50 protein-coding genes and 1 pseudogene are annotated in these 57,671 nt (G+C 63.3%); 19 read left to right on the top strand and 32 right to left on the bottom strand.

Annotated elements, in window-relative coordinates; genetic code table 11:
• The first annotated feature begins 5 nt into the window (after positions 1 to 5).
• Both xseA and QQM37_RS06775 read left to right on the top strand, forming a co-directional pair.
• The gene (gene xseA / locus QQM37_RS06780; protein ID WP_420030133.1) at positions 6 to 1,310 is read left to right on the top strand and encodes an exodeoxyribonuclease VII large subunit; all 1,305 of its coding nucleotides are present in this window, start codon (positions 6 to 8) and stop codon (positions 1,308 to 1,310) included.
• A gap of 60 nt (positions 1,311 to 1,370) precedes the next feature.
• On the top strand, positions 1,371 to 1,583 hold the full coding sequence (locus tag QQM37_RS06775; protein ID WP_285725855.1) for an exodeoxyribonuclease VII small subunit: 213 nt from the start codon (positions 1,371 to 1,373) through the stop codon (positions 1,581 to 1,583).
• Between the two features lie 14 nt (positions 1,584 to 1,597).
• Here the strand turns inward: QQM37_RS06775 and QQM37_RS06770 are convergent, their stop codons facing one another.
• The 6 genes from QQM37_RS06770 to QQM37_RS06745 form a co-directional block, all read right to left on the bottom strand.
• Complete coding sequence (locus QQM37_RS06770; RefSeq protein WP_285725853.1) at positions 1,598 to 2,452, bottom strand: polyphosphate kinase 2 family protein; 855 nt, start codon at positions 2,450 to 2,452, stop codon at positions 1,598 to 1,600.
• Positions 2,453 to 2,583: 131 nt separating this feature from the next.
• A complete protein-coding gene (locus QQM37_RS06765; RefSeq protein ID WP_285725851.1) occupies positions 2,584 to 3,801 on the bottom strand; it encodes a pyridoxal phosphate-dependent aminotransferase in 1,218 nt (405 codons plus the stop codon).
• A gap of 134 nt (positions 3,802 to 3,935) precedes the next feature.
• Entirely contained in the window at positions 3,936 to 4,889 is a 954-nt protein-coding gene (locus QQM37_RS06760) for an ABC transporter substrate-binding protein (RefSeq protein WP_285725850.1), read from the bottom strand.
• Positions 4,890 to 4,955: 66 nt separating this feature from the next.
• Positions 4,956 to 5,735: an ABC transporter permease gene (locus QQM37_RS06755; RefSeq protein ID WP_285725849.1), complete on the bottom strand. Its 780-nt coding sequence runs from the start codon at positions 5,733 to 5,735 to the stop codon at positions 4,956 to 4,958.
• Positions 5,732 to 6,448: an ABC transporter permease gene (locus QQM37_RS06750; RefSeq protein ID WP_285725848.1), complete on the bottom strand. Its 717-nt coding sequence runs from the start codon at positions 6,446 to 6,448 to the stop codon at positions 5,732 to 5,734. Before QQM37_RS06750 ends, QQM37_RS06755 begins: the two co-directional genes overlap by 4 nt.
• Positions 6,448 to 7,587 carry an ABC transporter ATP-binding protein gene (locus tag QQM37_RS06745; RefSeq protein WP_285725847.1) on the bottom strand — a complete coding sequence of 380 codons (1,140 nt, stop codon included), beginning with the start codon at positions 7,585 to 7,587 and terminating at the stop codon, positions 6,448 to 6,450. Before QQM37_RS06745 ends, QQM37_RS06750 begins: the two co-directional genes overlap by 1 nt.
• Before the next feature lie 195 nt (positions 7,588 to 7,782).
• On the opposite strand from QQM37_RS06745, the gene QQM37_RS06740 reads away from it, so the two are divergent.
• The gene (locus tag QQM37_RS06740; RefSeq protein ID WP_285725846.1) at positions 7,783 to 8,880 is read left to right on the top strand and encodes a pirin family protein; all 1,098 of its coding nucleotides are present in this window, start codon (positions 7,783 to 7,785) and stop codon (positions 8,878 to 8,880) included.
• Between the two features lie 18 nt (positions 8,881 to 8,898).
• On the opposite strand, the gene QQM37_RS06735 is transcribed toward QQM37_RS06740, so the two are convergent.
• The gene (locus tag QQM37_RS06735) at positions 8,899 to 9,840 is read right to left on the bottom strand and encodes an N-acetylglucosamine kinase (protein WP_285725845.1); all 942 of its coding nucleotides are present in this window, start codon (positions 9,838 to 9,840) and stop codon (positions 8,899 to 8,901) included.
• Between the two features lie 36 nt (positions 9,841 to 9,876).
• On the opposite strand from QQM37_RS06735, the gene QQM37_RS06730 reads away from it, so the two are divergent.
• The 4 genes from QQM37_RS06730 to QQM37_RS06715 all read left to right on the top strand — a co-directional run bounded on the left by QQM37_RS06730 (position 9,877) and on the right by QQM37_RS06715 (position 12,980).
• The gene (locus QQM37_RS06730; protein WP_285725844.1) at positions 9,877 to 10,908 is read left to right on the top strand and encodes an NAD(P)H-dependent flavin oxidoreductase; all 1,032 of its coding nucleotides are present in this window, start codon (positions 9,877 to 9,879) and stop codon (positions 10,906 to 10,908) included.
• Between the two features lie 96 nt (positions 10,909 to 11,004).
• Complete coding sequence (locus QQM37_RS06725) at positions 11,005 to 11,523, top strand: Lrp/AsnC family transcriptional regulator (RefSeq protein WP_285725843.1); 519 nt, start codon at positions 11,005 to 11,007, stop codon at positions 11,521 to 11,523.
• 93 nt (positions 11,524 to 11,616) lie between these two features.
• Entirely contained in the window at positions 11,617 to 12,612 is a 996-nt protein-coding gene (gene corA, locus QQM37_RS06720) for a magnesium/cobalt transporter CorA (RefSeq protein ID WP_285725841.1), read from the top strand.
• A gap of 110 nt (positions 12,613 to 12,722) precedes the next feature.
• On the top strand, positions 12,723 to 12,980 hold the full coding sequence (locus QQM37_RS06715; protein ID WP_285725839.1) for a hypothetical protein: 258 nt from the start codon (positions 12,723 to 12,725) through the stop codon (positions 12,978 to 12,980).
• A gap of 96 nt (positions 12,981 to 13,076) precedes the next feature.
• On the opposite strand, the gene rpsQ is transcribed toward QQM37_RS06715, so the two are convergent.
• The 17 genes from rpsQ to QQM37_RS06630 all read right to left on the bottom strand — a co-directional run bounded on the left by rpsQ (position 13,077) and on the right by QQM37_RS06630 (position 25,140).
• On the bottom strand, positions 13,077 to 13,391 hold the full coding sequence (gene rpsQ / locus QQM37_RS06710; protein ID WP_285725838.1) for a 30S ribosomal protein S17: 315 nt from the start codon (positions 13,389 to 13,391) through the stop codon (positions 13,077 to 13,079).
• Positions 13,388 to 13,723 (bottom strand): 50S ribosomal protein L29, encoded by a 336-nt coding sequence (gene rpmC / locus QQM37_RS06705; RefSeq protein WP_285725837.1) that lies wholly within the window; start codon positions 13,721 to 13,723, stop codon positions 13,388 to 13,390. The genes rpsQ and rpmC overlap by 4 nt, the downstream gene beginning before the upstream one ends.
• 2 nt (positions 13,724 to 13,725) lie before the next feature.
• On the bottom strand, positions 13,726 to 14,142 hold the full coding sequence (rplP, locus tag QQM37_RS06700) for a 50S ribosomal protein L16 (protein ID WP_285725836.1): 417 nt from the start codon (positions 14,140 to 14,142) through the stop codon (positions 13,726 to 13,728).
• Entirely contained in the window at positions 14,143 to 14,961 is an 819-nt protein-coding gene (rpsC, locus tag QQM37_RS06695; protein WP_285725835.1) for a 30S ribosomal protein S3, read from the bottom strand.
• Entirely contained in the window at positions 14,962 to 15,324 is a 363-nt protein-coding gene (gene rplV, locus QQM37_RS06690; RefSeq protein ID WP_285725834.1) for a 50S ribosomal protein L22, read from the bottom strand. It lies immediately after the preceding gene.
• Positions 15,325 to 15,374: 50 nt separating this feature from the next.
• On the bottom strand, positions 15,375 to 15,656 hold the full coding sequence (gene rpsS / locus QQM37_RS06685) for a 30S ribosomal protein S19 (RefSeq protein WP_285725833.1): 282 nt from the start codon (positions 15,654 to 15,656) through the stop codon (positions 15,375 to 15,377).
• 12 nt (positions 15,657 to 15,668) lie between these two features.
• Complete coding sequence (gene rplB, locus QQM37_RS06680) at positions 15,669 to 16,508, bottom strand: 50S ribosomal protein L2 (protein ID WP_285725832.1); 840 nt, start codon at positions 16,506 to 16,508, stop codon at positions 15,669 to 15,671.
• A gap of 28 nt (positions 16,509 to 16,536) precedes the next feature.
• Positions 16,537 to 16,851, bottom strand: coding sequence for a 50S ribosomal protein L23 (gene rplW / locus QQM37_RS06675; RefSeq protein WP_285725831.1), 315 nt, complete (start codon positions 16,849 to 16,851; stop codon positions 16,537 to 16,539).
• On the bottom strand, positions 16,848 to 17,543 hold the full coding sequence (gene rplD / locus QQM37_RS06670) for a 50S ribosomal protein L4 (protein ID WP_285725830.1): 696 nt from the start codon (positions 17,541 to 17,543) through the stop codon (positions 16,848 to 16,850). The genes rplW and rplD overlap by 4 nt, the downstream gene beginning before the upstream one ends.
• A gap of 4 nt (positions 17,544 to 17,547) precedes the next feature.
• Entirely contained in the window at positions 17,548 to 18,216 is a 669-nt protein-coding gene (gene rplC, locus QQM37_RS06665; RefSeq protein ID WP_285725829.1) for a 50S ribosomal protein L3, read from the bottom strand.
• Between the two features lie 18 nt (positions 18,217 to 18,234).
• The gene (gene rpsJ, locus QQM37_RS06660) at positions 18,235 to 18,543 is read right to left on the bottom strand and encodes a 30S ribosomal protein S10 (RefSeq protein ID WP_003803825.1); all 309 of its coding nucleotides are present in this window, start codon (positions 18,541 to 18,543) and stop codon (positions 18,235 to 18,237) included.
• A gap of 414 nt (positions 18,544 to 18,957) precedes the next feature.
• Complete coding sequence (locus QQM37_RS06655) at positions 18,958 to 19,083, bottom strand: hypothetical protein (RefSeq protein WP_285725828.1); 126 nt, start codon at positions 19,081 to 19,083, stop codon at positions 18,958 to 18,960.
• 117 nt (positions 19,084 to 19,200) lie between these two features.
• Positions 19,201 to 20,391 carry an elongation factor Tu gene (gene tuf, locus QQM37_RS06650; RefSeq protein ID WP_285725827.1) on the bottom strand — a complete coding sequence of 397 codons (1,191 nt, stop codon included), beginning with the start codon at positions 20,389 to 20,391 and terminating at the stop codon, positions 19,201 to 19,203.
• Positions 20,392 to 20,524: 133 nt separating this feature from the next.
• Positions 20,525 to 22,639, bottom strand: a complete 2,115-nt coding sequence (fusA, locus tag QQM37_RS06645; protein ID WP_285725826.1) for an elongation factor G — start codon at positions 22,637 to 22,639, stop codon at positions 20,525 to 20,527.
• 122 nt (positions 22,640 to 22,761) lie between these two features.
• Positions 22,762 to 23,232 (bottom strand): 30S ribosomal protein S7, encoded by a 471-nt coding sequence (gene rpsG, locus QQM37_RS06640; protein WP_285725825.1) that lies wholly within the window; start codon positions 23,230 to 23,232, stop codon positions 22,762 to 22,764.
• 1 nt (position 23,233) lies between these two features.
• Complete coding sequence (rpsL, locus tag QQM37_RS06635) at positions 23,234 to 23,608, bottom strand: 30S ribosomal protein S12 (RefSeq protein WP_285725824.1); 375 nt, start codon at positions 23,606 to 23,608, stop codon at positions 23,234 to 23,236.
• A 344-nt stretch (positions 23,609 to 23,952) separates the two neighbouring features.
• A complete protein-coding gene (locus QQM37_RS06630; RefSeq protein ID WP_285725822.1) occupies positions 23,953 to 25,140 on the bottom strand; it encodes a TIGR03364 family FAD-dependent oxidoreductase in 1,188 nt (395 codons plus the stop codon).
• A 100-nt stretch (positions 25,141 to 25,240) separates the two neighbouring features.
• Here QQM37_RS06630 and QQM37_RS06625 point away from each other — a divergent pair.
• The 3 genes and pseudogenes from QQM37_RS06625 to QQM37_RS06615 all read left to right on the top strand — a co-directional run.
• Positions 25,241 to 25,423 (top strand): annotated as a pseudogene (locus QQM37_RS06625) (GntR family transcriptional regulator); the annotation flags it as partial.
• 57 nt (positions 25,424 to 25,480) lie between these two features.
• A complete protein-coding gene (locus QQM37_RS06620) occupies positions 25,481 to 25,999 on the top strand; it encodes a GntR family transcriptional regulator (RefSeq protein WP_285725976.1) in 519 nt (172 codons plus the stop codon).
• A complete protein-coding gene (locus tag QQM37_RS06615) occupies positions 25,996 to 26,667 on the top strand; it encodes a phosphonatase-like hydrolase (RefSeq protein ID WP_285725821.1) in 672 nt (223 codons plus the stop codon). Before QQM37_RS06620 ends, QQM37_RS06615 begins: the two co-directional genes overlap by 4 nt.
• 10 nt (positions 26,668 to 26,677) lie before the next feature.
• Here QQM37_RS06615 and QQM37_RS06610 read toward each other — a convergent pair whose 3' ends face one another.
• The 3 genes from QQM37_RS06610 to rpoB all read right to left on the bottom strand — a co-directional run bounded on the left by QQM37_RS06610 (position 26,678) and on the right by rpoB (position 35,849).
• Entirely contained in the window at positions 26,678 to 27,943 is a 1,266-nt protein-coding gene (locus tag QQM37_RS06610) for a hypothetical protein (protein ID WP_285725820.1), read from the bottom strand.
• 213 nt (positions 27,944 to 28,156) lie between these two features.
• On the bottom strand, positions 28,157 to 32,056 hold the full coding sequence (locus QQM37_RS06605) for a DNA-directed RNA polymerase subunit beta' (protein ID WP_285725819.1): 3,900 nt from the start codon (positions 32,054 to 32,056) through the stop codon (positions 28,157 to 28,159).
• A gap of 277 nt (positions 32,057 to 32,333) precedes the next feature.
• The gene (rpoB, locus tag QQM37_RS06600; RefSeq protein WP_285725818.1) at positions 32,334 to 35,849 is read right to left on the bottom strand and encodes a DNA-directed RNA polymerase subunit beta; all 3,516 of its coding nucleotides are present in this window, start codon (positions 35,847 to 35,849) and stop codon (positions 32,334 to 32,336) included.
• A gap of 287 nt (positions 35,850 to 36,136) precedes the next feature.
• Here rpoB and QQM37_RS06595 point away from each other — a divergent pair, with 287 nt between their 5' ends.
• Together QQM37_RS06595 and QQM37_RS06590 are read left to right on the top strand one after the other, a co-directional pair.
• On the top strand, positions 36,137 to 36,727 hold the full coding sequence (locus QQM37_RS06595; protein WP_285725817.1) for a hypothetical protein: 591 nt from the start codon (positions 36,137 to 36,139) through the stop codon (positions 36,725 to 36,727).
• Positions 36,619 to 37,338: an integrase catalytic domain-containing protein gene (locus QQM37_RS06590; RefSeq protein WP_285725816.1), complete on the top strand. Its 720-nt coding sequence runs from the start codon at positions 36,619 to 36,621 to the stop codon at positions 37,336 to 37,338. The genes QQM37_RS06595 and QQM37_RS06590 overlap by 109 nt, the downstream gene beginning before the upstream one ends.
• Before the next feature lie 698 nt (positions 37,339 to 38,036).
• Here QQM37_RS06590 and QQM37_RS06585 read toward each other — a convergent pair.
• Positions 38,037 to 41,531 (bottom strand): isopeptide-forming domain-containing fimbrial protein, encoded by a 3,495-nt coding sequence (locus QQM37_RS06585; RefSeq protein ID WP_285725815.1) that lies wholly within the window; start codon positions 41,529 to 41,531, stop codon positions 38,037 to 38,039.
• A gap of 370 nt (positions 41,532 to 41,901) precedes the next feature.
• Between QQM37_RS06585 and QQM37_RS06580 the strand changes: the two genes are divergently transcribed.
• Entirely contained in the window at positions 41,902 to 42,465 is a 564-nt protein-coding gene (locus tag QQM37_RS06580) for a TetR/AcrR family transcriptional regulator (protein ID WP_285725814.1), read from the top strand.
• Positions 42,466 to 42,737: 272 nt separating this feature from the next.
• Here the strand turns inward: QQM37_RS06580 and QQM37_RS06575 are convergent, their stop codons facing one another.
• Positions 42,738 to 45,626, bottom strand: a complete 2,889-nt coding sequence (locus QQM37_RS06575; protein WP_285725812.1) for a hypothetical protein — start codon at positions 45,624 to 45,626, stop codon at positions 42,738 to 42,740.
• Positions 45,627 to 45,637: 11 nt separating this feature from the next.
• Positions 45,638 to 47,521 carry an HSP90 family protein gene (locus QQM37_RS06570; protein WP_285725811.1) on the bottom strand — a complete coding sequence of 628 codons (1,884 nt, stop codon included), beginning with the start codon at positions 47,519 to 47,521 and terminating at the stop codon, positions 45,638 to 45,640.
• Positions 47,522 to 47,750: 229 nt separating this feature from the next.
• On the opposite strand from QQM37_RS06570, the gene QQM37_RS06565 reads away from it, so the two are divergent.
• Both QQM37_RS06565 and QQM37_RS06560 read left to right on the top strand, forming a co-directional pair.
• Positions 47,751 to 48,941 carry an acetyl-CoA C-acetyltransferase gene (locus QQM37_RS06565; protein WP_285725810.1) on the top strand — a complete coding sequence of 397 codons (1,191 nt, stop codon included), beginning with the start codon at positions 47,751 to 47,753 and terminating at the stop codon, positions 48,939 to 48,941.
• A gap of 57 nt (positions 48,942 to 48,998) precedes the next feature.
• Positions 48,999 to 49,463, top strand: coding sequence for an aminoacyl-tRNA deacylase (locus tag QQM37_RS06560; protein WP_285725809.1), 465 nt, complete (start codon positions 48,999 to 49,001; stop codon positions 49,461 to 49,463).
• Here the strand turns inward: QQM37_RS06560 and QQM37_RS06555 are convergent.
• Positions 49,447 to 50,706 (bottom strand): glycoside hydrolase 5 family protein, encoded by a 1,260-nt coding sequence (locus tag QQM37_RS06555; protein ID WP_285725808.1) that lies wholly within the window; start codon positions 50,704 to 50,706, stop codon positions 49,447 to 49,449. The two genes, QQM37_RS06560 and QQM37_RS06555, sit on opposite strands and share 17 nt — an antisense overlap.
• A gap of 188 nt (positions 50,707 to 50,894) precedes the next feature.
• Positions 50,895 to 51,983 carry a LacI family DNA-binding transcriptional regulator gene (locus QQM37_RS06550; protein WP_285725807.1) on the bottom strand — a complete coding sequence of 363 codons (1,089 nt, stop codon included), beginning with the start codon at positions 51,981 to 51,983 and terminating at the stop codon, positions 50,895 to 50,897.
• Positions 51,984 to 52,217: 234 nt separating this feature from the next.
• Between QQM37_RS06550 and QQM37_RS06545 the strand changes: the two genes are divergently transcribed.
• The 4 genes from QQM37_RS06545 to QQM37_RS06530 all read left to right on the top strand — a co-directional run bounded on the left by QQM37_RS06545 (position 52,218) and on the right by QQM37_RS06530 (position 57,603).
• A complete protein-coding gene (locus QQM37_RS06545) occupies positions 52,218 to 53,492 on the top strand; it encodes an ABC transporter substrate-binding protein (RefSeq protein ID WP_285725806.1) in 1,275 nt (424 codons plus the stop codon).
• Between the two features lie 86 nt (positions 53,493 to 53,578).
• Complete coding sequence (locus tag QQM37_RS06540) at positions 53,579 to 54,457, top strand: carbohydrate ABC transporter permease (RefSeq protein WP_285725805.1); 879 nt, start codon at positions 53,579 to 53,581, stop codon at positions 54,455 to 54,457.
• 1 nt (position 54,458) lies between these two features.
• Positions 54,459 to 55,331 carry a carbohydrate ABC transporter permease gene (locus QQM37_RS06535; protein ID WP_285725804.1) on the top strand — a complete coding sequence of 291 codons (873 nt, stop codon included), beginning with the start codon at positions 54,459 to 54,461 and terminating at the stop codon, positions 55,329 to 55,331.
• A gap of 55 nt (positions 55,332 to 55,386) precedes the next feature.
• Complete coding sequence (locus QQM37_RS06530; RefSeq protein ID WP_285725803.1) at positions 55,387 to 57,603, top strand: endo-beta-N-acetylglucosaminidase; 2,217 nt, start codon at positions 55,387 to 55,389, stop codon at positions 57,601 to 57,603.
• The last annotated feature ends 68 nt before the right edge of the window (positions 57,604 to 57,671 follow it).

The raw sequence follows: 57,671 nt of genomic DNA, 5'->3' as shown, positions 1-57,671 counted from the left end.
TTGTCATGGATGACTCGCTCTACGCGCCTCCAGCAACCGAACCCGACGGCTCTGCGATGGGCGCCCCGGTTCCCCCGATTCCGCTCACGGCGGCGGATACCAGCCCCGACCGGCCCTGGCCTCTGCGCCTGCTCTCCGAAAAGATGAAAGCCCATATTGATCGGGCACCCGCAGCCTGGGTGGAAGGTCAGGTGATCGAGCTCAATCGGCGTGCCACGGTCAGCTACGTGACACTACGGGACGTCGATGCCGAAATCTCGCTCAGCGTGACCTTTTTCGGTTCCACCCTCGACACGTTGGCCACTCCCCTGGAACGTGGGGCGCGGGTCGTTGCACTGCTCAAACCGGATTTCTGGATGAAAACCGGGCGCCTGTCCATGCAGGGGCGCAGCATCCGGACCGTCGGTCTGGGCGATCTGCTGGCCAGAATTGAAGCACTCCGGCAGTCCCTGGCTGCGGAAGGGCTGTTCGACGCGGACCGGAAGAAGCCGTTGCCCCTGCTGCCCAACCTCATCGGGCTGATTACCGGTAGGGATTCCGATGCCATGAAGGATGTGCTCCGCAATGCCAGCCTCCGCTGGCCCGCCGTGCAGTTCAAGATCCGCGAGGTCGCGGTTCAGGGCGTGAATTCGGTGGCTCAGGTCAGTGCGGCCCTTGCTGAGCTCGATGGCGATCCTGAGGTGGACGTCATCGTGATCGCCCGCGGTGGTGGTTCGCTGGAGGATCTGCTGTCCTTCAGCAACGAGTCCCTGGTCCGCGCCGTCGCAGCTGCGCAGACCCCGGTGGTCAGCGCCATCGGCCATGAGGCTGACCACCCACTGCTCGATGAGGTGGCGGACCTGCGCGCCTCGACGCCCACCGATGCCGCCAAGCGGATTGTGCCGGATATGGCGGAAGAGCTGCGCCTGGTGGCCGGCCTGCGCTATCAGCTGGAGCGTTCGGTGACTCAGCTGCTCCAGCGTGAGAATGAACGTCTGGACAATCTGCGCTCGCGGCCTGTTCTGGCTCACCCCGACGGCATGATCGAGGTGCGCGCGGCGGATACCGAACGGTTGCGTGACCGGGCCCTCGCCGCGATGAAAACTCTGACCCTCCGTCACCGCGATGCCCTGGCGCATTCGGTGGCGCAGATTCGCGCACTCTCACCGCAGAACACCCTGGACCGCGGCTATGCCGTGGTCCAGATGGCGAATGGTTCAGTCCTTCGCGACGCAGCACAGGCACCGTCCGGTACCACTCTGAGTATTCGTCTGGCGCGCGGCACCGTGGCCGCGCGCTCGGAAGGATCTGCTGGAACCGACGGGTCCTGACGCCGAAGATGTTCACGACCAGCCGACAGAGCACCACACAACGACAGCCAAGGAGCGACAATGAGCGATAAGGACCTGGCCACCCTCAGCTACGAGCAGGCCCGGGAAGAACTGGTGGCCGTGGTGTCCCGCCTGGAGGCGGGCGGAGCCAGTCTGGAGGAGTCGCTGGCACTGTGGGAGCGCGGCGAAGCGCTCGCTGCCCGATGCGCGGAATGGCTCGATGGCGTCCAGCATCGCCTCGATGCAGCGCGCGCTGAGGCCCTGCCGGAGTAAGAAGCAGCCGAAAGCTACGATTCGCTCACGCGCTGGCGTTCCGCCGCGACATCAAAGTCGACGGCTGGCCAGGACAGCGCCAGCGAGTTGAAGGCCTCGATCAGAAGTTCCTGGACGGCCAGCCGTGCATACCATTTTTTGTCCGCTGGAACCACATACCACGGAGCCGTTGCGGGGCTGGTGGCATCGAAGGCCAGCTGGTAGGCCTGCATGTACTGAGGCCACAAGGCGCGCTCGGTGAGATCCCCTGGGTTGTATTTCCAGTGCTTGGCCGGGTCAGCCAGCCGCGCGGTGAGACGCTCCTTCTGGGTATCAGCGCCGATGTGCAGCATCACCTTCACCAGAGTTGTTCCCTGCTCCGATAACCCGGCTTCAAACTCGTTGATCGCCGCATAGCGACGCTGCAGTTCGGGCTCGTCCGCCCAACCATGGACCCGATGGATCAGCACATCCTCGTACTGGGAGCGATCAAAGACCCCCACCATCCCAGGCCGCGGAACTTCCTTCTCGATGCGCCAGAGGAAGTCATGCTGCTTCTCTTCCTCAGTGGGCGCCTTGAAGGCATGCAGCTGAATCCCCTGCGGATCCACAGACCCGACCACATGGGAGACGATTCCGCCCTTCCCCGCGGTATCCATCGCCTGAAGAACCAACAGCACCGAGCGGTGACCGCCGAACTTGCTCTGTGCGAAAAGCTGTTCCTGGAGCAGCGACAACCGCTTAGTCCGCTCGGCCAGCAGCTGTTCGGCATCGCGCTTCTTGCCCGCGAAGCCCGGCGTGGAGGACGGATCGACGGCGCTGAGCATGAAACCCTCCCCCACCACCAGCGTTTCAGACGGGGGTGCGGTGAATCCAGTTTTCGACGCCATCGAGCTCTCCTTGAGGTCCATCGCCGGCGCACCCACACGGCGCACAGCACGCCCCGGGCTTACCCGCTCTGCCCCTACCGTACTGGACTCACAGCCCGGACACAGGCCTCTGACGCCACGGCGTGCCGTGTTCAGGGCTTGTAGCGGCCCAGGAACTCACCAATCCGCCCCAGCGCCTCCTCCAGGTCCCGCACATTCGGCAAGGTCACCAGTCGGAAGTGCGCGGTCCCGGACCAGTTGAACCCGCTGCCGTGGGAGACCAGAATCTTCTGGTCCTCCAGCAGGTCCAGCACAAAACGCTCATCGTCCTTGATCGGGTACACCTCAGGGTCCAGCTTCGGGAACAGATAGAGCGCACCCTTGGCCTGACGGGTAGACACCCCGGGGATCTCATTGAGCATCCGGTACGCCACATCGCGCTGTTCACGGAGTCTGCCTCCGGGCAGCACCAGGTCATTGATGCTCTGGTAGCCACCCAGTGCCGTCTGAATGGCGTGCTGCCCGGGAACGTTGGCGCACAGGCGCATATTGGAGAGCAGGTTGATGCCCTCCAGGAAGTCGGCTGCAGCGAACTTCGGCCCGGAGATCGCCATCCAGCCGGCCCGGTAGCCGCACACCCGGTACGCCTTGGAGAGGCCGCTGAACGTCAGGCACAGCACGTCATCGCCGGCAGCCAGGGCCGTGTTGTAGTGGACGGCATCGTCGTAGAGGATCTTCTCGTAAATTTCATCGGAGAAGACGATCAGCCCATGTTTGCGGGCCAGTTCCACCATGGCTTCCACCGTCTGCTGTGAATACACGGCACCGGTGGGGTTGTTGGGGTTGATGATCACGATGCCACGCGTGCGCGAAGTGATCTTCGCCTCCAGATCTTCAAGATCCGGCTGCCAGTCCTGCTCCTCGTCACAGAGGTAGTGCACGGGGCGGCCGCCGGCAAGGCTGACGCATGCCGTCCACAGCGGGTAGTCCGGAGTCGGGATGAGTACCTCATCACCGTCGTTGAGCAGCGCCTGCAGCGACATGGCGATCAGCTCACTCACCCCGTTGCCCAGGTAGACGTCGTCGACATGGATGTTGTGGATGCCCCGGGTCTGGTAGTACTGCACCACGGCGGTCCGGGCAGAGAAGATTCCTCTGGAATCGCTGTAGCCCTGAGCGTGCGGCAGGTGCCGGATCATATCCACCAGAATCGAATCCGGTGCTTCAAAGCCGAAGGGAGCCGGGTTACCGATATTCAGCTTGAGAATACGGTGGCCTTCCGCTTCCAGTTGCTGCGCTCGCGCGAGGATCGGACCCCGGATGTCGTACCGGACATTGGCGAGTTTGGCGGACTGTGCGAAATTACCCATGATCCAAGAATGACACAAGGCCCGGCAGTGCTGCTCCTCTTCCGAGCCTGCACTACCGGGCCAATCCGGGAATCCTGGCACTCCTCCGGACGGCGTCGCACCGTCGTCCGGTCAACGACAATGCCGGGCAGCGACTATTTCGTGATGCCCTTGGCCTTGAGCCATTCCTGAGCAGCGTCCTTCGGGTCCCGTTTCTGTGGTCCCTGAACTTCCCGATTCATCGTGATCAGATCGTCCGTGGTGAGCTGCTTGGAAACGTTGTTCAGTGCCTGCTTGGCCACATCGGAGAGCTTCTTGGTGTTGTACAGCGGCAGAACCTGCTGCGGTAGCCAGTTGTTCTTCGGATCGCTGAGCACCACGAGCGAATTGTCCGGGATCGCCGGGGAGGTGGTGAAGACATCCGCCACCTGTGCGTCGTCGCCGATCAGCGCCTTGATCGTCAGCGCTTCACCGGTAACCGGCAGGAACTTCTTGGGCTCGCAACCATATTTGCCCTTCAGACCCGGCAGTCCGTAGTCCCGGGTGGCGAATTCAGGCGGTGCCGCCAGGGTCAGATCCTTGCACACCTTGGCCAGATCCTCGATCGACTTGAGGTTGTACTTCTGTGCCGTCACCTTGGTCACCACCATGGCGTCTTTATCCTCGGCCTGCGCTGCGTCCAGGATGCCCAATGGAGTCTTGTTCGTCAGCGTGCTCGAGTAGGTGCTCAGCGCGGCGGGCAAGGCTTTCAGCACGCCGTCCTTGTCGGTGGCGGAGGCTTTTTTATCGACGAAGCCCAGCAGGTTTCCCGAATAGTCCGGCACCACATCGATCGATCCATCGTCCAGAGCCTTGACGTAGACCTCGCGGGAGCCGATGTTGGGCTTGGTGGTCACCGTGACACCAGCCGCCTGCAGTGCACCGGCGTAGATCTCTCCCAGGACCTGGCTCTCGGTGAAGTCCGCAGAGCCCACGATGACGGACCCCGCGCTTCCCGAGGTGCCTCCGGTCCCAGCGGCAGTGGTGGCGGAGAGGGGATTTCCGCCGCTGCACGCGCTCAGAGCCAGCGCGGCAACCAGGCCCACGGCAGTCAGGCCACCCTTCGCCATCGCTCCTGGCGATGGGCGCTCAGATCGCGATGCCTTGAACAGAGTCATTCCGAAACGCGACATATTTCATCCTCCTGAGGTGAGTACGCTCTGGTCTGAGCCTACGACAGAGGGCTCAGCGAGCCCGGTTTCCGGGGCAGAACGTCGATCATGTGTGCGGCCACGCACTCCCGGTGAGACGGCGTACCTGCTCAGCAGGGCAAGCAGTCCGTCCAGCACCAGGGCCAGCACCGCAATCACTACGGCACCGCCAAAAACGCTGCCGTAGTCCTTGGTTTTCAGACCGTCCACCAGGAAGCGACCTAGCCCTCCCTGAGGAAGGTAAGCCACCACGGCCACAGTGGCCACCACCTGAAGAACACAACCGCGCAGGCCGCCCAGAATCACAGCCAGGCCATTGGGTATCTCCACCTGAAACAGAATCTGCCATCCCGTCATTCCCAGGCCCCGGGCGGCGTCCACAATCGCCGGGTTCACCGTGGAGACACCCGCTGCGCAGGCCGACAGGATAGTGGGCAGAGCCAGAAGCACCAGCGCCAGCACCGGAGGCAGCAGCCCCAGCCCCATCAACAGGGCCAGCAAGGTCATCAACCCCAGGGTGGGCAGGGCTCGGAGCATCCCGCCCAGAGCCACCACGACCACTCGCCCATGACCGGTGTGCCCCACATACAGTCCCAACGGCACCGCACCGAGCGCGGCCAGAAAAACCGCCAGCACTGTGAAGCCCAGGTGCTCCCCGATCCGCTGCATGATGCTGCCGTCGCCCCACCAGTTCTGTGGATCGCTCAACCAGGCAATCCCCTGGGCCAGCGGGTCGTCGCTCGCATACTGGCGCGTCGGCATCATGAGCGGACCATCCCGGGCCGCAGCTGCGTGGAAGCCCCGGACTCCGCTGTCGCAACGCCACCCCGCCCATGGTCGCCGCCACCGCTGTGGAGCCAGGGGGTGAGCACGCGTTGCAGAACCACCAGCACTACGTCCATGAGCAGGGCCAGCAGCAGGGTTCCGACGATGCCCACCACCACCTCAGTCACAAAGCCGCGCTGCAGTCCATCGGTGAAGTAGAAACCCAGATTGCGGACCCCGATCAGGGCGCCCACGCTGGCCAGGGCAATATTGCTCACCGAGACCACGCGCAGCCCGGCAAACATGACCGGTACCGACAGTGGAAGATCCACGGCGAAGAACCGGCGCACCGGCCGATAGCCCAGGGCAACGGCGGCCTGACGCACCTCCGGGTCGACGGCATCGAGCGCGTCCACCATGGTACGGACCAGAAGGGCGATGGCGTAGAGCGTCAGAGCGACCATGACATTGGCAGGATCGAGGATCTGGGTCCCGAGGATCAGTGGCAACACCACGAACAGAGCCAGTGAGGGAATCGTGTACAGCAGGGATGAAGCGCCAAGAATCACGGCACCCACGGGCCGGTTCCACCGGGCCAACTGCGCAAGGGCCAGTGCCACCACTGCCCCAGCGAGCAGCGGGATGACCGCCTGGTAAAGATGCACGCCAAGGTCAGTGGCAATCTGGCCCAGGTGCGCAACGATCCACTCCACTAGAGCACCGCCTCGCTCCCGCGGTTGAGGCGATGCGATTCCACTGCGTCCAGCACCTGTTCGGCAGAGAAGACACCCAGTACGGCGCCAGCCTCGTCCACCGCCACGCCCAGGCCTGCCGGCGAGGAGAGTGCGGCATCGAGCGCGACTCGCAGGGGATCCTGCGGCCGGAACAGCGAACCTCCGGCCAGAAGGACGCCGGGGTCCTCCGGCGACAGCCAGCCTAGCGGGGAACCGGCCTCCGAAACCAGTAGAGTCCATTGATCAACAGCAGCCAGAGCCACGCCTGAGCCACTGGTGGAGCCTGTAGCCCGATGATGGAGATCTGAGGCTTCCTGTGCGCTGAGGCGGCGTTGCGGGACCGGGCCGAACCGCAGTTCCCGGGCTGGCGCGAAGGACAAATGCCTGAAGCCACGGTCCCGGCCCACAAAGGCCGCCACAAAATCGTCGACCGGCGCGCGCAACAGTTCCTCTGCGGTGGCGTATTGGGCAAGTCTCCCGCCCAGGGCAAAAACCGCGATCTTGTCGCCGAGCACAGTGGCCTCATCAATGTCATGGGTGACAAAGACAATCGTTTTGGCCAGCTCCCGCTGCAGTCGCAGCAATTCCTGCTGCAATTCGCCACGGACCACCGGGTCGACGGCGCTGAACGGCTCGTCCATCAGCAGCACCGGCGGGTCTGCGGCCAGTGCTCTGGCAACTCCCACCCGCTGTTGCTGGCCGCCGGAGAGCTGATGAGGGTACCGTCTGGCGGTCTCCTGGCCCAGTCCCACGGTCTCCAGCAGCTCGCGGGCCCGGGCATGTGCGCGAGCCCGCGGAACCCTATTGAGTCGAAGGACCGTGGCCACATTGTCCAGAACCGTTCGATGCGGCAGCAGGCCGGAAGACTGCATCACGTAACCCATGGATCGTCGCAGTGCGGGAGCCGGAACTGCGGTCACTGACTGCCCATCCACGCTCAGCGTCCCGGAGGTCGGCTCCACCATCCGATTGATCATCCGCAAGGAGGTGGTCTTCCCACACCCGGAGGGGCCGACGAAAACGGTGATCTTCCCCCGGTCAAGAGAGAGCGACAGATGATCCACTGCGGCACGACGACTGCCCGGATACACCTTGGTGACCTGATCGAAGACGATCATGGGTTCAGTCGAGCTTCCGGGGCCTGCCATCGGAAAAGTCCTCACTGTCGACCTGTACGTACGCGCTGTCCGTGCTGGTGGTGCTGCTCGCCGGGATACCTTCAGAGCATAACCTCATGGCACCGACAGAATCATCAGAACCCGGGAAATCCTCCGGCGCTGACACGCCACCGGCTCGAAACCTACACTGAGTCCATGACCGATCTGGAAGCGCAGCCCGAGCCCGTTCAGTGCCCCGCCGGTGTCGCCACCGACCCCTGCGTGCAGCTCTGGCCGGAGAGGCTGGTTCCGCTGGGCGGGATCAGGGCTGTGCCGGTGTCCCGGACGCTGCCACAACGGGGCCTGCCCACGGTGGGAGCCTGGTGTTTCCTGGACAGCTTCAGCTCCGCCGAACCCACGATGTCCGTCCTGCCGCACCCCCATATCGGTCTGCAGACCGTCACCTGGCCGCTGAAGGGCACCATCCGGCATCGGGATTCACTGGGCAGCGAGGTTCTGGTGCGCCCCGGCGAGCTCAATCTCATGACCGCCGGCCGCGGGGTGGCGCACAGCGAATTCTCCGTGATCGATGAGACTGTGATCGACAAAACTGTGGTCAAGACTGCGGAGGGGCAGGTTGCCATGCGTGGGCTCCAGCTCTGGATCGCGCTCCCCGAGCAGACTCGCAATGGTCCAGCAGCCTTCGAACAACACACCGAGCTGCCCAGGTTCACTCTCGACGGCAGCCAGGTAACCGTGCTGCTGGGCGAGCTGGCTGGGCATCGCTCCCCCGCCACTATCTATACGCCGCTGCTGGGTGCGGAGATCGCGCACGATGGCGGACGGCTCAGCCTGCCCCTGCGGCCCACCTTCGAGCACGCCCTCCTGGTCCTGGATGGCGTGCTGACCATTGACGGCACCGAGGTCCAGCCAGGTCCTCTGGCCTATCTTGGTGCCGGTCGGGATCGTCTGGAGGCAATCGCGGCCCCTGGTACCAGATTCCTGGTGATCGGAGGTGAGCCTTTCGCCGAAGAGTTGGTCATGTGGTGGAATTTCGTGGCACGCACCCACGAGGAGATTGAGCAGGCGCGCGAGGACTGGCAGGAGTCCATGAGCCGAGGGCCAGGGGAACCAGCGCAGAATGCTGCCCGCCAAAGGTTTCCCGCTGTCGCCGGTCACGACGCAGGATCCGGGCCCCAGGCAGGCTGGATACCAGCACCACCGCTGCCGCCGCTACGACTCAAGCCGCGGCGTCGGACGCTTCTGCCTGAGGACCGGCCGGAGGACCTGCCCGAGGACCCGCCTAAGGAGTGACCAGAAAAGTGACGATCCTCAGGATGCAGTATCCGCGGACGCCAGATCGAGCACGCCGAAAATAGGATCCTGATCCAGCACCCGCACCTCGTGGTAGCCGCGGGTCGCCAGCCGTTCGCGGAAGGCCTGCTGGAGCGATGGCTGGTGCATGCCTAGCCCCGAGCCCAGAACGATCGGGCCACTGAGCCCGAGCTGGTGTGCCACCTGGGCAGCCATCGCAGCGAGGTCCTCCCCCGCCTGAGCGATCATCGCCAGGGATTCCTCATGCCCAGCGGCAGCAGCGTTGAAGACCACCGGCGAGGTGGCCGCCCAGTAGCGTCGCGAGGTTCCGGAATGGAAGTGCGCAATCAGCTCACCCGGTTCCCGTAGTCCGCAATGAGCCAGTAGCGCCTGGGTCAGTTGGTCCGGGGCCAGACCCAGATTCATCCGGTGCAGGCTGTGGCGCACAGCCTCCCGGCCAAACCAGTAGCCGCTGCCCTCGTCCCCCAGCAGGTAGCCCCAGCCACCGGCACGGGCTTCCTCGCCCTGCTCATTGGTGCCCCACGCAGCGGAACCGGTTCCGGCGATGACGGCGACCCCGGTAACGGCATGGCCAGCGGCCAGCAGCAGCCGGGTGTCATGGACCACGACCACCGGGACGCCCGGTGCGAGCGGGCGGATCAGCCCAGCCAGCGCCTCGGCGTCGGCCTCGGTATCGATCCCACCGGATCCGGCAAAAACCCGGGCGACCGCCTTGGGGGAAAAATCGGCCAATAGTGCGGCAAACAATTCGGCAAGATTCGCGGCCGCCTGATCGACGCTGACATTCTGCACATTGGCGCTGCCGACCTCGTGATCGACGACGACGTTGCCATCCACCCACAGGATCCCTCGAGTTTTGCTTCCTCCGATGTCCAGGCCGATGATGGCCTGAGGAGCAGCGGCGGCAGGCTGAGTCGTTGCGTTCACGTCCCCCAGCATAAGGGCAGGCCCGGAGAGTTCCTGAGAGAAGGCACCATGTTTTCGTCATCACTGATCGTCGCCCCGATGGCGGGCGGCCCCAGTACCCCCGAGTTGGTTACGGCAGCGGCGCAGGCAGGTGCGCTGGGCTTTCTTGCCGCGGGCTATCTGAGCGCGCAGGCGCTCAAGGCGCAGCTTGAACAAGTCCGTGACGCCGGAGTCGACTACGGCGTCAACCTCTTTGTGCCAACGGAATATGCGCCAGCAGACCTCGCTACGGACCGGGCGATGATCCTCCAGTACCGCAATACCCTGGAGGCGGAAGCCCTTCGCTACGGCATTGATCTTCCGGAGGTTCCCGGACCGGAGGCCCACGATTTCTGGCAGGACGACGATGGCTGGCAGGAGAAACTGGACCTTCTGCTCGCCCAGCCCGCCCCCTGGCTGAGTTTCACCTTCGGCCTGCCGGGCAGGGCTGAGATCGACGCCCTGCATCGCGCGGGCAGTCGGCTGCTGGCCACCGTGACCACCGTCGAGGAAGCGAGTGCTGCCCAGGACCGTGGCGTGGATGCCCTGGTGGTCCAGCACTCTTCAGCCGGGGGCCACAGTGGGGCATTTCTGAGCCCGGAAACTCTGGGGCCAGCCGATCTGCCCTCACTGGTCCAGGCACTACGACGGACGTCCCCGCTGCCCCTGGTGGCCGCCGGGAGCATCAGCAACCGGACAGCGGTCGATGCCGCGCTGCAGGCGGGTGCCGATGCGGTCCAGTGCGGAACGGCTTTTCTGCTCGCCGAGGAAGCTGGCACCAGACGGCTCCACCGAGCGGCCCTGGAGTCCGGGCACTTTCACACCACTGCCCGCACCCGTGCCTTTACCGGACGATGGGCCCGCGGTCTGGAGAATCGCTTCATCCGGGAGCACCCGGATGCGCCCCGGGGATACCCACAGATTCATCGGATCACGGCACCCTTGCGGGCTGCGGCGGCGCAGGCGGGCGATGCCGAGGCGATGAGTCTGTGGGCCGGCAGCGGCTTCGGTGAGGTGTCGAGTGGCTCGACGGCGCAGATCGTCGGCCGACTACTCGGCTGAGTTCGCTGGTCAGGTGAGTTCGCTGGTCAGGTCAGTTCGCTGGCTGGACTGCGTCCGCCTGCTCGCACAGGCACCGGGGGACGTAAGATGCACTCTATGGCTCACTCTGTTCCCACCGCCCGCGACGACGCGCGCGATTCGGGCTCCCGCACCGGCATCGACGGCCTGGATGAGATCGACCGGAAAATCCTGTCCCTGCTGATCGACGACGCCCGGATGACCAATCGGGACGTCGCCGATGCCGTTGGCATCGCCCCCTCGACCGCGCTGATGCGCACCCGCGCTCTGCAGGAGCGCGGCGTCATCGTGGGCTTTGAGGCTGTGGTGAACCTCAGTGCCATAGGCCGCTCGGTCCAGGCGCTGATCGCGGTCCAGCTGCGCGCTCACGATCGGGATCAGATCGACCGCTTCACCTCCACCGTGCCGCAGCTGCCCGGCGTTCTGGCCACCTTCCACACCTCAGGATCCGTGGACTACCTGCTGCATATCGCGGTACCCAGCGCTGAGGCCCTGCGCGACTGGGTCCTCGATCATCTGACCACCGATCCCGTCGTCGGCCACACCGAGACCACGCTGGTCTTCGAACGCATCCCTGGGCGATCCGGCCCGCTCTGAGAACACCCGCCGGTCCTGCTTCCACCGCTCCAACTCCACGCAACAGAACGTCCTGTGATACCCCTCGCCCGGCCGCCGGTCCATAATAATCGCGTGACGATCATTGATAACGCCGTATATGTCAACGGGCAGCGCACCGCTGACCCGGTCAGTCTGCAACAGACCTACGAGACGCTCGAGGCCCGTGGCGGAATGGCCTGGATCGGCCTGTACCGGCCGACTCCGGCGGAAATGGCCTCGGTGGCCAGCGAATTCGGGCTGCACCCGCTGGCGGTGGAGGATGCGATTGCTGCGCACCAACGGCCCAAGATCGAGCGCTACGACGACATTCTCTTCACCGTGCTGCGGCCGGCCCGTTATCTGGACGAAGAGGAAGAGGTCGAGTTCGGTGAGCTTCATATCTTCACCGGCAAGGACTTTGTCGTCACCATCCGCCATGCCGAAGAAGTGGGCGTCGCGCAAGTGCGTCAACGGCTGGAGCACCAGCCCGAGTTGCTGGCTCTGGGACCGGAGGCGGTGCTGTACGGTCTGCTGGATCAGGTGGTGGATGACTACGCCCCCGTGGTTGCCGGTCTGGAGAACGACATTGATGAGATTGAGGATCAGCTCTTCACTGGAGGTCCTCACGTCTCTCACCGCATCTACAAGCTCTCCCGCGAGGTGATCCAGTTTCAGCGTGCGCTCCACCCGCTACTGGGGATCATCGCGACCTTGCGCAACGGCTTCGACACCCGCGGTGTGGACATCGAGCTGCAGCGCAAATTGCGCGATGTCGAGGATCATGTGGCGGGGCTGACGGCCCGGGCGGACGGCTTCCGGCAACTGCTGCAGAACGCGCTGACCGTCGACGGCACGCTCACCGCGAACCGGCTCAACGAGGCCAGCGCCGCGCAGAATGAGGAGGTCAAGAAGATCTCCTCCTGGGCCGCCATCTTCTTCGCTCCGAGCTTTGTGGCGGGGGTCTACGGCATGAACTTCACCATCATTCCGGAACTCCACTGGGAGTACGGATACCCCTACGCGCTCGCTCTGATGGCCGCGCTGGCCGGCGGCATGTATCTCATCTTCAAAAAGAAGAAATGGCTCTGAGCCGCCCCTGAGCCGGTACGTCGTTTTTCGTGATGTTCACCTGCTGTTCAGTGGCGAGCCCTAGGCTGAATCTACGTTCAGATTCCACACGACCCCTGGGGAGGTCACCTATGGCACGCTCACGCATCCGGACCGAGGCCACTACGCCATCGTCCATCACCAGCACACCGCCTGACCCGCAACGCCACCTGTTGCGCGCGGGCGACAGGATCCGTCTGGAATACCCCAATGGGGCCTCCAATCACGGCAGAGTGGATACCCACACCGCGGACCATTCGGTCCTCTGGGTACACCTCGATGACGGTCAGGGCCGCAGCATGGTGCTTGCTGAAGACGCGGTGCAGATCGTCCGGCAGGACAACGACTGACCTCCGCCCCGAGCACCCGCCGAAGACGCCGAAAGGCCCCGTCCCAAGGGACGGGGCCTTTCGTTCGGTGCGAGCTGTGGAGCCGGCGGGATGGGCCTACTTGGCCTTCTCCAGGATCTCCACCAGGCGCCAGCGCTTGGTGGCGGACAGCGGACGAGTCTCGCTGATCAGCACCAGGTCGCCGATTCCGGCGGTGTTCTCCTCATCATGAGCCTTCACCTTGGAGGTGCGGCGCATGACCTTGCCGTAGAGCGCGTGCTTCACGCGATCCTCGACCTCGACCACAATGGTCTTCTGCATCTTGTCAGAAACAACGTAGCCGCGACGGGTCTTGCGGTAACCACGCGCGGAGCTGTTCTGCTCGCTCTCAGCGGTCTCGGTCACGGTCGTTTCCTTGATCTCTTCACTCATTTGGCTGCCTCCTCGGTGGCCTCAGCATCGGCAACTTCCTCCGACTTTGCGGCCTTCTTGGAAGACTTCTTCTTCGCCTTCGCCGTATCCTCGACCACGGCAGCGACGACCTCGGCACGAATGCCGAGCTCGCGCTCACGCAGCACGGTGTAGATGCGGGCGATATCGCGCTTGACGGCGCGCAGACGACCGTGGTTCTCCAGCTGGCCGGTAGCCGACTGGAACCGCAGGTTGAACAGTTCTTCCTTGGCCTTGCGCAGTTCTTCGGCCAGACGCTCCTTATCGAGGCTGTCCAGCTTGTCGATTGCCAAATCCTTGGTTCCTACTGCCATCTCTATTCACCACCCTCACGACGGACGATTCGTGCCTTCAAAGGCAGCTTGTGGATGGCACGCGTCAGAGCTTCGCGAGCCAGTTCCTCATTGACGCCGGCAACCTCGAAGAGGATCCGGCCGGGCTTGACGTTGGCGATCCACCATTCCGGCGAACCCTTACCGGAACCCATACGGGTTTCGGCAGGCTTCTTGGTGATCGGGCGGTCAGGGTAGATATTGATCCACACCTTGCCACCACGCTTGATGTGACGGGTCATCGCGATACGAGCGGACTCGATCTGACGGTTGGTCACATACGCCGGGGTCAGAGCCTGGATACCGAACTCACCAAAGGTGACCTTAGTACCACCGGTTGCCTGACCGGAACGGCCGGGGTGGTGCTGCTTACGGTGCTTCACACGACGTGGAATCAACATTTAGGCTTCACTCCCTTCGGCTGCCGGAGCCTCGGCAGCTGCCTCGGTCCGCTCGGGGCGACGAGCGCCACCACGGTTGTTGTCGCGGTTGTTGTCCCTGCGGGGTCCACGGTCATCGCCATCGCGACGGGGGCCACGTCCACGGGCCGGAGCAGCAGCTGCCTGCTGAGCCAGTTCCTTGGCAGTGACATCACCCTTGTAGATCCAGACCTTCACACCGATGCGGCCGAAGGTGGTCTTGGCTTCGAAGAAGCCGTAGTCGATGTTCGCGCGGAGGGTGTGCAGCGGCACACGACCTTCGCGGTAGAACTCGGAACGGCTCATTTCAGCGCCACCCAGACGGCCGGAGCACTGCACCCGGATGCCCTTGGCACCGGCACGCTGTGCGGACTGCATGGCCTTCTTCATCGCACGGCGGAAAGCCACACGGGAAGAGAGCTGCTCGGCGATGCCCTGGGCCACCAGCTGAGCTTCCATCTCGGGGTTCTTCACCTCGAGGATGTTCAACTGAACCTGCTTGCCCGTGAGCTTCTCAAGCTCGCCGCGAATGCGGTCTGCTTCAGCGCCACGACGACCGATCACAATACCCGGACGGGCGGTGTGGATATCGACGCGAACGCGATCGCGGGTGCGCTCGATTTCAACCTTGGCGATGCCTGCGCGCTCCATGCCGGTCGACATGAGCTGGCGGATCTTCACATCCTCGCGGACGAAATCCTTGTAGCGCTGGCCGGCCTTGTTCGAGTCGGCGAACCAATGCGAGACATGGTCGGTGGTGATACCGAGGCGGAACCCGTGCGGGTTGACTTTCTGTCCCACTTAGTTCTCCTCCTCACTCGGCGTGGCAACAACCACAGTGATGTGGCTGGTGCGCTTCTTGATGCGGTAGGCGCGCCCCTGGGCACGCGGCTGGAACCGCTTCATGGTGGGGCCTTCATCAACGAAAGCTTCGCTGATGTAGAGGTCGCTTTCATCGAAAGCGACGCTGTCCCGGTCGGCCAGCACGCGGGCGTTAGCCACTGCGGACTGGAGTGCTTTGAAAACCGGCTCCGAAGCTGCCTGGGGGGCAAACTTCAGAATCGCCAGGGCCTCATTCGCTTGCTTACCACGAATCAGGTTGACGACGCGCCGGGCCTTCATAGGCGTTACGCGGATGTGCCGCGCAATAGCCTTGGCTTCCATTGCTTTCCTTCTCTCGTCTTGCCGAAAGAGCTACACCTCTAAGCCGAGGCTTAGCGGCGCTTGCCCTTGCGGTCGTCCTTCACATGGCCGCGGAAAGTCCGCGTGGGAGCGAATTCGCCCAATTTGTGCCCGACCATCGATTCGGTGATGAACACCGGGATGTGCTTGCGGCCGTCGTGCACGGCGATGGTGTGCCCGAGCATGTCGGGGATGATCATCGACCGGCGGGACCAGGTCTTGATGACGTTCTTGGAGCCCTTTTCGTTTTCCCGGACGACCTTCACAAAGAGGTGCTGGTCAACGAAAGGACCCTTCTTCAGACTGCGTGGCATGTCTCCAGGCTCCTATCGCTTGTTCTTGCCAGTACGACGGCGACGCACAATAAGCTTGTCGCTCTCTTTGTTCGGACGGCGGGTACGGCCCTCAGGCTTGCCATTCGGGTTGACCGGGTGGCGACCACCGGAGGTCTTGCCTTCACCACCACCGTGCGGGTGATCCACCGGGTTCATGGCAACGCCACGAACGGTCGGGCGGATGCCGCGCCAGCGGTTACGTCCAGCCTTACCCCAGTTGATGTTGGACTGCTCGGCGTTGCCGACCTCGCCCACCGTTGCACGGCAACGCACATCAACGTTACGGATTTCACCGGAGGGCAGACGCAACTGAGCGAAGCGGCCTTCCTTGGCGACCAACTGCACCGAAGCACCAGCCGAGCGGGCCATCTTAGCACCGCCACCGGGACGGAGCTCCACCGCGTGAATCACCGTACCCACGGGGATGTTGCGCAGCGGCAGGTTGTTGCCAGGCTTGATGTCCGCAGCGGGACCCGCCTCGACGAAGTCGCCCTGCTTGAGCTTGTTCGGAGCAATGATGTAACGCTTGGTGCCGTCCACGTAGTGGAGCAGCGCAATGCGAGCGGTACGGTTTGGATCGTATTCGATCTCCGCAACCTTGGCATTGACGCCGTCCTTGTCGTGACGACGGAAGTCGATCAGACGGTACTGACGCTTGTGTCCACCACCCTTGTGACGGGTCGTGATTTTCCCGGTGTTGTTACGGCCACCGGATTTCGGCAGCGGACGGACCAGAGACTTCTCCGGCGTCGACCGCGTGATTTCTGCAAAGTCGGCAACGCTCGAGCCACGACGGCCCGGGGTTGTCGGCTTGTATTTACGGATTCCCATGATGTGTCCTCGTTAAAGTGGTCTCCGCTTAGGAAAGCGGACCGCCGAAGATGTCGATAGTGCCTTCCTTCAGGGTGACGATGGCGCGCTTGGTGCTCTTGCGCTGCCCCCACCCGAGGCGGGTCCGCTTACGCTTACCGGCACGATTGATGGTGTTGATCGAATCCACCTTGACGGAGAAAATCTTCTCCACGGCGAACTTGATCTCGGACTTGTTCGAGCGGGGATCAACCAGGAAGGTGTACTTACCTTCGTCGATCAGTCCGTAGCTCTTCTCCGAGACGACCGGTGCGAGCACCACGTCACGGGGGTCCTTGAGGTGAGTAATGGAGTTTTCGCTCACTTTGCGTCCTCCTCGGTCTCAGCAGCCTGATCCGACTCGACGTCCTCCACCAGCACCTCGGTGAAACTGACACCGAAAGCCTCGGAAGCAGCCTTGCCCGAGACAAAAGCCTCATAGGCAGCCTGGGTGAAAATGACATCATCGGAGATGAGAACGTCATAGGTGTTCAGCTGGTCGACGTACAGCACGTGCACCTCGGCCAGGTTGCGCAGCGACAACGCGGCAACGTCATTGGAGCGCTCGATGACGACCAGCAGGTTCTTCCGCTCAGACACGGCGAGCAGCGTGGCCCGTGCGTCCTTGGTGGAAGGCGTGGTGCCAGCAACGAGCTCAGCGACAACGTGCACGCGGCCGTTACGGGCCCGATCGGAGAGGGCACCGCGCAGAGCAGCAGCCTTCATCTTCTTGGGGGTCCGCTGGCTGTAGTCGCGCGGGGTCGGTCCGTGGACGACGCCACCGCCGGTCATGTGAGGAGCACGGATGGAGCCCTGACGAGCGCGGCCGGTGCCCTTCTGCTTGAACGGCTTGCGACCGGCACCGGAGACCTCGGCGCGAGTCTTCGTCTTGTGCGTGCCCTGGCGTGCAGCAGCGAGCTGGGCAACGACGACCTGGTGCAGCAGCGGCACGTTGGTCTGGACGTCGAAGATCTCGGCTGGCAGGTCAACCTTGACGATATTGGATGTGGTAGCCATGGTCTTATGCTCCCTTCGCGGCGGAGTTTGACTTGACCGCGGTGCGAACCAGGACAACCTGGCCACGGGCACCGGGGACGGCACCCTTGATGAGCAGCAGGCCCTTTTCGGCATCAACAGCGTGAACGGTGAGGTTCAGCGTGGTGTGACGAACAGCACCCATACGACCGGCCATCCGCACACCCTTGAACACGCGGCTGGGCGTCGAGGCCCCACCGATGGAACCGGGCTTGCGGTGGTTCTTGTGGGCACCGTGCGAGGCACCCACGCCGTGGAAGCCGTGACGCTTCATGACACCGGCGAAACCTTTACCCTTGGAGGTTCCCACGACGTCGACCTTCTGGCCGGCCTCGAAGAGCTCCACGGAGAGTTCCTGACCCAGGGTGTAGTCAGCGGCATCGTTCGTACGGATTTCCACCACGTGGCGGCGAGGGGTAACCCCGGCCTCCTGGAAGTGGCCGACGAGCGGCTTGCTCACCTTGCGGGGATCGATCTGGCCGTAGCCGATCTGCACCGCGGTGTAGCCGTCTTTCTCAGCGTTGCGCAGCTGGGTGACGACGTTGGAGTCGGCCTGGACAACAGTGACGGGAACAAGCTTGTTCTCCGCGTCCCAGACCTGGGTCATGCCGAGCTTCGTGCCCAGGATTCCCTTAACAATGCGGGTTGTGGTCATAGTTTCTCAGCACCTCCCTTAAAGCTTGATTTCGATGTTCACGTCGGCCGGCAGGTCGAGACGCATCAGCGAATCGACAGCCTTGGGCGTGGGATCGATGATGTCGATGAGCCGCTTGTGCGTGCGCATTTCAAAGTGCTCGCGGCTGTCCTTGTACTTGTGGGGCGACCGGATGACGCAGTAAACGTTCTTCTCCGTCGGCAGCGGCACGGGGCCGACTACCGTCGCGCCCGCACGGGTGACCGTCTCAACGATCTTCCGAGCTGAAACGTCAATGACCTCGTGGTCATACGACTTCAGCCGGATGCGGATTTTTTGTCCCGCCATGGCTTAGGGCTCTCTTCCTGACATGCTGCTTAGTTCATTCCCCGACGTTCGTCGAGGAATCAATCAGTGCATACCCGCAAACGCTGAATCCGGAGCAATACCGGGTTCCTCAACATTCCGGACACCGACCCCCGCGCTCGGGCGTGTCGCGATTTTGACGCACAACACACCCTCAACTTCGGGGTTGGTTGGTTATGTTTAGGCTTCGACATGGACCCTCACACTCGGCATTATCCGAATGGGGACGCGACGGAGCGCTTGAACAACTTATCCAGTATGCCGGATGTCGGTGAGAAAAGCCAACCGACCGCTTCTCCCCCGCCCAACTGGGTAGTAGTAGTTGCTGAAAATCCGCTGTTTTTGAGCAACTATTGCCACCTAGTTGTACCGCCCAGGGAGGCTGGGAGGTGTGGGCTACTCCCCGCGGTTGGCGCGGCGAATCTGCTGGTAACGGTCAATCTCCCGACCGAAGGTCTTCCTCAGCCCGAAGACGACGCCCACCAGAACCACCACCACGATCAACACGATTAGCCAGGTCATGGTCACTCCTGAAGGGAAGCCGGGAATTTCCTCCACTGTATCAAGGGCTCAGGTCAGTGGTTAAACGACAGGAACCCCGTCCAGAAGGACGGGGTTCCTGCGAAGGAGTTCTGAGAACTACTTCAGGATCTTGGTCACACGACCTGAACCAACGGTGCGGCCGCCTTCGCGGATAGCGAAGCCGAGGCCCTCTTCCATAGCGATCGGCTGGATCAGCGCGACCGTCATCTCGGTGTTGTCGCCAGGCATGACCATCTCGGTGCCTTCGGGCAGCGTGATGACGCCGGTGACGTCCGTGGTGCGGAAGTAGAACTGCGGACGGTAGTTCGAGTAGAACGGGTTGTGACGGCCGCCTTCATCCTTGGACAGGATGTAGACGTTGGCCTCGAAGTCGGTGTGCGGGGTGATCGAACCCGGCTTCACCACAACCTGGCCACGCTCGACATCGTCGCGCTTGAGGCCACGGAGCAGCAGACCACAGTTCTCGCCAGCCCAGGCTTCGTCGAGCTGCTTGTGGAACATCTCGATACCGGTGACCGTGGTCTTCTGGATCGGGCGGATGCCGACGATCTCGACCTCGGAGTTGATGGCGAGGGTGCCACGCTCGGCGCGACCGGTCACCACGGTGCCACGACCGGTGATCGTGAAGACGTCCTCGATCGGCATCAGGAAGGGCTTGTCGCGGTCACGAACCGGGTCCGGAACCGAGTTGTCGACAGCTTCCATCAGGTCCTCAACGGACTTGACCCACTCGGGATCGCCTTCCAGAGCCTTCAGGCCGGAAACGCGAACCACGGGAGCGTCGTCACCGTCGAAGCCCTGCGAGGACAGAAGTTCACGAACTTCCATCTCCACCAGGTCAAGGAGTTCCTCGTCCTCAACCATGTCGGACTTGTTCAGCGCAACCAGCAGGTAGGGAACGCCCACCTGGCGGGCCAGCAGAACGTGCTCGCGGGTCTGAGCCATCGGGCCGTCAGTGGCGGCAACCACGAGGATTGCACCGTCCATCTGAGCCGCACCGGTGATCATGTTCTTGATGTAGTCAGCGTGACCCGGCGCGTCGACGTGAGCGTAGTGACGCTTCTCCGTCTGGTACTCCACGTGGGAGATATTGATCGTGATACCGCGCTGGCGCTCCTCGGGAGCCGAGTCAATCGACGCGAAATCGCGCTGCTCGTTGAGATCCGGGTACTTGTCGTACAGCACCTTGGAAATGGCTGCCGTCAACGTGGTTTTTCCATGGTCGACGTGACCAATGGTACCGATGTTAACGTGCGGCTTAGTCCGCTCGAACTTTGCCTTCGCCACGGGTTCCTCCTAGAACGTTTTTCAGTTGACTTCCTCTCAGGACGCTTGTCGTCGCTGAAACCTTAGCAAGTCTACTGGTGGTCATTGATTTTGTTGAAATTACTGGCCGCAAGGCCCACTCAGAGAGTGGACTTTACTCGCCGCGCGCTTTCTGGATGATCTCGTCGGCCACAGCCTTCGGGACCTCCGCGTAGCTGTCGAACTGCATGGAGTACACGGCGCGGCCCTGGGTCTTCGACCGCAGGTCACCGATGTACCCGAACATTCCGGACAGCGGAACCAAGGCCCGGATGACCTTGACGCCACTGGCGTCCTCCATGGACTGCATCTGTCCACGACGGGAGTTGAGGTCACCGATCACATCCCCCATGTACTCCTCGGGCGTGCGGACCTCCACCTCCATCAGAGGTTCGAGCAGAACCGGATCTGCCTTCCGAGCGGCTTCCTTGAACGCCATGCGACCGGCAATCTTGAAGGCCATTTCGGAGGAGTCAACATCGTGGTAAGCGCCGTCAAGCAGCGTTGCCTTGATGCCGACCACGGGGTACCCGGCGAGCACACCATCGGTGAGCGCGCTTTGGATGCCCTGGTCCACGCTGGGGATGTACTCACGCGGAACGCGGCCACCAGTGACCTTGTTCTCGAATTCGTACAGCACACCATCTTCAGAGGTGAAGGGCTCGATCGCGATCTGAACCTTCGCGAACTGGCCGGATCCACCGGTCTGCTTCTTGTGCGTGTAGTCGTGCTTATCCACCTTGCGGCGGATCGTCTCGCGGTAAGCAACCTGGGGCTTGCCCACATTGGCTTCGACACGGAACTCGCGACGCATGCGATCCACCAGGATGTCCAGGTGGAGCTCGCCCATACCGGCAATGATGGTCTGGCCGGTGTCCTCGTCGAGGTTGACCTGGAAGGTCGGGTCCTCAGCGGAGAGCTTCTGGATGGCCGTAGAGAGCTTCTCCTGGTCACCCTTCGTCTTGGGCTCGATGGCGACCGAGATGACGGGCTCAGGGAAGCTCATCGACTCGAGCACGATCGGCTTGGCGATGTCAGCCAGGGTGTCACCGGTGGTGGTGTCCTTCAGGCCGATGGCAGCGTAGATGTGGCCGGCGAGTGCTTCCTCCACCGGGTTCTCCTTATTGGCATGCATCTGGAAGAGCTTGCCAATGCGCTCCTTCTTGCCCTTGGTCGAGTTGATCACCTGGGTTCCCGACTCGATCTGGCCGGAGTACACGCGGATGAAGACCAGCTGGCCGAAGAACGGGTGCGTGGCGACCTTGAACGCCAGAGCGGAGAAGGGCTCCTCCACACTGGGCTTACGGGTCATCTCGACCTCGGAGTCCTTCGGATCGTGACCGATCATCGGAGGAACATCCAGCGGGGACGGCAGGAAATCGACCACGGCATCGAGCATGGGCTGCACGCCGCGGTTCTTGAAGGCTGAACCGCAGAGGATCGGGTAGACCTCCGAGGCGATCGTCATCTTGCGGATGCCGGCCTTGATCTCGGCCAGAGTCAGCTCTTCGCCCTCAAGGTATTTCTCCATGAGTTCTTCAGAGGACTCGGCAACCGTCTCGACGAGAGCTGCACGGTACTCGTTGGCCTTCTCCACCATGTCGGCGGGGATTTCCTGAACTTCGTACTTTGCACCCATGGTCACATCGCCCTTGGCATCGCCAGGCCAGACCAGTGCGCGCATCTCGAGCAGATCGACGACGCCGACGAAGTCGTTCTCGGCACCGATGGGGAGCTGGATCACCAGGGGCTTGGCACCCAGTCGGTTGATGATGGTGTCCACCGTGAAGTAGAAGTCCGCGCCCAGCTTGTCCATCTTGTTGACGAAGCAGATACGGGGAACATCGTACTTATCGGCCTGACGCCACACGGTCTCCGACTGCGGCTCCACGCCTTCTTTGCCGTCAAAGACAGCAACGGCGCCGTCGAGCACGCGCAGCGAACGTTCCACCTCAACGGTGAAGTCCACGTGACCGGGGGTGTCGATGATGTTGATCTGGTTACCGTTCCAGAAAGAGGTCACCGCGGCAGAGGTGATCGTGATGCCGCGTTCCTTTTCCTGTTCCATCCAGTCGGTCGTCGACGCGCCGTCGTGGGTTTCGCCGATCTTGTGATTCACACCCGTGTAGAAAAGGATGCGCTCGGTAGTAGTGGTCTTACCGGCATCGATGTGGGCCATGATGCCGATATTGCGGACCTTGGTGAGGTCGGTAAGCACGTCCTGTGCCACGGTGTCTCCCTAATTCAAGGTGTTGAGCTGTGGGGAAGGCCTTCCGGCTGTTGGCCGGAGACCGATTGCCGGAGCCGACTCGTTCCCTCAGGAGACGAGTCGGTCCCACCAATCGAGATGGACTACCAGCGGTAGTGTGCGAAGGCGCGGTTGGCTTCGGCCATCTTGTGCGTGTCTTCGCGGCGCTTCACCGCGGCACCGAGACCGTTGGAGGCATCCAGGATCTCATTGCGCAGACGCTCGGTCATGGTCTTCTCGCGGCGGGCCTTCGAGTAGCCGACGAGCCAGCGCAGAGCGAGCGCCGTGGCGCGACCGGGCTTGACCTCAACCGGCACCTGGTAGGTGGCGCCACCGACGCGGCGGGACTTCACCTCGAGGCTCGGCTTGATGTTATCCATGGCCTTCTTGAGCGCAGCCACAGGATCGCCACCGCTCTTCTCGCGGGCACCTTCCAGTGCGCCGTAGACAATGCGTTCAGCCGTGGACTTCTTGCCATCGAGCAGGATCTTGTTGATCAGCTGGGTGACCAGCGGGGACCCGTAAACCGGATCAACGACGAGCGGCCGCTTCGGGGCCGGACCTTTGCGGGGCATGTTACTTCTTCTCCATCTTCGCGCCGTACTTGCTGCGAGCCTGCTTGCGGTTCTTCACACCCTGGGTGTCAAGAGCGCCGCGGACGATCTTGTAGCGAACGCCGGGGAGATCCTTCACACGACCACCGCGCACCAGCACGATGGAGTGTTCCTGCAGGTTGTGGCCCACACCGGGGATGTACGCGGTGACCTCGATACCGCCGGCGATACGCACACGGGCGACCTTACGCAGAGCCGAGTTCGGCTTCTTCGGGGTGGTGGTGTACACACGGGTGCACACCCCACGGCGCATCGGATTGCTCTTCAACGCGGGAGCCTTGGTCTTGGCGACCTTGGGCGAGCGGCCCTTCCGGACCAGCTGATTAATAGTTGGCACTGATACTTCTCCGTCTTTCCGTGACCCGAAGCGCCCGGGTCTCGTCGTTCTGCCCCACACCCCGCTCAAAAGCTCTGAGGCTGGGGAGAAGCAGTGTTTACTCGTCCTGCAGCCCATTTCGGTTCACATTCACCACGACATCAACCGCGCTGGGCTGATGAGGGCAAACGAGGGAAGTCCAAAGTCCCTAGGCATGCAAAAAGGTGGCATTTGTTGCACAAGCTGCGTGCAACGCGGAACGGGATCCTCTGCCATCAAACAATTACGTCCAGATTACCACACGGATCGGATCCTTTATGCCGCTGGCGCCATACGCACGGCTGGCCCCGCTGCTCCCGACCCCTTCAGATGCCCAGCCCCCGCAGGACCTTCCGGGCCAGACCGAAGGAGATGGTCATACCGACGCCGCTCGTCACGCTGACCGCCGTCCTGCGCTCATCCAGGGCTGCGACCAGATAGGGGTGCTGCGGACTCGCCGCATAGATACCCTGCCAGCGTTCCAGAACCCGGAACGGGATGCCACCGAGCAGCCTCGCCACCCGGTCCAGCAACACCCTCGACGTGTCCTCCGAAAGGAAGGGCTCCTGAGCGAGATCCATCAGATGGGAGTCCCCCACCAGCAGCGTGCCATCGGGTCGCTGGGTGAACATGATATTCGCATCGATCTCCACCACCGCGGGGTCCAGGGCGGCGATCTCGGCGCGCAACCGGGCGGCCGCAGGCTGCTCGGTAAAAGCCGGGTAGCGCAGCATGGAGGTTCCACTGAGTACCGCCGGGTGAACCCGCAGCCCCGCAGGAACCTGAACCCTGGCCATCTGCAGGGCGCAGCGGCGGATCTCGTGATCGGCCGCCAGCAAGGGGTACAGCTGATCCAGATCATGCCCCGCACAAACGATCGTCTGTTCGGCACGGATGGCACCCCTGCTGGTCTGGACCCGGAGGGAATCACCCGACATGGCGGTCGGTAGGTATGAGGTATTCCAGAAGAACTGCACTCCCTCCCCCGCCAACCAGGCCGCCAGGGACGGTGCTGCCTCACGCGGATCCACTCGTAGATCGTCGCGCAGCCAGGCACCACCGAGGATCTCCGCCTGCCCGCCACTGAGCGCCTCACGGACCTCGGCTGCAGTACGCAACTGGACCTGGCCGGCATCGCGCGCGGTGCTCAACTCCTCCAGCACCTGCAGCTCGATGCGGCTGCGCGCCACAGCAAGCGCTCCGGACTCCGCCGAGAAGAACCCGGCGGCTGCGCTGGCCGCCAACCAGGAACTTCGACCCGCCATCGCCAGTTCCAGCAGTTCGCCGCTCTGAGCCGTGATGCAGCAGTGCCCGAAGTTTCGAATCGACGCGCCCGTAGGCCGGTAGTCACGATCGACGACGGCCACCCGCAACCCTCGATGGTGTGCTTCAAAGGCATGAGCCAGGCCGACGATGCCAGCACCGACCACCAGCAGGTCAACCTCGGCCAGGAGGGTGCTCAGGGGGTCGCCCGATGACGCTGAGGAGGCAGGCAGGCTGGAGGGGAGAACCATAGCTTCAGAATGCCGGTCGCCGAGCGGCAGATTCAAGCCGAACGAGGCCTTGTATAGACAAGTTTGCCGATTGTTCATATCCGTGTGATGGAGTGAAGCCATGTCTGTTCCTCTGCACGAGCGGCTCAGCAACGAATTCCGTGACCGAATACGCTCCGGAGCCTGGCCAGAAGGCTGCCATGTCCCCTCCGAAGCTCAGTTATGTGACGAGTTTTCCGTCTCACGGGGGCCCGTCCGGCAAGCCCTCGCCACCTTGCGTCAGAATGGCATGATCACTGGAGGCCGGGGCCGGTCCCCTCTGGTAAGGGGGCCGGTGCCGTCACAGTCCTTCGCCACTTTCATGTCCTTTACCCAGTGGACGGAAAACATCGGACGGGCGCCCGGGCAGCAGACCCTGGAAATCTCTCGTCACCCGGCAGGAGACTATGTTGCCGAACAGCTCGACATCGCGCCAACGGATCCGGTCGTCTCGATCCGTCGCCTGCGCCTGCTCGACGGCGAACCAGCCATGCTGGAGCACTCCCACTATCTGGCCGAGGTAGGAAGCCTGCTGTTCTCCTTCGACACTGACTCCGGTTCGACCTACCGCTATCTTCAGGATCACGGCGTGGTGCTCAGCAGCGCGCGTCACTTCATCGATGCGGTGGCTGCGGACGCCTTCGATGCCGAACACCTCACCGTGGAGCAGGGCGCTCCCCTGTTGCGGGAGCGCCGGATCAGTTTCAACGATGCGGGGGTGCGGCTGGAGTACGGCGAGGACAAGTACCGGCCCGAGCTGGCCAGCTTCACCATCGACAACACGCTGCCCAACCGGACGCCACTGGCCCGCATCGACACTCACCCCGGAGGAGAATCATGATTCAGCTCGCCGTCTTCGATATGGCCGGGACCACGATCAATGACCACGGACTGGTCTATCGCGCTCTGCGCGAAGCCGTTGAGCAGGCCGGGGCCACCGTGGCGCAGACCGACCTCCAGCGGTGGATGGGCACTGATAAGGTCAGCGCCATCCGTGCGCTTATGCCGCTGGGTGGCGTGGAAGCGACCGAGCAGTCAGTGTTGGCAGCCTTTGATCGCTTCCGCACCCTGTTGGCACGGTTCTACCGCGAGCAACCCCCGGTGAGTCTTCCCGGAGTCGAGGCGGCTCTGCGCACGCTTCGCGGGAGAGGGGTGGCGATCGCACTGACCACCGGCTTTGATCAGGCGGTCGCCTGGCCGCTGCTGGCCTCCCTGGGCTGGAAGCAGGGTGAGCAGTTCGATGCCGCGGTGACCAGCGACGAGGTCAGCGCAGGCCGGCCCGCGCCCTACCTGATCCACCACGCAATGGAAGCCACGGGTGTGCAGGACGTCAAGCAGGTCATCTCCAGCGGAGACACCCTGGTGGATGTGCTCTCCGCGCAGCGGGCGGGCGTCCGATCCGTGGGCGTACTCACCGGAGGACTGAGCGCCGAGGACTTTGCCGGCATCGGCCCTGATTATGTGCTGGCCAGCGCGGCGGAGCTGCCCGGACTGCCGCTCTTTGGCTGAGTCAGGCTCCTCAGCCCGTCACATCCGGGGTGAAGTTGGCTTTACCATCCTTGATCTCGGTGACCTTGCCGAAGACCATGAAGCTTCGGTTATCCAGGGAACCGGTGCCGGTCTGAGTGGCACTGTCCAGCTTGGCACTCCAACTGGCTGAGCCGGAGGTGGTGCTCAGCACCAGCCAACCGCCGGAGTTGGTCCACTCCGCCACCTGCACGGTGGGCCGGGAGTTGATCACCCACTTTGCGTCGCTGATGGTGTATTTGAGGATTGGGTCCGTGGTGTTGCCGGAAAACGGGCAGCCGGTCAGCACCAGGCTGCCCTTGGCAGCGCAGCCGTCCTCATACGCCCCGACGGCGTCAGTGATGGCCTTCTTCCCGGCATCGGTCAGCACAGCCTTCAGCGTGGCGGTTGCAGGCCCTTTCCCGGCGAAGGAATCCACCGTCACGGAGACGTCGGCAACGGTGAAGGCTGCGTCCTGGGTGGCGACCTTGACCGGGTAGGTCCCCGGCAGCGCCTTCAGAGTGATGCTTTTCAGCGAGGCAGGAACTGCTCCGGCCGCGGCCACCACCTGAGGCTTGATGGCGACCCCGGCAACAGTCGGCGCGATGCTGGCTGGGGCAGTGAAGTTCACCGTCAGGCTGGGCAGGGCCACCGGTTCCAGGGTCCAGGTGTCCACCACAATATCCTTACCTGAGGCATGCAGCGTGAAGTCGACGGGGATGTCTGACGAGCCCGTCGACAGCGTGGCCGGGACCGTGGCCTTGCCATTGGAGACCGTCGTCTTTCCGAGCGTGTAGGAGGACACCCGGTTGCTGAGCGAACCGTAGACCTTGTTATTGATCAGTGTTTTGTCCGCATCGGTCAGGTCAGTGGAGCTCAGCGCCAGGGCCTCTTCCACCTGGCCGGCAACCAACTTGTCCAGAAATGCTTTGACCTGGTTCTCGGGGGCATGACTGGAGCTGGCGTTCGCATACCAGAGTCCACATCCAACCACGATCAGGATCAGCGCCAGCACACCACTACCCAACCCGATCAGCAACCCCTTGCGGCTCTTGCGCTGCTGCGGCGGAACCTGCTGCGGCGGAACCTGCTGCGGATAGCCCTGTGAAGCGTAAGGAGCATAGGCGGGCGCTGGGGAGACCGGAGGCTGCTGTGAGGGAGGTGGGTATCCGGCCGGGGCCTGAAATCCACCACCGCGCGGCCCGGACGGCGAATACCCCGGGCGAGGCGGAACTGGTGCAGCGCCGGGGTTCGGGGGCGGTGGGAATTCCTGACTCACGGCAACTCTCCGTTCCTTCTGGGCTCGATCAGACACACTCAACAGGCTTTGCACAATCATACGGAGAAACAATCGAAGGTGACGAGGGCCACTGGATCACGACATCATCTCGGTCAGTGCGCAACTGGACACTGAGCACCGACACACGGCCGGTTAAACGCCAGAGGCGCCCTCCAGGAAAGGAGAGCGCCTCTGGCGTCAGTACGTCAATCGTCAGCGGAAGTCGCTGCCCAGATCGTAGTCATCCAGCGGGATGGCGTGGAACTCGGGTGACAGGTCGCCGCCCACTGCCGCGTAATCGAAATCGCTGAACGCGCTCGACGCCGTGAACAGATTGGCCTTGGCCTCTTCCGTCGGCTCCACCGTAATGTCGGTGTAGCGCGGCAGACCGGTGCCGGCCGGGATCAGCTTGCCGATGATCACGTTCTCCTTCAGGCCGAGCAACGGATCGCTCTTGCCTTCCATGGCCGCCTGGGTGAGTACCCGGGTGGTCTCCTGGAAGGAGGCCGCGGAGAGCCAGGATTCGGTCGCCAGTGAGGCCTTGGTGATACCCATGAGCTCGTTACGGCCAGAGGCCGGCTTCTTGCCCTCAGACACCACGCGGCGGTTCTCCGACTCGAAGCGACCGCGCTCGGCGAGCTCGCCGGGCAGCAGGTCGGAATCGCCGGACTCGATCACGGTCACGCGACGGAGCATCTGACGGACGATGACCTCCACGTGCTTGTCGTGAATGCCCACACCCTGGCTGCGGTACACCGACTGGACTTCCTCCACCAGGTGCTTCTGTGCGGCACGCGGGCCGAGCACACGCAGTACCTGCTTCGGATCGACCGCGCCGACGACGAGCTTCTGCCCGACCTCGACGTGCTCACCGTCAGCCACCAGCAACCGCGCACGGCGCAGTACCGGGTAGGCGATCTCTTCGCTGCCGTCGTCCGGGGTCAGCACGAGGCGGAGCTGACGCTCGGTCTCCTCGATGCTGATCCTGCCAGCTGCCTCCGCGATCGGCGCAACACCCTTGGGGGTACGCGCCTCGAAGAGCTCCTGGATACGGGGCAGACCCTGGGTGATGTCCTCGCCACGGCTGGCGGACACAGCACCACCGGTGTGGAAGGTACGCATGGTCAGCTGAGTACCGGGCTCACCGATCGACTGCGCGGCGATGATGCCGACAGCCTCGCCGATGTCCACGGTCTTACCCGTAGCCAGCGAACGGCCGTAGCACAGAGCACAGGTTCCCACCGCGGACTCACAGGTGAGTACGGAGCGGACCTTGATCTCCTCGATGCCGGCCGCGAAGAGCTCCGCGATCAGCACGTCGCCGACGTCGGCACCGGCCTCGGCCAGCACCTTGCCCTTGGCGTCGCGCACCTCGGTGGCGAGCGTCCGGGCGTAGACGGAGTTCTCGACCTCTTCGTGCAGCACGATCTCGCCGGTCGCATCCGTGACGGCGATCGGCAGAGTCAGGCCACGCTCGGTGCCACAGTCCTCTTCACGGACGATGACGTCCTGCGAGACATCCACCAGACGACGGGTCAGGTAACCCGAGTTGGCGGTACGCAGAGCGGTATCGGCCAGACCCTTACGGGCACCGTGGGTCGCGATGAAGTACTCCAACACCGACAGGCCCTCACGGTAGGAGGACTTGATCGGGCGAGGGATGATCTCACCCTTCGGGTTGGCCACCAGACCACGGATACCGGCAATCTGACGAACCTGCATCCAGTTACCACGAGCACCGGAGGAGACCATGCGGTTGATGGTGTTGGTCGGCGCGAAGCTCTTCCGCATCGCATCAGCCACATCATTGGTCGCCTGGTTCCAGATGTCGATCAGTTCCTGACGACGCTCGTCATCAGCGATCAGACCCTTCTCGAACTGGGACTGCACCTTGGCGGCCTTGGCCTCGTATCCAGCCAGGATCTCCGGCTTGCTGGCCGGAACCTCGATGTCGGAGATCGCCACCGTGACGCCCGAACGGGTCGCCCAGTAGAAACCGGCATCCTTGAGGTTGTCCAGCGTCGCGGCCACAACCACTTTGGGGTAACGCTCAGCCAGATCGTTCACGATGGCGGAGAGCTGGCCCTTGTCTGCAACAGCCTCAACCCAGGGGTAGTCGGCAGGCAGGGTGTCGTTGAAGAGCACCTGACCCAGCGAGGTCTCCACGATCGTGGGCTGACCGGGCTCCCAGCCTTCCGGAGCTTCCCATCCCGCGTATGGCACGAAGTTGTCCAGACGGATCTTGACCTTCGCGTTGAGGTGCAGAACACCGGCATCGTGAGCCATGATCGCCTCAGCAGGCGAGACGAACACGCGCCCCTCACCGACAGCGCCTTCACGCTTGGTAGTGAGGTGGAACAGACCGATGATCATATCCTGCGAGGGCAGGGCGACCGGACGGCCATCCGAGGGCTTGAGGATGTTGTTCGAGGAGAGCATCAGGATGCGCGCCTCCGCCTGGGCCTCGGGGCTCAGCGGCAGGTGAACTGCCATCTGATCCCCGTCGAAGTCAGCGTTGAACGCGCCACAGACCAACGGGTGCAGCTGGATGGCTTTGCCCTCCACCAGCTGGGGCTCGAAGGCCTGGATGCCAAGGCGGTGCAGGGTTGGTGCACGGTTGAGCAGCACCGGGTGTTCGGTGATGATCTCTTCCAGCACATCCCAGACCTGCGGGCGGTAACGCTCGACCATGCGCTTGGCGCTCTTGATGTTCTGTGCATGGTTGAGGTCAACCAGGCGCTTCATCACGAACGGCTTGAAGAGCTCCAGAGCCATCTGCTTGGGCAGACCACACTGGTGCAGCTTCAGCTGCGGGCCGACAACGATGACCGAACGGCCCGAGTAGTCAACGCGCTTACCGAGCAGGTTCTGACGGAAACGACCCTGCTTGCCCTTGAGCATGTCACTGAGCGACTTCAGCGGACGGTTACCTGGACCGGTGACCGGACGGCCACGACGGCCGTTGTCGAAGAGGCTGTCAACAGCTTCCTGAAGCATGCGCTTCTCGTTGTTGACGATGATCTCCGGAGCACCCAGATCAAGCAGGCGCTTGAGGCGGTTGTTGCGGTTGATCACACGGCGGTAGAGATCATTCAGGTCGGAGGTCGCGAAGCGGCCGCCGTCGAGCTGAACCATCGGGCGCAGTTCCGGCGGGATGACCGGGACGGCGTCCAGGACCATGCCCAGCGGGCTGTTGTTGGTGGTCAGGAACGCGTTGACAACCTTCAGGCGCTTCAGGGCACGCGTCTTGCGCTGGCCCTTACCGTTCTGAATGATGTCGCGCAGCAGCTCGGACTCGGCCTCCATGTCGAAGGTCTCGAGGCGCTTCTTGATCGCCTCGGCGCCCATCGAGCCCTCGAAGTAGAGACCGTAGCGGTCACGCAGTTCGCGGTAGAGCGCCTCGTCACCTTCCAGGTCAGCGACCTTGAGGTTCTTGAAACGGTCCCAGACCTGCTCCAGGCGCTCGACGTCGGCATCAGCGCGCTTACGCACGTTGGCCATCTGACGGTCGGCGGAGTCGCGGGCCTTCTTCTTCTCGGCAGCCTTGGCGCCCTCACCCTCGAGCTTGACCAGCTCACCTTCGAGGTCGCGGGCAATCGCGGCAATATCAGCGTCGCGGGTGTCCACGAGCTGCTTTTTCTCCAGATCGTGCTCAGCCTGCAGATTCGGCAGGTCCGCGTGGCGGCCTTCCTCATCCACGCTGGTGATCATGTAAGCGGCGAAGTAGATGACCTTCTCAAGGTCCTTCGGCGCCAGGTCCAGCAGGTAGCCCAGGCGGGAGGGCACACCCTTGAAGTACCAGATGTGGGTGACGGGTGCGGCCAGCTCAATGTGGCCCATCCGCTCGCGACGCACCTTGGCACGGGTGACTTCAACGCCACAACGCTCACAGATGATGCCCTTGAAGCGGACGCGCTTGTACTTACCGCAGTAGCACTCCCAGTCCCGGGACGGGCCGAAGATCTTCTCGCAGAAGAGGCCGTCCTTCTCGGGCTTGAGGGTGCGGTAGTTGATGGTTTCGGGCTTCTTGACCTCGCCGTACGACCACTCACGGATGTCTTCCGCGGTAGCCAGGCCGATCTGCATGAGTCCGAAGGTAGATTCGCTGGACATAGGGTCCTGTCTCTCTGTCGTGAAAATCTGAAGTCTTACGAGTCTGTGTGTCTGGTGTGCTGCGAGTGCGGAGGAAAGCCAAGCCCTAGGCGCCTGCTTCGCTTGCGGTTGGGGCAGTTTCTTTCGTGTCGGCTCCGCCGCCACGTAGAAACTTTCCTGCCCCACCCTTGGCGCTGCTCTCTTTGCCCACCACGGTCCTCGTATCCTTTCGGTGAATCTCCGTCAGCGCCGTCAAGCGAAGCAGGCGCCGAGGAGATTCCCGAAGGATACGAGGGGTTTACACTTCTTCGACGGAGTTCGGCTCGGACCTGGAGAGGTCGATGCCGAGTTCTTCCGCGGCTCGGAAGACTTCTTCATCCGAGTCACGCATTTCAATCGTGGTGCCGTCAGTCGAGAGGACCTCGACGTTCAGGCACAGCGACTGCATTTCCTTGATAAGCACCTTGAAGGATTCGGGGATGCCCGGCTCCGGGATGTTCTCACCCTTGACGATCGCCTCGTAGACCTTCACGCGACCGTGAATGTCATCCGACTTGATGGTCAGCAGTTCCTGCAGGGTGTACGCGGCGCCGTAGGCTTCCAGCGCCCACACTTCCATTTCACCGAAGCGCTGGCCACCGAACTGGGCCTTACCGCCCAGCGGCTGCTGGGTGATCATGGAGTAGGGGCCCGTGGAACGGGCGTGGATCTTGTCGTCCACCAGGTGGTGGAGCTTCAGGATGTACATGTAGCCCACGGAGATCGGATCCGGGAACGGCTCCCCCGAGCGGCCATCGAACAACTGGGTCTTACCCGAGGCGTCGATGAGTCGCTGTCCGTCACGCGTCACATTGGTGGAGTTCAGCAGACCAGCGATTTCCTCTTCGCGGGCGCCGTCGAACACCGGGGTGGCAACGGTCTGGTTGGGGCCGGTCTCACGGGGCATGTTCGGCAGGTTCTTGACCCACTCAGGCTCGCCCTCGATCTTCCAACCGGTCTTGGCAACCCAGCCAAGGTGCGTCTCCAGCACCTGGCCGACGTTCATACGACCAGGCACACCCAGCGGGTTCAGCACCACGTCAACCGGGGTACCGTCCGCCAGGAAGGGCATATCCTCGATCGGCAGAATCTTGGAGATGACACCCTTGTTACCGTGACGACCTGCCAGCTTGTCACCGTCGGTGATCTTGCGCTTGGCAGCAACGTAGATGCGGACCAGCTGGTTCACACCGGGAGCCAACTCGTCATCGGAGTCCCGGTCAAAGACCCGAACGCCGATCACGGTGCCGGACTCGCCGTGGGGCACCTTGAGTGAGGTGTCACGGACTTCACGGGACTTCTCACCGAAGATGGCCCGCAACAGGCGCTCTTCCGGAGTCAGCTCGGTCTCACCCTTCGGGGTGACCTTGCCGACCAGGATGTCTCCCGTGTCGACCTCGGCACCGATGTGGATGATACCGCGCTCGTCCAGGCCAGCCAGAATCTCCTCGGAGACGTTCGGGATGTCCCGGGTGATCTCCTCGGCACCGAGCTTGGTGTCACGGGCGTCGATCTCGTGCTCCTCGATGTGGATGGAGGACAGCACGTCCTCCGACACCAGGCGCTGCGAGAGAATGATCGCATCCTCGAAGTTGTGGCCTTCCCAGGACATGAACGCCACGAGGAGGTTCTTGCCCAGGGCGAGTTCACCCTGATCCGTTGCCGGGCCGTCAGCGATGATGCCGCCGACCTCCAGACGTGCGCCCTCGGAGACCAGCACACGCTGGTTGTAGGAGTTGCCCTGGTTGGAGCGGTTGAACTTGGCGATGCGGTAGCTGGTTTCCGTGCCGTCATCGTTGAGCATGATGACCAGATCAGCCGAGACCTCGGTGACCACACCGGCCTTCTTGGCAATGACGACGTCGCCCGCGTCCACAGCGGCCGCGCGCTCCATACCGGTGCCCACCACGGGGGCCTCGGAACGGACCAGCGGCACAGCCTGACGCTGCATGTTCGCACCCATGAGTGCGCGGTTGGCGTCATCGTGCTCAAGGAACGGGATCAGGGCGGTGGCCACCGACACCATCTGGCGCGGGGACACGTCCATGTACTCGACCTCGTCGGCCGGGATCAGAACGGGCTCGCCACCGCCGCCACGCTGACGGACCAGGACCATGTCTTCGACGAAGTTGTTGTTCGCATCCAGCGGTGCGTTCGCCTGAGCGATCACCACCTCGACCTCGTCATCAGCGGTCAGGTAATCGACGTCATCAGAGACGTGACCCTTGGACACCTTGCGGTACGGGGTCTCGATGAAGCCGAAGGGATTGATCCGACCGTAGGAAGCCAGCGAACCGATCAGACCGATGTTCGGGCCTTCAGGGGTTTCGATGGGGCACATACGGCCGTAGTGGGACGGGTGGACGTCACGGACTTCCATGCCGGCTCGGTCACGGGAGAGACCACCCGGGCCCAGCGCGGAGAGACGACGCTTGTGCGTCAGACCGGCCAGCGGGTTGTTCTGGTCCATAAACTGGGACAGCTGAGAGGTTCCGAAGAACTCCTTGATCGCTGCCACCACGGGGCGGATGTTGATCAGGGTCTGCGGGGTGATCGCCTCGACGTCCTGCGTGGTCATCCGCTCACGGACAACGCGCTCCATCCGGGACAGGCCCGTGCGGACCTGGTTCTCGATGAGCTCGCCCACGGCGCGGATACGACGGTTGCCAAAGTGGTCGATGTCGTCGACCTCAACGCGGATCTCGACGTCCTTGCCATCGCGCTTACCGGTGAGCGTCTTGCCACCAGCGTGCAGGGTGACCAGGAACTTGATCATCGCGACGATGTCATCGATGTCCAGAACCGAGGCGTCCGGCGCAGCCAGAGACTTGTCGATGCCGAGCTTGCGGTTGATCTTGTAACGGCCAACCTTGGCCAGATCGTAGCGCTTCGGGTTGAAGTAGAGATTGTCAAGCAGCGTCTGCGCGGCCTCAACGGTCGGCGGCTCGCCCGGACGGAGCTTGCGGTAGATATCCAGCAAGGCATCCTCGCGAGTGGCGGTGCCATCCTTGTCCAGCGTGGCGCGGATCGAATCGAACTCGCCGAACTCTTCCAGGATCCGGCCTTCGGTCCAGCCGAGAGCCTTGAGCAGCACCGTGACCGACTGCTTACGCTTACGGTCAAGACGCACGCCCACCTGATCGCGCTTGTCGATCTCGAGCTCGAACCAGGCACCACGGGACGGAATGATCTTCGCCGTGAAGATGTCCTTGTCACTGGTCTTGTCTGCGGTGCGCTCGAAGTAAGCACCGGGCGAACGGACCAACTGGGAGACGACGACGCGCTCCGTGCCGTTGATCACGAAGGTGCCCTTGTCCGTCATCAGCGGGAAGTCACCCATGAACACGGTCTGCTGCTTGATTTCGCCCGTGTTGTTGTTCATGAACTCGGCCTTGACGTACAGCGGAGCCGAGAAGGTCGCATCGCGATCCTTGCATTCGGCCACGGTGTACTTCGGGTCCGCGAACTCCGGATCGGAGAAACTCAGGGACATGGTGCCCTGGAAATCCTCGATCGGGGAGATTTCCTCAAAGATGTCGGAGAGGCCCGAAGTGGTGGCGACGCTTTCGTCCCCAGCATCGACGGCCTTGTGCATCCGTTCCTGCCACCGCTCGTTGCCGACGAGCCAGTCAAAGCTCTCGGTCTGGAGGGCGAGCAGATTCGGAACATCGAGAGGTTCGTGAATCTTAGCGAATGAGACACGCCGGGTAGCACCATCTGTGCTGAATCCGGAGTTGCTAGCGGTTTGATTATGAGAGGCGCTTGAGGCGACCAAGAGGGATCCTTCCACAGACCATCAGGCTTGCTACGCCCCTCTGTTGCCGGGAACCGGACCACCTCAACCAGCTGTCCGGAGTGAATCCGGAGCATGGCGAGCCCACCGCTATATGAAGGCTAAAGGTACACAGAGAAGACGCGAACTTTCAGCATAACCCATAGACGCAAACATGTCCAGCCCATCAGAGTACGCCCCATGCAGCGATGGTGCAAGGACCTGGCCGGGTCTTCCATCGCAGAAATCCGCCTCCTGCCGGGAACAGCCGTCCGGTAGGGTGTTATTCCATGCGTTGGACTACCGGAATGTTCGTCATCGTAGCGGTCGTTGTGCTCGGCTGGCTGTGGCTGTCACCCGTACCGGTGAAAGTGAACACCACCCAGGCAACGTTCGCCTGCTCCCCCCTCGGGCCTACAGCTGACGGCGACGTCGGCCTGCTCTATGCCTCCAACAGCGAGGGCGCCCTGCTGATCAAGGACTGGCTGAAGGCCGTCGGCTACAGCGATACCGACATCACGAGCCAGATGACGGCGACGGCAGAGGCCTCGCTCGCGCAAGCCTGCGACTCGGCTCGCCAGAACCGGCAGACGACCCTCACTCTCGGATCCGTCACGGCCGGGACGATCACGATCTGCGCCGTCATCGTGATGCGAACGCGGCGCGACGACCGCAAGACCGGGAGCTGGCTGCACTATGAACCGGCTCCGCAGGAACCGGGAACCCCGGACGGCGTGACCCCGGACGACGGTGCCGCACCCGGCCCGGATTCGTGGAGATCGACCTCGTCGGCCACGAAGGCGGGAATTCCAAGGGAGAGTTCTGCTTCACCCTCGACATCACCGACATCGCGACCGGCTGGACCGAGACCGTCTCGGTGAAAAACAAAGCCCAGAAATGGGTATTCGCCGCCATCAAAGAGGCCACCACGAAGTTCCCGTTCCCGATCCTGGGCATCGACTCGGACAACGGGAGCGAGTTCATCAACTGGGAACTGTTCCGCTGGTGCGAGCAGGAAAACCTGACCTTCACCAGGTCCCGGTCCGGGAACAAGAACGACGGCGCCCACGCGGAGCAAAAGAACTGGCACATCATCCGCCAGACCGTCGGCTACCACCGCTACGACACCCCCGCCGAGCTGGAGCTCCTGAACCGTATCTGGGCTCTCCAACGGCTGCTGACCAACCACTTCGCACCACAGCAGAAACTCGTTGGCAAAGTCCGGACCGGCGCCAAGGTCAGCAAAACATACGACCGGCCCGCGACCCCGTTCCAGCGCGTCCTGGCCGACACCGGCACCGTCGCCCGGGAAGTCAAGACCCGGCTAAGGCGGGAGAACAAACCCTTGAATCCGGCCGCGATCCAGCGTCAGATCCAGGCCCTCTGCGCCGAACTGCAAACCCTGGCCACCGCCAAACAAGGCCCGAAACCCCAACCTGCTATCCGGGCAAAACCAAATGATTCCACGAAACAACCCAGCCGGGCATCTTGACATGATTCTTCAGGGGATCCCGAGGCTTTCGAGTCGGGCCTGGTGAAGAACATGATGCGTTGGAACGATCCGAAACCCCCAGTAGACCCGGTCCCTCCAGAGACCTCGGCCAGGCGCCGCCAGAGCGGTTCGCTGGGTTGAGCGTGCATGCCGAGCGGCAGGCCTAACTCAGCTACGCGGCCATCGGGCTCCCCCAGAACCAGTGGGTCCCACGCTTTGGCGAACCGCAGATCGGCCATCTTCCCGGCCGCCTGCTGCGCCGCCGCAAATCCGATCGCCTCATCCAGATTCTGCAGCCCCTCGCGGCCTCCCGCTGCTGCCGGCGCCCGGCAGAAACGGGCCTCAGTCAGAGGACCTGCACCTATTGGGTCTCGCATGGTGGACGGCATGACATGTTGGCTCGGCATAAGACCTATCTGGAACCGATCCACTTCGGAGCCTTCGGACTATCTCACCAGAGCCGCTCTCGGGGTTGAGTGTGCACTTTTGCAGAGTAATTCGGAATATCACTCTGCAAAAGTGCACACTCAACCCCGAGCCCAGTCGGAACCGCTAGCCACAAATAGCACGGGATCGGGTTACACCGGCAAGCTGGCCCGGCAGGTTAACGCAGGTTGGGGCGTTGTAACATCCGATGCAACGCCCCAACCTGGGGTCAACGTGAACTACCTCTCGGTGCGGAACACGTTAGCTTCCACCTAGCGAACTCGACGGGCCGTCCAGCGTGATCGGGTCGCCATCACGGTGAGTCCACCGCTCAGGATCAGAATCCCAGCCAAAGCCAAGGGCACCAGCACCTCGCTACCGGTACTCGCCAGAACACCCGGGGTGTTCTGTGTGGTGAAGCAGCGCGGATCATTGCCACCTGGCATACAGTTGGAATCCACTTTCCCCCCGGGCGAGGTGCCATGGCCAACCACGGCATTCAGTAGCGTGCTGTTAGGCGCAACGTCGGCATTGACCGTGACCTGGTAGGTCAGCACCACGCTCTTGCCCATAGCAAGCGGGCCACCGGTCCAGCTCAGCGTCGTGCCTGTCACGGCGGGCGCCGCAACCGGCTGACCATCGAGCGTCGCCACCAGGGAACCCTGCACCAGCGACGCACTGTTCAGAACCTTGGAGAGGTCATCAGTGAGGGTAACGGTAGTGAGCACCGCATCCTTGTCCTGACTGGCGTTCGTGGCCGTCACCGTGTACTTGATGCTGTCGCCACCCTTGACTTCACTCCCCGATACCGGGTCAGAGGTCTTCTGAACCGTCAGCACTGGCTTGGGATAGGCAGTGTAGCCCGCAGGATCAGGAGGGATGACCGGCGGCGGTCCGACAGGAGGTACATCCGTCGTGGCGGACGCCGTGTTGACAGTGGTTCCTTTGACGGCCTGCCTAGTGCACTCATTGGACTTCTCCTCGCCGGGCGCCAACGATGCCACGGTGAACCCGCAGTCGGCGTATAGATCGTCCTTCACCACAATATTGGTCAAGGTGCCCTGTCCGGTGTTGGTAATCACCAGACGGAATACCACAGTGTCCCCTACGGCAAACGTCGGGTAATCCGAGGGATCGTTTGCGTCATGCCACACTCCTTGCTTGTCCTGAACATACTTCTTCAGACTTGCCGAGTTGTAGGGGGCAATGGTCAGGGTTGCCGAGGTGCGCATCACCAGTTGGGTGTGACTTGCACGGCCTTGAGCCCTGTTGACGTACTGGTCGTAGCCCTTGGCCCCCTGGGTTGCGATCTTCACCTGGAAGGTCCGGATGGCCCCCGGGTTGAGGGTGCCTGCAATCACGCGGATAGCCGTGACGTTGGCCGGTTTGGTCGTGGTCCACCCCACCGTATTGCCAGCAACACTATTTGCCGCACCATTGGAGGGATCCGCGGGATCATCGCTGAGGCCTCCCGGGGCAGCGCTCGAGTAGTACACGGTGCCACCTGAAGCATCAGGCAAAACATCGGTGACCTGGTAGGTGCCAGAGAACGTCGTCCCCCGACCGTCACCGTTGTAGGGCAGGACGTCGATAATGTCCGTGTAGGACTGCGGTTGCGCATCCTGGGACTTGAGGGTCACGGTCCAGGAGCCCGGGCCGTTCCCCGTTCCGTCCGGGTTGGGGATGAACGGAGAATCGGCAACCTTACCAATCACCGTGACAGCGTCAGTTGCCACTGTGACGTCTGCGTGGGCATTCAGGCCGGGAGTTGTGGCCGGGTCGCGGTTGTCACCAGGAACCTTCAACCCGACATTGTTGGTCAGCACGGAACCCGGAACGGCCGTCGCAGGGACGGTCGCTTTATATGTCAGGGCCTGATCAGCGTTGTAGGGCACCCCGTTGAGTGTCCAGGTGAGCACCTGACCGTTGACCTGTGGCTCTGGACTTGCCGACCCCGCAACGTACGTGAGGCCGGTCGGCAGCGTGTCCGTGATGACCACTCCGTCCAGGGTGGTCCCAGCTGGAGCCCCGTATCGCGCAGCCGAGTATGTCAAGGTATAGGTGACCTGATCACCGCCCTTCAATGTCGACGGTGAGGCGGATTTAGCGATGTTTCCAACGGCCGCGACAACCCGGAAGATGTCCCGGGTGCCAGTGGTGTAGGGGTACTGCGCGTTGGGTGTTGGGGTGAATCCACTGCCATTGGTGTCGCGGCCGGGATCGACCCAGCTGCTACCACCAGTGCGCTCCGAACCAAAGGTCCAGACGTCCTGCCCTGTGGCGACATTGCTGTTAACTGTGGCATGGATGTGGATGTCCACCTCCGCGGTCATCCGCTGCTGCATCAGCGACATAGGCGCCTGTACCCTGACGCCCCGCACGGCACTCAGGTCAGTGGGGAGCGTCGTGGTCCAACCTGTGGCACCCGGATCTGCCCCTCCCTGATTGCAGCTGAGTGCGTTCGGATCAGCAGCATCGGCCGCTCCGACGTAGTACTCCAGGGACATTCCTGTGGTGTCTAAGATCGCACCACCTTGTGTCAGAATTTGAGAGTCCTGATAAGTGACATACCTGTTGTCGATGAACTGGCACACACCAACCATTGCCGTCGGAGCGATAGGCTGCCCATTCCCAAAGTCCTTGGTCCAGGCGGCGCTCTGAACAGTGCTACCAGGTGAGACTCGGTAGTTGTCATCCCAGTAGCTGCCGCCCGAGTGAGAATACCCGCGGTCCCATCCCGCGGCGAATCCGCCGATCGGAGGAATCACCTTGGTCTCGACATTGTTGCTGGGATCGTCCTGGGCCACGACACCGGTTGCCGCGGTGTAGGTCGGGGAATCGCCAGTGAGTCGCAAGGTCACGGCGTCCGAGTTAGTGAGCGGCCACTGGAAGCCGATCAGTCCTGAGGCAACAGCAACCTGACCAGCAGGCAAGGCCTTCCCCGTTGAATCCAACGTTGGCACCTGCCGCAAGGAGTAGTCAATGCCGGTCAGCGTCATGGTGTAAGTGGTCGGGCCCGTCTGCACCAGCGTGCAGGACTTCACAAAAGGTGCCGTCTGCGCTGGAGACGCACCCGCCGAGAAGGGATGCAAATCGGCCCCACCCGATCCTGGATCATACGGGAAGCAGCTTGCACCATTCTGATAGCGTTGCGTCGCCATGACGCCCATTCCCGGCGTCGCCCCTGTCAAGGTATCCAGCGTGAGGTGGTATGTCACGCTGTCCGGGCCCGCGTCAGATCCCTTGAGCAGGTTCAGCGTGAAGGGGAAGTTGGTGTAGCGAAAGCCGCCGCCAAGGTCGTTCCAGGGCGTGGGCTGGCCCCACACCATATCGATACCGAAGGTGTTTTTGATCGGGATCGGCGGAAGCGCTGCTTTGACGCCACCAACACTGCCGGCTATGGATACTGCGCTGCCGGTGTTCCCAGTGACGCGAACCGGGGTCTGGACCACCACAGCAGTACCCATGTTCCGTGTGCCCACGTTGCAGGTCAAGGTCGAACCATCGGCGCTGATCGCCGAACCGGTCCCGGAGCAGATGCTGGGCAGCGAGGCAAAAACACCACTCGCGACGGTGGCAGAGAAGGTGACATTGTCCACCGGGGCATTGGACGGCGGATTGACCGAATCATTGACGTTCAGATGCCACTCGCTAGCCAGCAGATCCCCCCGCTGTGTTTGAGCAGGCGGGTTCAGCCACGTTCCCGTCAGCTGGTAGACCGGCGTAGCCGCGTTGGCCGCCAGCGGCGTTAGCAATGCCACAGGCACCGCTAACAGCATGGTTAGGAGCGCAGCCAAGCCTGCCACAGGCCGCCCTCGAAGGTGTCTCCTTAGGTGTCGCGCACGCGGCACGATGCCGAAACGTCTGAGTAATGAATACATCGCTCTCCTCATAGTGATTGCCGACCACATACGGCCGAGTCATGTCACAGGGTCCGACGTCCTCTGCTCAGCCGGATCGTTCCTGATGGCTCAATTGCCCGGCATCGAGCGTCCCCCTCGCCCTCAGTTTCTGCACTATATTGCATTTTTGCATCTTAATGCAATATGTGGCTCCGAAGGCGACTCACTCTCCACCACATTTTTGCACTCGAATGCAAAATTACACTTCTACAGAACTGCGGACTAGCCTGACTACATGACCGGGCATCGCGAGAAGCGAAAACTAGCCACTCGAAGAGCGATCGTCCGCGCCGGACTGGCACTCTTCGCCGAGGAGGGGTACACCCGCACCACCCTCGCGATGATCGCCACCAAAGCCGATGTATCCCTGCGCACTGTCTCGGTGTATTTTCCGCACAAAATCGATATCGCAGTGGCGCCCCTGGATGCGATCCTGGAGCGACTGCACCACCACCTTGAAGCCACTACTGGAGACGCTTTCGAAGCCCTTGAATCCTTCCTGAAGGGCGAGGTGCAGATCGAGGATGAGACCGGCGACGACCTGGTACGCCGGGCGCTCGCCGACAACCCTGTACTCCGAGTGCGGCAGGAGGAAAAGCTCTTCGAAGGTGCGGACTGGCTAGCCAGGAGAATTGCCAGAGACTCCAACCTGACCGAACCGGGCACGCGGGAGCGACTGCTGGCAACCGCATCCCTCGCCATGATCCTGGAGCTGTGGTCCGGGCGACACCTGGCCGACCAGGCTCAGGACATCCCCGCCGCCATCGCGTTGCTCCGCGCAGCCGCCTTGCAGGAGTAGGGGCCTCGAGGTCGCCACCTCGAAGTTTTACTGCATTTGAGTGTAACTTTGCACTCAAATGCAGTAATGCTACTCTGTCACCGAGGGCCAGAAGATTCGTCTGCGCTCTTGGAATGCACCTTCCATCCTGAAGGTTGCCGGATTCTGGCACGACCACCCGACCCCCGGACGGCCAGAATGCGGCCGGGGTTTCCTGGCCCGGCGCGATGCAGTGTAGCTCCCCCGCACACGCATCGCGCCCCGGCGTATCTCTACCAACATCAACACTCGGCTCAGCTACGCACCGCGGCCCGGACGGCGGTCGCCTCAGCGCGCAGCCCGCGGCCCTCCAGTAACTCGGCAAACTCCAGCGAGATACCCGTGTGCTGCTCGCTTCCGGCGGAAATCCGGTCAAGACTGGCCCGGTACGAGGTCAACGACTCCTCCCAGCGCTCCACCGCGGCGTAGCCGCGACCCGCGCCGAGCTCGGCCATCGAGGCCGCTGGCAGATCACCCGCCCCCGCGAAGAGATCCGCGGCGTTGAACAACTCAACGGCGCCGGCATCGGGCTCCCCCAGTGCCAGTAGTGCTCGGCCCTTGGCGAACCGCAGATCAGCCACTTTCCAGTTCGCCTGCTGCGCCGCAGCGATCCCGATCGCTTCGTCAAGATTCTGTAGCCCCTCAGAATCCCCCGCTGCTGCCCGCGCTCTGCCCAGTACATCCAGCGCCTGAACCAGCAGCTGCTCTGCACCACTCAACCGGGCATCCTGAGTAGCCTGGAGTGCGACCTCCACGGCCTCGGGATGCTCCACCATCACCAGAAGATTGGCCAGATCCACGCCCGCCATGGCGCCGACATCGGCCCGCTGCGCCGTTTGCGCCAGCTCGATCGCCTCACGCCAGGCCGCGTAGGCGCTGCCCAGAACCTCCGAGGCATTCGCTGCCCGGCCCAGCCAGACTAGGGTCTGTGCGAGAGATTCGGCAGGCTCATCCGCCGCCACCTCGCGCTCCCGCACCCGATCAAAGGTCTCCATGGCAGGCAGGCTCTGCCCGGACCAGAGTTGATACTGCCCCTGTTTGAACAGGATGCCGGTCAGGTTCGCCTCACCGAGTTCCGCCAGCTCACCGTGCCGGAAGGCCTGCTGGGCGCGCGATGCCGCCAGCTCGTCCTGGCCTGCATCGCTGTACAGAGCGGCAGCCAGCATCAGCGAATTCACCACTTCGCGGCGGGCCCCGGCAGCCAGGCAGAGGTCCACTCGGCGATCCGCCAGCGCAGCACCTTCACTGAACTCCCCCCGTTGGCCATGCACCTGAGCGCGCGCCCTCAGCGCCGTGGCCCGATAGGAAGCCGGCAGGCTCTCGTCCCGCAATGCACGCTCGAGCAGAGGCCCCGACTCCTCGACCGCATCCTGATCGCCGGAAACGGCGAAAAGCGCACCGTAAACGGCCTCCAGAGCCACCGTCCGCTCGGGCTCTGCGAGGCGGGGCGCCCCAGTGACAACGATCCGACCGTACTCGAGGGCCTGCTCGACCTCACCCTGCTGCCAGCAGAGCACACTCAGGGTTCCCGCGACGGCAACCAGTGGTTCCGCCGCCGGTTGCGCCTGCATCTCCACCAGTTCCTGACGCAACCGTGGCAGGTCCTGCGCTGTGGCCGTGCCATACAAGAGCAGTCCCAGCCGCTGCTCCAGCTCCGCCTCCGGCGCGTTGTCCAGTTCACGCAACCAGGGCCCACGCTGGCTCAGAATCCCCGCGGCCTCCGGCACACGCTCGGCATCGACCAGCGAACTGGCCAGAAGAGAGGCTGCCCGCGACTTCTCCAGAGCACTCTCCGCCAGAGCCAGCGCTCGTTCGGCGGCGGCGACCGCCTCCTCGGGATCGTTCTTCAGTCCGGAAGCGATGTAGGCAGCTTCCAGCCACTGAGCCGAGGTCACCGGCTGAGCAGGCACCGGGAGCTCCGTACTGACAAAGGAGGTGCCGGCAATCGGCAGATCATAGTGTTCAGTCGCCAGATCCCGGGCCCGGCACAGCTGAGCGGAGAAGTACTCCGTGCCGTTGCGGGCGTCGAAGCGGCTGGCCAACTCCTCGGCCCCCCGCCAGGCAACCTCGGCCAGGGTGCGCACCGTGAAGCCTTTCCGCGGAGCAGACCCGGTGGCCGGGTCCACACTGGTCGGGTTCACGCGCGGCTCCGGTGCCACGCTCGGCTCCGGTGCCACGCCGAGTACGGGCACCAGCGCGGCGGCATCGGCAGCACGGATCGGAAGGTCTCCGTGACCGGCGCGACTCACCGCGTCCAGGAGCACCCCATAGCCAAGCAGGGCATGGAAACGTCGGCGCAGGTCGAGCGGATCCTCAGCGAGCCCGTGAAGGGTACGCTCCAGAATGTCCAGACCCCGCGATTCATTGCCCGTTACGGCACAGAAGAGCAGGTGGTGCCACATCATCGGGAAGCCATCCGGATTGTTCCGGGCGCCACGATAGGAGCGCAGATGCGCCTGGCTCGCATCCTCCAGCCTGCCAGCCCGCAGAAGCCTCAGCAGCGATCCGGACTCGCAGGATTCCGGTTCATCACCGCAACTCAGGCCCTGCTCGATGATCTCGTCATAGAGCCTCAGCGCCTCCTGCGGCTGGCCCAGCTCCTCGAAATAGTCAATGTCCCCGGCCCGCACACAGGCCTCGCAATGGCTGTAGTTGTCACGGGCGATGCCGTCCCGCTCCTGACGCATCCGGCCCGCCTCGGCCAGGTGGCCGGTGGCCTGCGCGGCGGAGAACCGGGCCTGCCAGACCCCGGACATCCCGACGCCAGCTGCACGATACCGCTGTTCCATCTCGTCCAGCATCTGCCCCAGCTGCGCCAGGGAGAAGCCCGGATTCGCACTGAAGTAGCCGGACATGTGCTTGAAGTACCAGAGCAGGTCGTAGCCCTCCACCTCATAGGGGAAGGCCACCGGGTCGGCATCGTGCTTGCCCAGACACCACGTGAAGGAGGTCAGCACGGCCTCCGTGTCGCCGGTCATCGAGGCCGATCCAAGCAGGTGCAGTCTGGCCAGATAGCTGAGATCGTCTGCCCCCAGCTCATCCGCTTCCGCCACGACACGCTGCACCAGCGCCATCTCCTGGGGGCCGAAGGGCATCGAGTGGATCTGCTCCAGGAGGTCCTCGAGCTCTTCCCGCGTGGTCATCTGGGGTCCTTTCAGGGTTGCTGCCATGACCCGGCACCTGCGGAGAGGTGGATCAGGTCGGTCAGTGAAGAGGTCAGCAGGGCTCGATCGCTGGCGGCCAGCGGCCGATGCCCCTCCAGCATGGCCTGGACATAAAGCAGCCGGATGGTCCGGTCGAAGACGAGATCCTCCTCGACCGAGGCCAGCTCACGGATCAGCGGGCTGGCCCAGTTCAGGCAGAGTCGACTGCGTAGCTGTGCGGCGTCATCTTGGGAAATACCCAGTTGCCGGTCCAGATCCGCCAGAATTCCTGCCCAGAAGGTCGGTGCCACTCCGGCGGCCTTGCCACGCTCCATCCGGCGGAGCACCTGCGGATCCACCACATAGAGCGCTGGCAGCGATTTCGGGGTCACCAGCCGCACTGAGACCGCGCACTCGACCTCGGCCAGCGCCGCCTCGGCCCGCTGCTCCAGCGCATTCGTCGCCTCCCGCTCCTGCAGGGGCGGCGTCTGGAGCTCGTCCAGTACCTCGGTGACCTGAATCCGGGAGACCTCCAGCTGCGGGTTCAGCTGCGCCAGGCGTCGTACCAGGTCACTGTCATGGGTGTAGCCGCCGTTGACCACCAGCTGCCCGGCGGGTAGTACCCCGGCGATCTGCCGGAACTCGTCCACGGTGTCGGTGTAGCGCACAGTCACGGCGGATTCGAGCGCGACATCGACCAGTTCACGGCAGCTCATCCTGCCCCGGTTCGTTTCAAGACTCAGCCACGGCAGCAGCAACTGGGCCAATTCCTCATCATGCAACACCAGGGACTGCAGGGCCAGTTGATGGACGTTCAGGAACTGATCGAATTTTCGTGGCGCCGTGGTGGCGATCTGCACAATCCATCGCTTGAGAATCCCGCCGAGCTCCTCCCGGGTGAATTCCAGTGCGGCGTCCTCCACCAGCTGCTCCCGCGAGGCCGTGGGGTGCAGACCGGTCGTATTGATCACGCAGCGGACAAAGAACGCCCAGTCCGGCAGCAGATCATCGACACGTTCGTTGAGCAGCATCCGGCCCAGATACACAGCCGTGGCCTGATGCGCTGAGGGCGGCGGAGCCGACGGCAGGATGAAGGCGACTCCCTGCGTGCCGGTGCCCGGAATGTCCAGCGGGATCACGTCCAGCGGCGCCGCCCCGAGAAGTCCGGACCCCAGCTCCCGCAGGGCATTCTCATGGTCGGTCACCGAGCCGGTCCGGGCTCCGGACAGAAAGACCGGCCGTTGATTGAGCTGCTCGCCATTAAGCTCGATGACGGTCGGCAGATACCTGCCATGGCGCAGCGCCAGCTTCCGGACGCTGGTGGCGGAGAGCAGCGAGGAATCGCCCACTGTTCCCTGCGCCACTTCGAGCCGCACCGTGGTTCCCACCGGCTGCCCGGCGGCCTCCTCGGCATCGAGCGCTCTGAGCGTGAAGGTCCCGGTGGCCGAACCGCACCATTCCAGGGGCTGCCCGCCGCGAGCGCTGCGTGAACGGACCACGATCCGATCGGTGACCAGGAAGCAGCTGAGCAGTCCGATGCCGAACTGGCCCAGAAAGTCGTCCCGCTGCAGGTTGAGCACGGTGTCCCGTTTGGAACTGCGGCCGACCGTGGCCAGTAGCTGGGCGGCCTCCTCCAGAGTGAGCCCCACCCCGTTGTCAGTGACGGTCAGGACGCCGTCTGAGGCGTTCAGAGTGATCCGGCCTGCTGGGAGGCCCTCACCGCCAGTGGGCTCTTCAAGTGCACGCGCTGCTACCGCATCGACGCCGTTCTGCAGCAGTTCCCGCAGAAAGACCTGCGGTGTGGAGTAGATATGACGGCTCAGCAGATCCACCACGCCCCGCAGATCCACCTGGAAAGGCAGCTCCTCGCCGTGCGGTGAAATGCCCTCGCTCATAGATCTGTGCCTCTCGGGATTCGGCGCGGATGCCCGGTGTTCCGGGCTGGGTACTGTGTCCCTGCAACGATAGCCGGAGCGCCCCGGTTCCCGGCGAACCGTTCCCGCCGGGCCGGCACCAGAAAAAGTTACTGGTGGGTAATTACTGGGCAGTAAGCTGGAATCCTAGGACATCGTGATCCGGGAGGCCGACCGTGGACCCGGATGATCAGAGAAGGAACCCTTTTCGATGAGTAACCCCAATGATGTGGTCATTCTGGGTGGAGCACGCACCCCCTTCGGCAAGCTGAAAGGCTCGCTGGGCAGTTTTCCCGCCGTGGCACTCGGCGCCTTCGCCATTGAAGGTGCACTGAAGAAGGCCGGCGTCAGCGCGCAGCAGGTCGATGCCGTCATCATGGGCCAGGTGGTCCAGGCTGGCTGCGGCCAGAACCCGGCCCGGCAGTCAGCCATCCGCGCCGGCCTGAACTGGGGAACCCCCGCGGTGACCGTGAACAAGGTCTGCCTGTCCGGGCTGGCAGCCGTCACCGATGCCGCCCGGTTACTGCGTAGCGGGGAGGCGAAAATCGTCGTCGCCGGCGGCCAGGAATCCATGACGAACGCCCCGCATGTGCTGCCGGGTTCACGCAGCGGCTGGAACTACGGCAGCTTCACCGCCATCGATTCGGTGGCTTACGACGGCCTGACCGATGCCTTTGACGGCCAGTCGATGGGCACTTCCACCGAGCAGAAGAACACCGTGCTGAGCATCGGCCGCAAGGCGCAGGACGAGGTGGCGGCGGCATCGCATCAGCGGGCCGCTCAGGCTCAGGCCGAGGACGTGTTCGCCGCCGAAATCACGCCGGTGACCGTGCCGCAGCGCAAGGGTGATCCGGTGGTGGTGAGCCAGGACGAGGGCGTCCGGGCGGAGACCACCGTAGAGACGCTGGCGACGCTGCGCCCGGCCTTCAGCCAGGACGGGACGATCACCGCGGGGAACTCCTCGCCACTCTCTGATGGGGCAGCGGCCCTGGTGTTGACCACCCGCGCTCATGCGGAGGAGCTCGGTCTGCCCTGGCTCGCGGTGGTCGGCGCACCGGGGCAGGTTGCCGGGCCGGACAACTCGCTCCATTCCCAGCCATCCCATGCCATCAGGCAGGCGTTGGAGCGCGCGGGCTGGAGTACGGAGGATCTGGATTTCATTGAAATCAATGAGGCCTTCGGTGCGGTGGCCGTCCAGTCGCTGAAAGATCTGGCCTATCCCCTGGAGCGGACCAATCTGCATGGCGGAGCCATCGCGATGGGCCATCCGATCGGTGCGTCCGGAGCCAGGCTGGCCTTGCACGCAGCCCTGGAGCTGAGCCGCCGCGGCACCGGAAAGGCCGCGGTGTCATTGTGCGGTGGTGGCGGCCAGGGCGAGGCGCTGCTGCTGTACCGGGACTGATCTCGCCTGCCGCGAGGCCCCTGCAACGCCGGCCCCATCATTTCAAGGAGACTGTCCATGAGCCATGAACGATTCCTGCGCGACGCCCAGGCTCGCGGTCTGAGCGTGCAGGTGGTTGAACGCGCACCTGCGGACAGTCTGGAACAGGCAGCGGATATTCTCGGCATCACCCCGGCAGAGATCGTGAAGTCTCTGGTGGTCAAGCACAAGGATGGCAGCTTCCTCTTTGCCCTGATCCCTGGCGACCGGCAGATCTCCTGGCCCAAACTCCGCGAGCTGGTCGGCGTCAACAAGCTCTCGATGCCGTCCGCAGAGGTGGCGTTGGCGGCGACCGGCTATGAGCGTGGCACCATCACACCCATTGGCGCGGAGGGAGGCTGGCCGGTCTATGCGGATGCCTCGATCCGCGGACGCCGGATCTCACTCGGGGCCGGTGCCCACGGCTACAGCGCCTTCGTGGACGCGGATGCGCTGGTCACGTCCTTTGGCGCGGTCCTGGCGGATATCAGCGACCCGGCCTGATCAGTTCCTGAATGCCCCGTGCAGCCAGCAGCTCGGCGTCGTCCGCCTGGGAAGCAAGCACCACGGTGGGACGTGCGCCCGCCATCGCCTGCGACATCCACGCCTCGAAGAACTCTCCTCCCGGTGCGCAGGTAGCGCGCCCGGGGGCCTCCACCTCGTCACCTACGTCCAGTACCAGCGCGGTGCTCCGGGGTGCAGCCAGCGGGAGCTCTCCGGACCGGCTCTGGCGGGCCATCTCAGCAAAGACCTCACCCTGGGGCTTGATCTGCTGGGAATTGTCCAGCAGGCCGAGGCTGTACTCGAGTTCCGGGAAGTCCAGCAACTCGCGGGACACGTCATGTGAGCACCACCAGGTGGTGCCCCAGAGGCCTTCACAGTCCAGCGCATGACGGAGCGAGCGTTCGGTGAACTCGGCCGCCTCCGCCGCGCTGATATGGGGTGCCGGGGCACCGATCTCCTGCAGCCAGATGCCCCGATGTGGGTCCACTGCCCAGCCGCGGGCCACCTCGATCAGATACTCCGCCAGCCGGACGCTCTGCTCGCTCAGGCCGCCGTAACGCTGTGCCGTTCCGTTGAAAATCCATGAATGGACCGTGCTGAGCGCACCATGGCGAGCGGTGGATGCCGGGGTGAAGGGGTGTTTCGGGTCGAAGAAGGCCGCGTCGTACTCAGAGTGACAATGCTCCAGTCCGGGCGCACCTGTTTCGCAGGCAGCAAGCATCGTGGTGAGCCAGTCATCGGCCTGTGCCCGGCTGAGCTGCTCGCGGTCCGGATGCATCGGCGAGGCGAACTGGCTGAATTCGTTGCCCAGGCTCATGCCCAGCACCGTGGGTTCCGCAGCCAGGGCGGAGGCCAGCTCGCGTAGATAGCTGCTTTGCCCTTCGAGGATGCGGGGGTCGGTGAAAAGGTTGCCCTGGTGCCAGGTCCTGGCCCAGGCGGGTAGGAAATCGAAGCTGGACAGGTGGCCCTGCAGGGCATCCACCGAACAATCCATGCCGCGGTCTGCCGCAGCGCGGACCATGCTGAGCAGCTGCTCGATCGGCTGCTCGCGGATCAGGCCACGGTGGGGCTGAAAGTACGGCCAGAGCGCAAAAACCCTCAGATGGTCGATGCCGAGCGACGCCAGGGCATCGAAGTCACGTTCGACGGCAGCCAGGTCGAAGTCGAGCCAATGGTGAAACCAGCCCTTCGCCGGGGTGTAGTTTGCCCCGAACCGGGGGGTGGGGACAGCATCCGGAACCACTCGTTGATCCTCTATTCCTGGTTATTCCTGCATTCCCGTGATCAGCCCCATCGCAAAATCCAGGCCATCAGTCTAGGAACTAATCCGTTTTAGTGCATTGGGGACTCACTATAGCGAATGGTGCGTACTGCGCACCATCACCGATCGTCCGGACGACGCCGCGCCGTTCATATCATCCACCCAGCCAGTCACTCACTCACCCAACCAGACTCCCGCGGCACCACGGTGGTGCTGGCGCGCACCTGAAGTGTCGGCGTCGGCAGCCGCTGGCTTCTGGCACCTCCGGTCGGTGGCGGATTTTTCACAGACTCAAGCAGCAAAAGGGCAACTCGATATCCAAAGTCGATCGTGTCCCGGCTCAGCGCCGTGATGGCCGGATGAGTCAGGCTGGTCAACAACGAGTCGTCAAAAGAGACGATCGACAACATGGCCGGAACCGCGATGTTCATCTCCATCGCCACTCCCAGGCCGGCGAGCGCCATCACGTCATTGTCGAAGACAATCGCACTGGGCCGCTCGCTGGCGGAGAGTAATCGGCGGGTGGCGGAGGCGCCTTGCTGGTCGCTGAAGTCAGTCACTACGGACGACAGTTCGGGCAGGCCCAGGCGATGCCGTGCAGCCTCCAGTGCGTCGATCCGGCGCTGACTGTGCAGGAATTCCGGCACGCCACCCACATGGGCAATCCTTCGGTGCCCCAGCGCCGCCAGGTAGTCGACGATCGAGGTCATGGCTTCCCAGTCATCCACCCACACCGTGGGAATCTGCCCCTCTTCCCCCGGTCCGCCCACCATCACCGCAGGGATCCCCAGTCCATTGACCACCTCGATCCGCGGATCATCCGGGCGTCGGTCCACCATGATCACGCCATCCACTCGATGCTCGCGCCACCAGCGGCGGTAAATCTCTATCTCCGCCTCAAGGCTTTCGACGATCTGCATCTGGACAGCGAAGCCCCGCTCGGACAGTGCCGCCTGAATGCCGGAGGTGAGCTCGGCAAAGAATGGTTCGACGCCAAGGGTTTTGGCGGGACGAGCCAGAACCAGTCCGATGACGGACGTTCCCGCACCGCCGAGCGCGCGGGCAGCGCTGTTCGGCCCCCAGTCCAGTTCCGCTGCGACCTCCAGAACCCGGGCCCTGGTGGCGTCACTGACCCCCGGCTTGCCGTTGAGCGCAAAGGACACTGCACCCTTCGACACCCCAACTTTGGCCGCAATATCCTCCAGCCGGGCCCGCTGGGTCGCTCCCTCACCGTTCGCACCCTTCCCCCTGGGTACCATGCACACTCCTCCCGGAAATATGACCTACGACTGAGCAAAAACTCATCGCCGCGAACCCCACAAAACCCCCATGAATCCGCCATCGACAGCCTACTGGCACCCCACCAGCTTGTGACCGGTGCCACAAAACTTCCTTGACAAGTACAGATCTTGATGGTTTTGTGAGTGTCACTATAACGATTTATCAAGGGCGACCGCCGTTCGGCTGAGCGCCCCTGGCAATCAGGAGAGTACATGCGCAAACTCATTCCCGCCGCTGCGGCGCTGGCCGTCGCAGCCCTGACCCTCACGGCGTGTTCGGGGGGGGGCAGCTCCTCCGGCAGCGCTGCAACAGGTGAGATCAAAGGTGAAATCACCCTGCAGACCTGGTCCCTGACCCCCAAGTTCCAGCCCTATCTGGACAAGGTCATCAAGGGATTCCAGGACAAATACCCCGGGGCGACGGTCAAGCTGCTCGATCAGCCAGGAGACGGCTATTCCGATAAGGTCGTGTCCCAGGCGAGCACCAACACCCTGCCGGACGTGGTCAACATCCCACCGGATTTCGGTGTGGCTCTGGCGAAGTCCGGCGCCCTGCTGGATGTGTCCTCCGTGATCAAGGATCTCGACAAGACCTATGTGGCAGGGGCTCTCAATTCCTACAAATACCGGGGACTGGACGGCATTTACGGCCTGCCCTGGTACCTGAACACGGACATCAGCTACTGGAACGGCGCTCAGATGACCGCTTCCGGTCTGGATCCGAAGAAGCTGCCCACCACGGTGGAGGAGCAGATCGCCCAGGCCAAGATCATGCATGACACCTCAGGCGGCAAGAACTTCCTGATGAGCTCCAAGCCCGGAGTGGGCGATTTCGCCCGGGCAGGCGTGCCGATCCTCAATGCTGACGGGACTAAATCGGCCTTCAATACCGATCAGGCGGCCGCTCTACTGCAGAAGTACATCGACGCCTACAAGGCTGGTTACTACCCCTCGGCGGTGCTCAACGATGACTATCTGGGCAATTCCGCGCTGTTCACCAAGGGCCAGGTGGCTTTTACCACCGGTGGCGGCCCGGCCTACAGCAGCTTCATCAAGGACAATCCCAGCCTGACCGGCAGCATCGTGATGGGCCCGGCCCTCAACGACCAGCCGCCGCTGTATGTCCAGGGACTGGCCATTGCGAAGCAGAGCAAGAATCAGGCGACGGCCGTGGCCTTCGCCAGCTACCTGCTCAGCCCGGAGAACCAGCTGGAGTTCGCCAACCTCACCAACACCTTCCCCAGCACCACCGCCTCCGCCAGCGACCCCTCGCTGAGCAAGAGCGACGGCACTCCGGCAGGTGATGCCAAGGTTCTGGCATTCAAATCACTGCAGAACGCCAAGGTCCTCTCCCCCGTGGAATTCAACGACGCGATGGCGAAGATCCTGAACCAGCAGATGTCGCTGGCCATGAAGGGTGACGTTTCCGCAAAGAAGGCGCTCGACGACGCAGCAGCACAGATCGACAAGCTGCTCGCCGCGCAATAGGCCCGGGAGGGCGCCGTCGGACTCCCCCCATCCGCGGCGCCCTCCTGTTCCACCCTCGGGAGACTCTGCTCACAAGAAAGCCCACTATGCGTTCACACCGTCGATACACCCCCTGGGTGCTCGTGGCCCCCGCCCTGATCTGGCTGGCCGTCTTCAGCTTCTGGCCGGCACTCAATACGATCCGGATGTCCTTCACCAATGCCAAGCCTCTCGGCGGCACAGAACGCTGGGTCGGTCTGCAGAACTACACCAACCTCTTCACTGACCCCCAACTGGCCAACGCCCTGCTGAACTCGGTGGTCTACATGGTGGTCTGCCTGCCGCTTCTGACGCTGTTGCCGCTGGGCATCGCGCTCCTGGTGGAGAAAAAGCTGCCCGGAATCACGTTTTTCCGCACCACCTTCTATCTTCCGGTGGTCGCCAGTGCGGTGGTGGTGGCGCTGCTGTGGTCCTGGATGCTGGATGACCGAGGCGTGATCAACAGCATCGTCGAAGCCCTCGGCTGGCTGAAAGGTCCGCTGCCCTTCCTCACCGACCGCTGGCTGGTCGTCTTCAGTTCCATCAGCCTGACCGTCTGGAAGGGGCTGGGTTACTACATGGTCATTTACATTGCCGCCCTGGGGAATGTCTCCAAGGACCTGCATGAGGCTGCCGCCATCGACGGTGCGGGCAGCTGGCGCAGATTCTGGTCAGTGACCGTTCCCGGCGTCCGAGGCTCGATGACGCTGGTCGCCATCATGATCTGCGTCTCGGCACTGCGCATCTTCACCGAACCGTATCTCCTGACCGGAACCACCGGCGGTCCTGGTGGCCAGGCCTCCAGCTTTGTGATGATCATCCAGCAGTACGCGCGCGGCATCCAGGGCAATCTGGGCTATGCCTCCGCTCTCTCGGTGGCGCTCTTCTTCATCTGTCTGATCCCGATGCTGATCCTGGCGCGGCAGAACCGAAAGTCGGAGGCCTGAGATGAGCACCCACTCCACGCCCAGGAAGCGCCGTAGCCGCGGTTTCACCAGCGTCTCGCCCCGCGAATACGTTCTGCGGTATGCCCTGCTGATCTTCGTCCTGGTGATCAGCATCGGGCCTTTCCTCTGGCAGCTTTCCACCGCGCTGAAATCTCCCAGCGAAGACATCTACAACCAGGTGCTGAGTCTGCTCCCCCAGGCGCCCACTCTGGATAACTTCGCCAAGGTCTGGAGCGCCATCCCCGTTCCGCAGTACATCCTCAATTCGGTAGTGGTCGCCATCGTGGTGATCCTCGGTAACGTCGTGGGCTGCACCATGGCCGGGTTCGCACTGGCCAGGCTCCAGTTCAAAGGCCGGGGCGTGGTGATCGGCCTGATCCTGGCCACCATGGTGCTGCCGGGCGAGGCCACCATCATCGCCCAGTTCGTCACCGTCAAGCAGCTGGGGCTGGCCGACACACTGCTCGGCGTCGCCCTCCCCGGCATGATCGGCATGCTCAACGTGCTGCTGATGTGGAACGCCTTCCGCGGCATCCCCGCCGAAATCGACCAGGCCGCCATCGTCGATGGGGCCAACGTCTGGCAGCGCCTGCGCTTCATCGGTCTTCCTGCGGTCAAGGGCACGCTGGCCATCATCGTCATCATGGCCTTCATCGGATCCTGGGATGACTTTCTCTGGCCACTCATCGTGCTGACTAACCCGCACAACTTCACCCTTACCCTCGGCCTGCAGTATCTCCACGGCACCTTCAGCAATGATCCGCGGCTGATCGCGGCCGGGGCCATGATCGCGTTCATCCCGATTGCGGTGGTTTTCGTGGCCGTCCAGCGCTGGTTCTTCCGCGGCGTCGGAGAAGGCGCGGTCAAGGGCTGATCCTCCGGGGCCCGCCGCACGGTGCGGCCTCTCTCACCCGATACAAGGAGCGTCCATGGTACGAAAACTACGACCAGTCCCCGCCACCACCCCGGGCCTGAGCAGGGCAATGTTCATCCGTTACGGCGTGCTGGGTACTGCGGGCGCCGTGGCTGCGCCGACCGTGCTGGGGGCGACGGCGACTGCCGCCTTCGCCACAGACGCACCGCAGCCCGTCGATCCACAGGCACCGGGTGCCGTGCTGCCGGGCAACCGGAGCGGCGGTATCCCTGCGGGGCCGGCAAGTCACGGCTTCCTCGCGGCGGACATCGTCAACTGGAGCCCCGCCACCGACCCCAACGCCAAACACTTCGTCTGCCATATTCCCCGCGCCGAACGTATTCCCGCCTTCGCGGCCACTCAGGCGCACCCTACTCTTGACCCGGCCACCCAGCTGTTGATGATCGACGGCGACTACCGGGGCAGCATCTTCGACGAACGTGCCCGTGCCATCGGCGATGAGGCCTATGTCTACACCTTCCGCTACTGGCAGTATCTGGACGTCTTCTCCAGCTGGCACGGCCAGCTCACCCCCCAGGTGCCCGAGGCCAGCGTGGTGGACCGTAATGCCTCCGGCCGCACCTATGGCGTGCTGGAGATTCCCGATGCCGGCTGGACCGAGGCCGCCCATAAGAACGGCGCACGCTCGATCGGCTGCTGGTTCTGGCCGCGCAACGCCAGCTTCTCCGACTTCGTGGTGAAGAACGCCGACGGTAGCTACCCGGTGGCGGACAAGATGATCGAAATCCGCACATACTTCGGCTTTGACGGCTACTTCCTCAACCAGGAGGGCGGCGTCCCGAGTGCGGAGGCGCAGGCGTTCCGGGACATGATGGCCTACCTCAAGTCCAAAGACCCGGAGTGCTACCTGCAGTATTACGATGCGATGCTCTCCGACGGCGAGCTCGATTACCAGAACATGATCAACAACAAGAATGTCGACTGGCTGGGCACCCCGGAAAAGCCGCTGATGGATTCCATCTTCATGAACTACGGCTGGCTGCGCGGCTGGGGCACCTCCGGTACCAACGGACCTGATCCGGATCTGACCAGGAGCGCGGCTACGGTCAGCGCCCTGGGCTTCGATCCGAAGAAGGTCGCTTTCGGTACCACGGAGTTCCAGCAGGGTGGCTTCAACCCTTCGGAGATCTTTGGCGATCTGGCCCATCCGGGCAAGAAGCCGCCGGTGAGCTGGGGCATCTTTGTTCCGAGTGAGCTCTGGAATCGTGGAACGCAGGACGGCACCACCCGCACGGTCTATGGACGCTCGCTGTACCGCGGTCTGGAGCAGAAGTTCTGGTCCGGGCCGATGGGCGATCCCGCGCGGAGTGGGCGGCTTTCCCAGCCGACGACGCCGTACCGGAGCAATATCTGGAACACGGCAGGTTTCGATGGCGTGGCCCACTCGGTGGTGGAGAAGTCCCCCTATGCCTCGCTGCCGATCAACACCAACTTCGTCATCGGCGTCGGCGCCTCCTTCACCCTGGCCGGGGAGAAGGTCTCCGACCGCCCCTGGAACAACGCGGGCATCGCCGATACCGCGCTGAGCTGGCAGTACTGGGTGGATAACGCCACGGGTAGCACGGACATCTCGCTGGATGAATCCGTGGTCTGGGAGGGCGCACATTCGCTGAAACTGCAGAGCGCGGCGGCCGCAGAATCCGTTCTTCACCTGTTCAAAACGGATCTCACCTTCGCCCCGACAGACACCGTGAGCATCGCGGTGAAAGGCTCAGGCACGCTCCCTGCACTGAGCCTGTTGCTCACGCCCAGGAGTCAGCCGACGACGGCCGTCCGCCTCCCGCTGAAGGTCACCGGCTCCCGCAACGGCTGGACCATCCTGAGCGCTGCGCTGGGTCAGGTGCAGGGCCGGGTGGCGCGTGTGAGTCTGGGCGTGTCCGGCCCGGCGGCCTTTGCCCTGAATCTGGGCAATGTCCGGCTGGGCAGCAGTCCCAAGCCTGCCAAGCCCCAGGGTTTCACGGTCTCCGCGCGGGCCGCTGCGAAGGGAGCCGAGGTCTTCTTCGACTGGAACCTCGCCGGCGATGCCTATGCCTACGATGTCTTCCTGATCGGCAGTGGCGAAGGCAAGACGTGGTTAGGTCGGTGCCATCGGGACTGCTTCTTTGCCGAGGGCATTTCCGTCCCCACCTCCGGGCGGCTGAACTTCACCCTGGAGGCCATCGCGAAGGACGGCACCCGTTCCGCGCCTGCGGTCACCGGCATCAAGCTCTGAGCCAGCATCTCCGAGCTGGTAGAGATCCGGTACTGGTAGACATCCGGTTAAGCGACTGGGGCCCCGCA

This window comes from Psychromicrobium xiongbiense, assembly GCF_030271165.1.
Lineage (GTDB): Bacteria > Actinomycetota > Actinomycetes > Actinomycetales > Micrococcaceae > Renibacterium > Renibacterium xiongbiense.
This window is presented reverse-complemented; position numbering and strand designations above follow the sequence as displayed.

Excerpts from the sequence above, each read along its gene's own strand:
- xseA (WP_420030133.1), top strand. The coding sequence starts at position 6 with ATGGATGACTCGCTCTACGCGCCTCCAGCAACCGAACCCGACGGCTCT.
- QQM37_RS06775 (WP_285725855.1), top strand. The coding sequence starts at position 1,371 with ATGAGCGATAAGGACCTGGCCACCCTCAGCTACGAGCAGGCCCGGGAA.
- QQM37_RS06770 (WP_285725853.1), bottom strand. The coding sequence starts at position 2,452 with ATGGCGTCGAAAACTGGATTCACCGCACCCCCGTCTGAAACGCTGGTG.
- QQM37_RS06765 (WP_285725851.1), bottom strand. The coding sequence starts at position 3,801 with ATGGGTAATTTCGCACAGTCCGCCAAACTCGCCAATGTCCGGTACGAC.
- QQM37_RS06760 (WP_285725850.1), bottom strand. The coding sequence starts at position 4,889 with ATGGCGAAGGGTGGCCTGACTGCCGTGGGCCTGGTTGCCGCGCTGGCT.
- QQM37_RS06755 (WP_285725849.1), bottom strand. The coding sequence starts at position 5,735 with ATGATGCCGACGCGCCAGTATGCGAGCGACGACCCGCTGGCCCAGGGG.
- QQM37_RS06745 (WP_285725847.1), bottom strand. The coding sequence starts at position 7,587 with ATGATCGTCTTCGATCAGGTCACCAAGGTGTATCCGGGCAGTCGTCGT.
- QQM37_RS06740 (WP_285725846.1), top strand. The coding sequence starts at position 7,783 with ATGACCGATCTGGAAGCGCAGCCCGAGCCCGTTCAGTGCCCCGCCGGT.
- QQM37_RS06735 (WP_285725845.1), bottom strand. The coding sequence starts at position 9,840 with ATGCTGGGGGACGTGAACGCAACGACTCAGCCTGCCGCCGCTGCTCCT.
- QQM37_RS06730 (WP_285725844.1), top strand. The coding sequence starts at position 9,877 with ATGTTTTCGTCATCACTGATCGTCGCCCCGATGGCGGGCGGCCCCAGT.
- QQM37_RS06725 (WP_285725843.1), top strand. The coding sequence starts at position 11,005 with ATGGCTCACTCTGTTCCCACCGCCCGCGACGACGCGCGCGATTCGGGC.
- QQM37_RS06715 (WP_285725839.1), top strand. The coding sequence starts at position 12,723 with ATGGCACGCTCACGCATCCGGACCGAGGCCACTACGCCATCGTCCATC.
- rpsQ (WP_285725838.1), bottom strand. The coding sequence starts at position 13,391 with ATGAGTGAAGAGATCAAGGAAACGACCGTGACCGAGACCGCTGAGAGC.
- rpmC (WP_285725837.1), bottom strand. The coding sequence starts at position 13,723 with ATGGCAGTAGGAACCAAGGATTTGGCAATCGACAAGCTGGACAGCCTC.
- rplP (WP_285725836.1), bottom strand. The coding sequence starts at position 14,142 with ATGTTGATTCCACGTCGTGTGAAGCACCGTAAGCAGCACCACCCCGGC.
- rplV (WP_285725834.1), bottom strand. The coding sequence starts at position 15,324 with ATGGAAGCCAAGGCTATTGCGCGGCACATCCGCGTAACGCCTATGAAG.
- rpsS (WP_285725833.1), bottom strand. The coding sequence starts at position 15,656 with ATGCCACGCAGTCTGAAGAAGGGTCCTTTCGTTGACCAGCACCTCTTT.
- rplB (WP_285725832.1), bottom strand. The coding sequence starts at position 16,508 with ATGGGAATCCGTAAATACAAGCCGACAACCCCGGGCCGTCGTGGCTCG.
- rplD (WP_285725830.1), bottom strand. The coding sequence starts at position 17,543 with ATGGCTACCACATCCAATATCGTCAAGGTTGACCTGCCAGCCGAGATC.
- rplC (WP_285725829.1), bottom strand. The coding sequence starts at position 18,216 with ATGACCACAACCCGCATTGTTAAGGGAATCCTGGGCACGAAGCTCGGC.
- rpsJ (WP_003803825.1), bottom strand. The coding sequence starts at position 18,543 with ATGGCGGGACAAAAAATCCGCATCCGGCTGAAGTCGTATGACCACGAG.
- QQM37_RS06655 (WP_285725828.1), bottom strand. The coding sequence starts at position 19,083 with ATGACCTGGCTAATCGTGTTGATCGTGGTGGTGGTTCTGGTGGGCGTC.
- rpsG (WP_285725825.1), bottom strand. The coding sequence starts at position 23,232 with ATGCCCCGCAAAGGTCCGGCCCCGAAGCGGCCGCTCGTCGTTGATCCG.
- QQM37_RS06630 (WP_285725822.1), bottom strand. The coding sequence starts at position 25,140 with ATGGTTCTCCCCTCCAGCCTGCCTGCCTCCTCAGCGTCATCGGGCGAC.
- QQM37_RS06620 (WP_285725976.1), top strand. The coding sequence starts at position 25,481 with ATGTCCTTTACCCAGTGGACGGAAAACATCGGACGGGCGCCCGGGCAG.
- QQM37_RS06615 (WP_285725821.1), top strand. The coding sequence starts at position 25,996 with ATGATTCAGCTCGCCGTCTTCGATATGGCCGGGACCACGATCAATGAC.
- QQM37_RS06605 (WP_285725819.1), bottom strand. The coding sequence starts at position 32,056 with ATGTCCAGCGAATCTACCTTCGGACTCATGCAGATCGGCCTGGCTACC.
- QQM37_RS06595 (WP_285725817.1), top strand. The coding sequence starts at position 36,137 with ATGCGTTGGACTACCGGAATGTTCGTCATCGTAGCGGTCGTTGTGCTC.
- QQM37_RS06580 (WP_285725814.1), top strand. The coding sequence starts at position 41,902 with ATGACCGGGCATCGCGAGAAGCGAAAACTAGCCACTCGAAGAGCGATC.
- QQM37_RS06575 (WP_285725812.1), bottom strand. The coding sequence starts at position 45,626 with ATGACCACGCGGGAAGAGCTCGAGGACCTCCTGGAGCAGATCCACTCG.
- QQM37_RS06570 (WP_285725811.1), bottom strand. The coding sequence starts at position 47,521 with ATGAGCGAGGGCATTTCACCGCACGGCGAGGAGCTGCCTTTCCAGGTG.
- QQM37_RS06565 (WP_285725810.1), top strand. The coding sequence starts at position 47,751 with ATGAGTAACCCCAATGATGTGGTCATTCTGGGTGGAGCACGCACCCCC.
- QQM37_RS06560 (WP_285725809.1), top strand. The coding sequence starts at position 48,999 with ATGAGCCATGAACGATTCCTGCGCGACGCCCAGGCTCGCGGTCTGAGC.
- QQM37_RS06550 (WP_285725807.1), bottom strand. The coding sequence starts at position 51,983 with ATGGTACCCAGGGGGAAGGGTGCGAACGGTGAGGGAGCGACCCAGCGG.
- QQM37_RS06545 (WP_285725806.1), top strand. The coding sequence starts at position 52,218 with ATGCGCAAACTCATTCCCGCCGCTGCGGCGCTGGCCGTCGCAGCCCTG.
- QQM37_RS06540 (WP_285725805.1), top strand. The coding sequence starts at position 53,579 with ATGCGTTCACACCGTCGATACACCCCCTGGGTGCTCGTGGCCCCCGCC.
- QQM37_RS06535 (WP_285725804.1), top strand. The coding sequence starts at position 54,459 with ATGAGCACCCACTCCACGCCCAGGAAGCGCCGTAGCCGCGGTTTCACC.
- QQM37_RS06530 (WP_285725803.1), top strand. The coding sequence starts at position 55,387 with ATGGTACGAAAACTACGACCAGTCCCCGCCACCACCCCGGGCCTGAGC.